The sequence below is a fragment of the Streptomyces sp. NPDC022910 genome (genome assembly GCF_055561075.1).
Map to the genome: position 1 here is coordinate 1 of NZ_JBVHHL010000065.1, position 41,363 is coordinate 41,363.

Annotated in this window: 35 protein-coding genes and 3 pseudogenes; 21 read left to right on the top strand and 17 right to left on the bottom strand. The window is 71.2% G+C overall.

All coding sequences use genetic code 11. The features are described 5' to 3' along the window. Positions 1-91: 91 nt before the first annotated feature. The 7 genes and pseudogenes from ACZ3TS_RS36250 to ACZ3TS_RS36280 form a co-directional block, all read right to left on the bottom strand. Positions 92-1,173 (bottom strand): annotated as a pseudogene (locus ACZ3TS_RS36250) (Zn-dependent alcohol dehydrogenase). A gap of 5 nt (positions 1,174-1,178) precedes the next feature. Continuing rightward, on the bottom strand, positions 1,179-2,576 hold the full coding sequence (locus ACZ3TS_RS36255) for an aldehyde dehydrogenase family protein (RefSeq protein WP_467626138.1): 1,398 nt from the start codon (positions 2,574-2,576) through the stop codon (positions 1,179-1,181). A gap of 135 nt (positions 2,577-2,711) precedes the next feature. Then, complete coding sequence (locus tag ACZ3TS_RS36260) at positions 2,712-3,950, bottom strand: MFS transporter (protein WP_467626139.1); 1,239 nt, start codon at positions 3,948-3,950, stop codon at positions 2,712-2,714. Positions 3,951-3,984: 34 nt separating this feature from the next. Beyond that, complete coding sequence (locus ACZ3TS_RS36265) at positions 3,985-5,388, bottom strand: CitMHS family transporter (RefSeq protein WP_467626140.1); 1,404 nt, start codon at positions 5,386-5,388, stop codon at positions 3,985-3,987. Positions 5,389-5,510: 122 nt separating this feature from the next. Then, on the bottom strand, positions 5,511-7,754 hold the full coding sequence (locus ACZ3TS_RS36270; RefSeq protein ID WP_467626142.1) for a molybdopterin oxidoreductase family protein: 2,244 nt from the start codon (positions 7,752-7,754) through the stop codon (positions 5,511-5,513). A gap of 147 nt (positions 7,755-7,901) precedes the next feature. Continuing rightward, positions 7,902-8,522, bottom strand: coding sequence for a TetR/AcrR family transcriptional regulator (locus ACZ3TS_RS36275; protein ID WP_467626143.1), 621 nt, complete (start codon positions 8,520-8,522; stop codon positions 7,902-7,904). Positions 8,523-8,606: 84 nt separating this feature from the next. Next, positions 8,607-9,134, bottom strand: coding sequence for a hypothetical protein (locus ACZ3TS_RS36280; RefSeq protein WP_467626144.1), 528 nt, complete (start codon positions 9,132-9,134; stop codon positions 8,607-8,609). A gap of 267 nt (positions 9,135-9,401) precedes the next feature. Here ACZ3TS_RS36280 and hmgA point away from each other — a divergent pair, with 267 nt between their 5' ends. From hmgA to ACZ3TS_RS36295, 3 genes are read left to right on the top strand one after another with little or no spacing between them, the layout of a single operon-like run. Beyond that, positions 9,402-10,718, top strand: coding sequence for a homogentisate 1,2-dioxygenase (gene hmgA, locus ACZ3TS_RS36285; RefSeq protein ID WP_467626145.1), 1,317 nt, complete (start codon positions 9,402-9,404; stop codon positions 10,716-10,718). A gap of 26 nt (positions 10,719-10,744) precedes the next feature. Beyond that, positions 10,745-11,494: a GntR family transcriptional regulator gene (locus tag ACZ3TS_RS36290; protein WP_467626146.1), complete on the top strand. Its 750-nt coding sequence runs from the start codon at positions 10,745-10,747 to the stop codon at positions 11,492-11,494. Between the two features lie 12 nt (positions 11,495-11,506). Next, the gene (locus tag ACZ3TS_RS36295) at positions 11,507-12,676 is read left to right on the top strand and encodes a type ISP restriction/modification enzyme (RefSeq protein ID WP_467626148.1); all 1,170 of its coding nucleotides are present in this window, start codon (positions 11,507-11,509) and stop codon (positions 12,674-12,676) included. Here ACZ3TS_RS36295 and ACZ3TS_RS36300 read toward each other — a convergent pair. Continuing rightward, a complete protein-coding gene (locus ACZ3TS_RS36300) occupies positions 12,673-13,446 on the bottom strand; it encodes a TetR/AcrR family transcriptional regulator (protein WP_467626149.1) in 774 nt (257 codons plus the stop codon). The two genes, ACZ3TS_RS36295 and ACZ3TS_RS36300, sit on opposite strands and share 4 nt — an antisense overlap. A gap of 63 nt (positions 13,447-13,509) precedes the next feature. Between ACZ3TS_RS36300 and ACZ3TS_RS36305 the strand changes: the two are divergent. From ACZ3TS_RS36305 to ACZ3TS_RS36315, 3 genes and pseudogenes are all read left to right on the top strand, one after another. Continuing rightward, positions 13,510-13,647, top strand: a pseudogene (locus ACZ3TS_RS36305) (daunorubicin/doxorubicin resistance ABC transporter ATP-binding protein DrrA); the annotation flags it as partial. Then, positions 13,647-14,264, top strand: a pseudogene (locus ACZ3TS_RS36310) (ABC transporter permease); the annotation flags it as partial. The pseudogenes ACZ3TS_RS36305 and ACZ3TS_RS36310, both read left to right, overlap by 1 nt. 44 nt (positions 14,265-14,308) lie before the next feature. Next, positions 14,309-15,517 carry a CaiB/BaiF CoA transferase family protein gene (locus tag ACZ3TS_RS36315; RefSeq protein ID WP_467626150.1) on the top strand — a complete coding sequence of 403 codons (1,209 nt, stop codon included), beginning with the start codon at positions 14,309-14,311 and terminating at the stop codon, positions 15,515-15,517. Between the two features lie 53 nt (positions 15,518-15,570). Here the strand turns inward: ACZ3TS_RS36315 and ACZ3TS_RS36320 are convergent, their stop codons facing one another. From ACZ3TS_RS36320 to ACZ3TS_RS36330, 3 genes are all read right to left on the bottom strand, one after another. Continuing rightward, positions 15,571-15,840 (bottom strand): hypothetical protein, encoded by a 270-nt coding sequence (locus tag ACZ3TS_RS36320; protein WP_467626152.1) that lies wholly within the window; start codon positions 15,838-15,840, stop codon positions 15,571-15,573. Positions 15,841-15,955: 115 nt separating this feature from the next. Then, entirely contained in the window at positions 15,956-16,780 is an 825-nt protein-coding gene (locus tag ACZ3TS_RS36325; RefSeq protein ID WP_467626153.1) for an anti-sigma factor, read from the bottom strand. Then, entirely contained in the window at positions 16,777-17,319 is a 543-nt protein-coding gene (locus tag ACZ3TS_RS36330; protein WP_467626155.1) for a sigma-70 family RNA polymerase sigma factor, read from the bottom strand. Before ACZ3TS_RS36330 ends, ACZ3TS_RS36325 begins: the two co-directional genes overlap by 4 nt. A 206-nt stretch (positions 17,320-17,525) precedes the next feature. Between ACZ3TS_RS36330 and ACZ3TS_RS36335 the strand changes: the two genes are divergently transcribed. The 4 genes from ACZ3TS_RS36335 (at position 17,526) to ACZ3TS_RS36350 (ending at position 24,322) form a co-directional block, all read left to right on the top strand. Further along, on the top strand, positions 17,526-19,055 hold the full coding sequence (locus ACZ3TS_RS36335) for a DUF4331 domain-containing protein (RefSeq protein ID WP_467626156.1): 1,530 nt from the start codon (positions 17,526-17,528) through the stop codon (positions 19,053-19,055). Between the two features lie 138 nt (positions 19,056-19,193). Beyond that, a complete protein-coding gene (locus ACZ3TS_RS36340) occupies positions 19,194-21,092 on the top strand; it encodes a tetratricopeptide repeat protein (protein ID WP_467626157.1) in 1,899 nt (632 codons plus the stop codon). Further along, complete coding sequence (locus tag ACZ3TS_RS36345; protein WP_467626158.1) at positions 21,089-22,651, top strand: HoxN/HupN/NixA family nickel/cobalt transporter; 1,563 nt, start codon at positions 21,089-21,091, stop codon at positions 22,649-22,651. The genes ACZ3TS_RS36340 and ACZ3TS_RS36345 overlap by 4 nt, the downstream gene beginning before the upstream one ends. A 63-nt stretch (positions 22,652-22,714) precedes the next feature. Next, on the top strand, positions 22,715-24,322 hold the full coding sequence (locus tag ACZ3TS_RS36350) for a serine/threonine-protein kinase (RefSeq protein ID WP_467626159.1): 1,608 nt from the start codon (positions 22,715-22,717) through the stop codon (positions 24,320-24,322). A gap of 3 nt (positions 24,323-24,325) precedes the next feature. Here ACZ3TS_RS36350 and ACZ3TS_RS36355 read toward each other — a convergent pair whose 3' ends face one another. Further along, a complete protein-coding gene (locus ACZ3TS_RS36355; protein WP_467626161.1) occupies positions 24,326-25,120 on the bottom strand; it encodes an SGNH/GDSL hydrolase family protein in 795 nt (264 codons plus the stop codon). 517 nt (positions 25,121-25,637) lie between these two features. On the opposite strand from ACZ3TS_RS36355, the gene ACZ3TS_RS36360 reads away from it, so the two are divergent. From ACZ3TS_RS36360 to ACZ3TS_RS36385, 6 genes are all read left to right on the top strand, one after another. Continuing rightward, on the top strand, positions 25,638-25,967 hold the full coding sequence (locus tag ACZ3TS_RS36360) for a hypothetical protein (protein WP_467626162.1): 330 nt from the start codon (positions 25,638-25,640) through the stop codon (positions 25,965-25,967). Positions 25,968-25,971: 4 nt separating this feature from the next. Continuing rightward, entirely contained in the window at positions 25,972-27,066 is a 1,095-nt protein-coding gene (locus ACZ3TS_RS36365; RefSeq protein WP_467626163.1) for a GNAT family N-acetyltransferase, read from the top strand. Positions 27,067-27,434: 368 nt separating this feature from the next. Next, entirely contained in the window at positions 27,435-28,241 is an 807-nt protein-coding gene (locus ACZ3TS_RS36370; protein ID WP_467626164.1) for a glycosyltransferase family 2 protein, read from the top strand. Beyond that, entirely contained in the window at positions 28,238-29,242 is a 1,005-nt protein-coding gene (locus tag ACZ3TS_RS36375) for a glycosyltransferase family 2 protein (RefSeq protein ID WP_467626166.1), read from the top strand. Before ACZ3TS_RS36370 ends, ACZ3TS_RS36375 begins: the two co-directional genes overlap by 4 nt. Further along, complete coding sequence (locus tag ACZ3TS_RS36380) at positions 29,239-30,039, top strand: polysaccharide deacetylase family protein (protein ID WP_467626167.1); 801 nt, start codon at positions 29,239-29,241, stop codon at positions 30,037-30,039. Before ACZ3TS_RS36375 ends, ACZ3TS_RS36380 begins: the two co-directional genes overlap by 4 nt. Further along, a complete protein-coding gene (locus ACZ3TS_RS36385) occupies positions 30,032-33,808 on the top strand; it encodes a lipopolysaccharide biosynthesis protein (RefSeq protein ID WP_467626168.1) in 3,777 nt (1,258 codons plus the stop codon). The genes ACZ3TS_RS36380 and ACZ3TS_RS36385 overlap by 8 nt, the downstream gene beginning before the upstream one ends. Before the next feature lie 28 nt (positions 33,809-33,836). Here the strand turns inward: ACZ3TS_RS36385 and ACZ3TS_RS36390 are convergent, their stop codons facing one another. Then, positions 33,837-35,258 (bottom strand): GH39 family glycosyl hydrolase, encoded by a 1,422-nt coding sequence (locus ACZ3TS_RS36390; RefSeq protein WP_467626169.1) that lies wholly within the window; start codon positions 35,256-35,258, stop codon positions 33,837-33,839. Positions 35,259-35,424: 166 nt separating this feature from the next. On the opposite strand from ACZ3TS_RS36390, the gene ACZ3TS_RS36395 reads away from it, so the two are divergent. After that, on the top strand, positions 35,425-36,519 hold the full coding sequence (locus ACZ3TS_RS36395) for a DUF5925 domain-containing protein (protein ID WP_467626170.1): 1,095 nt from the start codon (positions 35,425-35,427) through the stop codon (positions 36,517-36,519). A gap of 41 nt (positions 36,520-36,560) precedes the next feature. After that, positions 36,561-37,349 carry a DUF72 domain-containing protein gene (locus ACZ3TS_RS36400; RefSeq protein ID WP_467626172.1) on the top strand — a complete coding sequence of 263 codons (789 nt, stop codon included), beginning with the start codon at positions 36,561-36,563 and terminating at the stop codon, positions 37,347-37,349. Between the two features lie 283 nt (positions 37,350-37,632). Here the strand turns inward: ACZ3TS_RS36400 and ACZ3TS_RS36405 are convergent, their stop codons facing one another. Beyond that, on the bottom strand, positions 37,633-38,001 hold the full coding sequence (locus tag ACZ3TS_RS36405; protein ID WP_467626173.1) for a GntR family transcriptional regulator: 369 nt from the start codon (positions 37,999-38,001) through the stop codon (positions 37,633-37,635). Positions 38,002-38,072: 71 nt separating this feature from the next. Between ACZ3TS_RS36405 and ACZ3TS_RS36410 the strand changes: the two genes are divergently transcribed. Both ACZ3TS_RS36410 and ACZ3TS_RS36415 read left to right on the top strand, forming a co-directional pair. Further along, positions 38,073-39,002 carry a GNAT family N-acetyltransferase gene (locus ACZ3TS_RS36410; RefSeq protein WP_467626174.1) on the top strand — a complete coding sequence of 310 codons (930 nt, stop codon included), beginning with the start codon at positions 38,073-38,075 and terminating at the stop codon, positions 39,000-39,002. Next, positions 38,983-39,480, top strand: a complete 498-nt coding sequence (locus ACZ3TS_RS36415) for a ribonuclease FAU-1 family protein (RefSeq protein ID WP_467626175.1) — start codon at positions 38,983-38,985, stop codon at positions 39,478-39,480. Before ACZ3TS_RS36410 ends, ACZ3TS_RS36415 begins: the two co-directional genes overlap by 20 nt. A gap of 9 nt (positions 39,481-39,489) precedes the next feature. On the opposite strand, the gene ACZ3TS_RS36420 is transcribed toward ACZ3TS_RS36415, so the two are convergent. Further along, positions 39,490-40,110, bottom strand: a complete 621-nt coding sequence (locus ACZ3TS_RS36420) for a class I SAM-dependent methyltransferase (protein ID WP_467626180.1) — start codon at positions 40,108-40,110, stop codon at positions 39,490-39,492. Positions 40,111-40,270: 160 nt separating this feature from the next. Between ACZ3TS_RS36420 and ACZ3TS_RS36425 the strand changes: the two genes are divergently transcribed. Next, positions 40,271-40,405 (top strand): hypothetical protein, encoded by a 135-nt coding sequence (locus ACZ3TS_RS36425; RefSeq protein ID WP_467626176.1) that lies wholly within the window; start codon positions 40,271-40,273, stop codon positions 40,403-40,405. Positions 40,406-40,441: 36 nt separating this feature from the next. Here the strand turns inward: ACZ3TS_RS36425 and ACZ3TS_RS36430 are convergent, their stop codons facing one another. Both ACZ3TS_RS36430 and ACZ3TS_RS36435 read right to left on the bottom strand, forming a co-directional pair. Beyond that, positions 40,442-40,915 carry a GNAT family N-acetyltransferase gene (locus tag ACZ3TS_RS36430; RefSeq protein WP_467626178.1) on the bottom strand — a complete coding sequence of 158 codons (474 nt, stop codon included), beginning with the start codon at positions 40,913-40,915 and terminating at the stop codon, positions 40,442-40,444. Between the two features lie 222 nt (positions 40,916-41,137). Then, a partial coding sequence (locus tag ACZ3TS_RS36435) for a hypothetical protein (protein WP_467626179.1) occupies positions 41,138-41,363 on the bottom strand: 226 nt, incomplete at its 5' end.

The window sequence follows — 41,363 nt, forward strand, 5'->3', positions numbered from 1 at the left end:
CCTCCGCCGCCAACTCGTCCTCGACCAGATCTTGCGCACTCACGGAAGACCATCTTGCCGCAACCACCCACAGAGATCTATCCCTGTAGTACTAGAACACCACCAGCGCCCGGCCTCCCTTGCCCGCCAGCATGTTCTCGAACGCCGCCGGGATCCCCTCCAGCGCGATCCGCTCCGTCACCAGCGCGCCCAGGTCCAGGCGGCCGGCCCGCACATGCTCCACCAGGACCGGCAGGTCCTCGGCCGGGTTGGAGTTGCCGTAGACGCAGCCCGAGAGCGTGCGGCCCCAGTGGAAGATCTCCAGGGCGTTGAACGTGACCTGCTGGTCCTTGCCCCCGATGCCCACGACCGTCGTACGGCCGCCGCGACGCGTGGAGTCCCAGGCCGCGCGGATGGTGACCGCGCGGCCCACGCATTCCACGGCCACGTCGACGCCCTGCCTGTCCGTGAGCCCGCGGATCTCGCGGGGCGTGGTGTCGGAGGCGATCAGGAAGTCCGTCGCGCCCGCCTGCCGCGCCAGTTCCTCCTTGTCCGAGGACACGTCGACGGCGATGATCCGCTCCGCGCCCGCGATCCGTGCCGACTGGAGAGCGGCGAGGCCCACTCCGCCGGCGCCGAAGACCGCCACGGTCTCCCCCGGCCGCACCTTCGCCGCGTGATGCACGGCCCCGTATCCCGTGAGCACGGCACAGCCCAGCAGGGCCGCGTCGGTCAGCGGCACCCCGTCGGGCACCGGCAGTACGCAGGACGCCGGGACCACCGTCTCCTGAGCGAACGCGGCCACGTTCAGACCGGGATACAGGTCCGTGCCGTCGTCCCTGCGTCGGGCGTGCACGACGCCGGAGCCGGTGAGCGCGTTCGCGCACAGCCACACCTCGCCCAGCGCGCAGGCGTGGCAACTCCCGCAGGAGGGAGCCCAGTTGAGTACCACGTCGGCGCCCGGCGCGACATGGGTGACACCCTCACCCAACGACACCACCGTCCCCGGCCCTCGTGGCCGAGCACGGCGGGCACCGGCACCCGCATGGTGCCGTCGGACAGAGACAGATCGGAGTGGCAGACCCCGGCGGCGGCCAGCCTGACGCGGACCTGGCCCAGGCCGGGCTCCGGAAGCTCGATGTCGGTGACCTCGAGCGGGGCACCGACGGCGGGCAGCACAGCGGCACGGACCATCTCGCTCAACGCTCCTGGAACTGGAAGGACTTGGTCTGGAGGTACTCGGCGAGCCCGTGCGCACCCAGCTCGCGGCCCACCCCGGACTGTTTGTAACCGCCGAAGGGGGCGAGGGGGTTGAAGCGGCCGCCGTTGATGTCGACCTGTCCGGTCTCCAGCCTGCGCGCGAACGCGACCGCCTCCACGTCGTCACCCGCCCAGACGGCGCCGGCGAGTCCGTACACGGTGCCGTTGGCGATGCGCAGGGCGTCATCCTCGTCCTCGTAGCGCAGGATCGAGAGCACCGGGCCGAAGATCTCCTCCTGGGCGATGGTCATCTCCGGGGTCACGTCGGCGAAGACGGTGGGCTGTACGAAGTAGCCTCGTTCGTACGGGGATTGCGAACCGCCGGCGACCAGGCGCGCGCCCTCCGCCACGCCCTTGTCGATGTAACTCCGCACCCGCTCCTGCTGCTTGGCGTTCACCACCGGGCCGATGCGGTCGCCGTACTTGACCGCGGCCGCGGCGGCGAGTGCGACCGCCTCCTCGTACTGGTCCCGGTGCACCAGCATCCGCGTCCACGCGCTGCACGTCTGGCCGGAGTTGGACATGACGTTGGCGACGCCCACGTTGACGGCCTTGGCGAGGTCCGCACTGGGCAGGATGACGTTCGCGGACTTGCCGCCCAGTTCCAGGGCGACCCTCTTGACGGCCGCTCCCGCCGTGGCGCCGATCTGCCGGCCGACAGCGGTGGAGCCGGTGAAGGAGACCAGGTCCACCCCCGGGTGCTCGGCGAGCGCCTGGCCCGCGACCGGACCGAGGCCCGTCACCAGGTTGAACACCCCGGCCGGTACGCCCGCCTCGTGGACCGCCTCCGCGAACAGCTGGGCGGTCAGCGGGGTGTCCTCGGCGGGTTTGAGGACGACCGTGCAGCCCGCCGCGAGCGCCGGGGCGACCTTCGCGACGATCTGGTGCAGGGGGTAGTTCCAGGGCGTGATGGCGCCCACGACTCCGACCGGCTCCTGGTGGACCGCGGAGTTGCCGACCTTCTCCTCGAAGGCGTGCCTCGCGGCCAGTTCGGCGAAGGAGCCGGCGACCGCGATCGGCAGGCCCACATGGACGCTCTGCGAGAACGGCAGAGGCGAGCCCAGCTCAGCCGTGACGGTCTCGGCGATCTCGTCCTTGCGGGCCACCAGCGCGTCCCGGAGTGCGGTGAGCCGGGCGGCACGGTCGGCCGGCGCGGTGGCGGCCCAGGCGGGGAGAGCGGCACGGGCGGCGCGGACGGCGGCGTCGACGTCCTCGGTGGTACCGGCGGGGACCTGGCCGATGACCTGCTCGTCGACCGGGTTCACGACGTCGATCGTGTCCGGTCCGACGGCGGGGCGCCAGGCGCCGTCGATGTACATGCCCTCGTGTGCCTTCATGGTCTTCCTCCCGGGCCGGGCAGCGTCGTCCGCGCCCCAAACTAGCGCCGTTAGTTTTGGCGCGCCAGGGGGTGGCGCGCGGTCGGCTCGCGGTCGGCTCACACTCCGACGATCTCACAGCCTGGACACGAGGCGTCAGATGTCGCGCTTGCGGGCCACGGCAGTCCTCGAAGGGTCGTTTCCGCGGGTCGGCTCGATGCCCCGCGCCGGCTTCGCGGGCGAGCGGCAAGCGATCGCGGAGGAGAGCAGCAGCAGCGCGCCGAGCATCACGAACGGCGCGGCCACACCCGCGACTCCGGCCACGAGGCCCGCCGCCGCGGGCGCGGCGACCTGGCCCAGACGGTTGCCGGTCAACCGCAGGGCGAGGGCGGTCGAGCGGGCGTCGTCGGGCGCCGCCTGCACCACGGTCGTCATGGACAGCGGCTGCCCGACGCCCAGGCAGAACCCGAGCACGGCGAGCATCGCGCCGAGCGCCCACACCGGCAGCGGCAGCGCGATCCCGGCGCAGAGCACCGCCGCCGTCAGACAGGTGAGGGTGAGCAGAGCGGCCCGGCCGAGCAGCCGCAGCAACGGGGTCAGCACCAGGCGGCAGGCGATGGTGGCCGCGGCGCGCACGCTGAGCAGCACGCCGACGACCGACGGGGCGATGCCGCGGTGGTCGCCGACCACGGGCAGATACGCGGTGAGGATGTCCGTCGCCGACAGCACGGCGAGGCTGACGAGGATGCCGCCCGGAACACCCCGGCTGCGCAGGATGCGGTGCACGGGGACGCGGTTCCCCCGCGCCGTCCGGTTCGTGGTCGCCGTGCGGCGTTCGATGCGCCACAGCGACGTGAACGCGACCCCGGCGCCCGCGCCCGCCGTCAGAAGGGCGAGCGCGCTGGTTGCCGCGCGGTCGGGGCCGTGGATCAGGACGCCCGCCGCGATCGGGCCGACCAGCTGGCCGAGCGAGGCGCCGATGGTGAAATGCCCGAAGTTGCGGTCCTGTTCGTGGGGCTCGGACCGGCGGGCGACGATCGACTGGGCGCCGATCACGAAGCAGAGGTGACCGAGGCCCATCACCCCGCTCCACGTTGCCATCGCCGCGAGGGAGCCCGCGACGCCGCTGAGGGCACAGCCACCGGATATCAGGACCACACCGGCCAGCAGCAGAGGCGTGCACCGGCCGTGGTCCGTACGGCGGCCCAGGGGTACGGCGGCGAACAGCGGGAGCAGCGCGTACACACCGGCGATCACGCCCACCGCGCGTTCGTCGGCGCCCAGCGCGAGGGCCCGGTAGGAGACGGCGGGCCGTGCCATCGACACCGCCCCCTGGGCGAAGCCGAAGGCGATGACGAGGCGGAGCAGCCAGCCGCGGTTCCCACCGGGCCCCATGGTCGTGTCCTCCTTGGAGGTCGGATGTGGAGGGTCAGATGATGCCGAACAGGATCCCCGCGCCGAGTACCACCAGCGAGGTGAGTGCCGCCCACTTGACCACGAACCGCGTGTGGTCGCCGAACTCGACCTTGGCCATGCCGACGAGCACGTATACGGCGGGCACCAGCGGGCTGGACATGTGCAGCGGCTGGCCGACCAGCGAGGCGCGGGCGATCTCCAGGGCCGGGACGCCGTGCGCCTGGCCCGCCTCGGCGAGGACCGGCAGGATGCCGAAGTAGAAGCCGTCGTTCGACATGAAGTACGTGAGCGGGATGCTCAGCACGCCGGTGACGAAGGCCATGTGCGGGCCCATGCCGTCGGGGATGTTGGCCACCAGCCACTTCGCCATGTGGTCGACCATGCCGGTGCCCTGCAGGACGCCGGTGAAGACGGCGGCGGCGAAGACCATGCCGGAGACGTTGAGGACGTTGTCGGCGTGCGCGGCGAGGCGGGCCTTCTGGTCGGGCATGTGCGGGAAGTTGACGGTGAGCGCGAGCGCGGCGCCGAGCAGGAAGAGGACCGGGATCGGCAGCCATTCCATGATCATGGCGGTGAGCAGGGCGACCGTCAGTAGCGCGTTGAACCAGTACAGCCTGGGGCGCAGGGTGGCGCGGTTCGGGTCGAGACCCTGGAAGCCCTCGTCGGCGTCGGATTCGGGTGCGTCCGCGTCCGTACCGGAGCCCGAACCGCCCGAGGACACCCGCTTCGTACCGTCGGCGCCGGCCGCCCCCACGAGCACGGTTTCGGCCTCCTGCGGCTCCAGGACCTCGTCCAGCGTCAGCACGCCGAGCCGCTTGCGCTCGCGGCGGCCGAGGACGAAGGCCAGGGCGAAGACGCCCAGCAGGCCCACGGCGAGGGCCGGGATCATCGGCACGAAGATGTCGCTGGCGTCGAGCTTCAGCGCGGTCGCGGCGCGGGCGGTGGGTCCTCCCCAGGGCAGGGTGTTCATCACGCCGTTCGCCATCGCGGCGACACCGGTCATCACGACCAGGCTCATCTTCAGGCGCTTGTACAACGGGTACATCGCCGAGACCGTGATCATGAAGGTGGTCGAGCCGTCGCCGTCGAGCGAGACGATCGCGGCGAGCACGGCCGTACCGACGACGATGCGCAGCGGGTCGGCCTTGCAGAACCGCAGAATCCCGCGGACGACCGGATCGAACAGGCCGACGTCGATCATCACACCGAAGTAGACGATCGCGAACATCAGCATCGCCGCGGTGGGCGCGAGACTGGTGACGCCGTCGATGACGTAGTCACCGAGCCGCGCGCCCTTGCCGACGAACACGCAGAACAGCGCGGGGATCAGCACGAGCGCCGCGATCGGCGACATCTTCTTCATCATGATCAGGACCAGGAAGGTCGCGATCATGGCGAAGCCGAGGATGGTCAGCATGAATGGGTACCTAACGTTCGCCCTTGAACTTCCCGGCAGGGCCGGGGTCGGGTTGACGTTAGGTCGGGTCAAGAAGGGTTAACAAGATGTTGACGTGCGAGCAATAAGCGCAAAATTCCAGGTCAGCGCGGTGTGGAGGGAAGCGGCACGAGCGCGACGGGTACGCCGTTGAGGACCGCGTTCCCCGACAGCGGGTCGAGCAGGCTGCCGTCCAGGAGCTGGTTGACGTTGACACCGGGGTCCAGCGCGGCGTGGCTCATCCGGGTGCCGGGCCGGTCGTGGCCCCAGCCGTGCGGAAGGCTGACGACCCCGCGCCGGATGCCGTCGGTGACCTCGACGGGCGCGGTGACCGCTCCGCCGGCGCCCTTGATCCGTACCTGCGCGCCGTCCACGAGCCCGAGCCGTTCGGCGTCCTCGGGGTGGATGTGAAGGGTGCAGCGGTTGGAACCGCCCGTGAGGGCGGGCACGTTGTGCAGCCAGCTGTTGTTGGACCGCAGATGGCGCCGCCCGACGAGCACGAGCCCCTCGGCGCGCTCGGTCAGGGCCTGCCTCAGGCGGGGCAGGTCGTCCGCGATGGGCTCCGGCAGCAGTTCGACCTTGCCGCTGCGCGTCTTCAGTGGCTGCGGCAGGCGGGATGCGAGCGGTCCGAGGTCGATCCCGTGCGGGTGGGCGAGCAGCTTCTGGAGACTGAGCCCGTCGGGCCGGGCACCGAATCCGTCGCCGTACGGGCCGAGGCGCAGCATCATGTCGAGCCGCCGCTCGGGGCCGCTCTCTCCGGTGAGCTGCCCGGCCAGCTCGCGGGGGTCGCGGCCGCATACGGGCGAGTGGGCCTCGGTGACCGACTTGCCGAGGGTCTGGTCGATGACCATGGTGTCGACGGCGGCCGGGTCGGCGCCGTGCATGCCCGTCGCGGCGAGGACCAGCCGCGCGAGGATCTCGGTCTCCGCCATGCGGCCTGCCTCCAGGGGGACGGCGGCTCGGGTGTAGCGGACCTGGTTGCGCACGGCGAGGGTGTTGAAGGCGAAGTCGAAGTGCGGCGCCTGGGAGGGCGGGGGCGGCGGCAGCACGACGTGCGCGTGGCGCGAGGTCTCGTTGAGGTACGGGTCGACACTGACCATGAAGTCGAGGGAGCCGAGTGCCTTGTCGAGGCGCTCGCCGTCCGGCGCGGAGAGCACGGGGTTGGCGGCGACGGCGATGACGGCACGGACCGGGCTGCCCTCGTCGGTGGCGGTGTCGATCTCCTCCGCGAGCGCCGAGATCGGCAACTCGCCCTTGGCCTCCGGGTGCCGGCTCACCCTCGAGTGCCAACGCCCGAGCGCGAAGCCTCGGCCGGGTCCGGCGGGCCGGGGCGTCCTGTCGGTGGCCGACAGCGGGAAGAGCGCGCCGCCCGGCCGGTCGAGGTTGCCGGTGAGGACGTTGAGCACGTCGACCAGCCAGCTGGCCAGGGTGCCGTGCGGGACGGTGCAGCTGCCGATGCGGCCGTACACGGCGGCGGTGGGCGCGGCCGCGAGCTCACGGGCGAGGGTACGGATGGTGTCTGCCTCGACATCGCACGCCCCGGCGGCGGCTTCGGGCGTGAAGTCCCTCATGGCCGAGGCCACTTCGTCGACCCCCTGCACATGCGGGGCCAGGTCCCCCAGGTCGACGAGGTCCTCCTCGAAGAGGACGTTGGCCATCGCCGCGAGAAGCAGCGCGTCGGTGCCGGGGCGGACGGCGACGTGCCGGTCGGCGAGCCGGGCGGTGCGCGTGCGGCGCGGATCGATCACGGTGAGGGTGCCGCCGCGAGCCTTGAGGGCCTTGAGCCTGCCGGGGAAGTCGGCGGCGGTGCACAGACTCCCGTTGGACTCGAGGGGGTTGGCGCCGATCAGCAGCAGATGGTCCGTGCGGTCGAGGTCGGGCACGGGTATGGCGCCCGCATCCCCGTAGAGGAGCCCGCTGGAGACGTGCTTGGGCATCTGGTCCAGCGTGGAGGCCGTGAAGAGGCTGTGCGTGCGCAGACCGGCGAGCAGGACGGTCGGGTAGAGGGCGCCGGCCATGGTGTGCACGTTGGGGTTGCCGAGCACGACACCGACGGCGTGCGGACCGTACCGCTCGACGACCGGCCGCAGCCCCGCGGCGACGGCGTCGAACGCCTCCTCCCAGGTGGCCTCGTGCAGTTCGCCGTCCCGGCGTACGAGGGGCGTGCGCAGCCGGTCGGGGTCGGAGTCCGCGGCCCCGAAGGAGGCGCCCTTCGGGCAGACGAACCCCTTGCTGAACACATCGTCGCGATCGCCCCGGGCCCCGGTGACACGGGTGCCCTCGACGGTGAGCGTCAGCCCGCAGGTGGCCTCGCAGAGGGGGCATATACGCAGGGCGGTGCGGGACACGGGTCCTCCCGGAGGGGTGGCGGCAGCGGTGACGCACGAACGGGCCGAGCATACCGACCGGTATGGACGGTGGGGAGAGGCGGACGGAGCATGCGTCGGAAATCCGCGAGAACCCCGGACGGCCCGTCGCCCGGCCCCCGACCGCCTCTAGTCGAGCACCCTCCCCAGATACGCCCGCAGCAGCTCCCGCGTCTCCTCGATGACCTGCGCATCGCCCTCGGGGGCCACCCGGAAGGCCAGGTGGACCAGGGTGTCGGCGGTCTCCACCGCGATCAGGAACGTGCGGCGCAGGTCATCGTCCGGTTCGCGGTCGAGGTACGCCGACAGGAGGTTCGTCAGGCGGTCGGCCACCCGGTGGTTGGGCTCGGCGTAGCGGGCGCCGACCGGGATCTGGTTGCCGAAGTCGACGAGCGAGAAGCCGGGGGCCGTGCGCTTCATGTCCAGGTACTCGTCGAGCACCGCGTCCATGGCCGCGCGCCAGCCGCCCTCGCCCTTCGCGTCCGCGAGGCGGCCCGTGACGCGCTCGGTGTAGCGCTCCAGGTTGCGCTCGGCCAGGGCGTCGGCCATGGCCCGCTTGTTGCCGAAGAACCGGTACACGGAGCCGATGGGCACGCCGGCGCGCAGGGCCACGGCCCTGGTGCTCAGTGCCTCGTAGCCGACCTCGTCCAGGAGGTCGGCGCAGGCGTCGAGGATTCTCGTCAGTCGTTCGGCGCTACGGCGTTGGACGGGCGCGCGGCGCAGCGATGTCGCTTGGGGCACGGACTTCATAATGCCTTTCCGCCGGGGGCCGGTGAACCTCGCCCGTCTGTACGGAAATCGATGGCCCGAGCACTCATCGGCCGGCCGCGGCGGTCACCCTGCTCCGACCGGGCCGGCCGTCGCCTCGGCTCCCGATGCCGTGATGTCCGCGGTGCTCTCGACGGGCTTGCCGTGCACGGCCCAGACGGTCCGGTCGTCCGCGTACAGGCGGGCCGTGACGTGGTGCGTACCACGCGGGACCAGTCTGCCGGGGAGGTGGTACTCGTCGTCCCGCAGCCGGGCGAGGGGGTGGCCGTCCAGATACAGCCGGGCGACACCGCGGCCGGCCACGGCCACCGGGCGCACACCGGCGGGCGAGAAGCGGAAGTGGCGGAGGGTCAGCCGCACGTCCCAGTTGCCGCCGGAGTCCGGCTGGACCTCGACCGCCACCTGGGGCGCGCCCTTCTTGTCGACTTCACGGTAGTGCTGCCCCTCCTCGTCCGTGTCGTCCAGTACTTTGCCCTCCGGCGAGGGGGTCACCTCGCCGTCCCGCCCGTGCGCTTCGCCTGAGCCGCAGCCCGCCGAGCCGCCGAGCAGGGCCCCCACCGCGAGCGCGGCGAGCACTCCGCGCGTCCACGACATGCCCGGGAGCGTATTGCACTCTTCCGACCGCCGAATCCTCCTGAGGGCTGGTTCTTGCGTCCTCCCGCGGACCAGCACCGACCCAGCGGCCCCGCTCACCCGCGCCCTGGTGGTCCCGGCGCTCCGCCCGCCCGGCGCCCCGGCCACTTCCCAAGCGGCCCGGCCGCCCCGGTCGGCACCGGTCCCCCGCAACCGCCCCTCTCCCCTTGCGCACCTCACCCCCGAATCCTACGGTGATGCATAGGAATCAGCGGCGAGGGAGCGGTGATGAGCGGGGACGCGAGGAAGATCGCGGAGGGGCTTTCCTATCTCTCCGGTTTCGGCAACGAGCACAGCTCGGAAGCGGTTCCGGGCGCACTGCCCGAGGGCCGCAACTCCCCGCAGCGCGCACCGCTCGGACTGTACGCGGAGCAGCTGAGCGGTACGGCGTTCACCGAGCCGAGGGCCCACAACCGCCGCTCCTGGCTGTACCGCATCCGCCCGTCGGCCGCCCACCCCACATTCGCCCGCACGGACAACGGCGCGATCCGTTCGGCACCCTTCACGGAGACCGTGCCCGACCCCAACCGGCTGCGCTGGAATCCGCTGCCCGAACCCCCGGCCGGCACGGACTTCCTCGAGGGGCTGTGGACCCTCGGCGGCAACGGCGACGCCACCCAGCGCGCCGGCATGGCCGTGCACCTGTACCACGCCAACGCCTCCATGGACCGTGTCTTCAGCGACGCGGACGGCGAGCTGCTGATCGTCCCGGAGCGTGGCGGGCTGCTGCTGCGCACCGAGTGCGGGATGCTGCGCGTGGAGCCCGCCGAGGTGGCGCTGATCCCGCGCGGCATCCGCTTCCGCGTGCAGCTGTTGGACGACTCCGCGCGCGGTTACGTCTGCGAGAACTACGGCGCCCCCTTCCGCCTCCCCGACCTCGGCCCGATCGGCGCCAACGGCCTGGCCAACGCCCGGGACTTCCGCGCCCCCGTCGCCGCGTACGACGACGTCGAGGGGCCGGTCGAGGTGGTGAACAAGTTCTGCGGCAACCTCTGGACGGCCACGTACGACCACTCGCCGCTCGACGTCGTCGCCTGGCACGGCAACCATGTGCCGTACGTGTACGACCTCCGGCGCTTCAATGTGATCGGCACCATCAGCTACGACCACCCGGACCCGTCGATCTTCACGGTGCTGACCTCGCCGAGCGACTCTCCCGGTCTGGCGGGCGTCGACTTCGTGGTCTTCGCGCCGCGCTGGCTGGTGGGCGAGGACACCTTCCGGCCGCCGTACTTCCACCGGAACGTGATGAGCGAGTACATGGGTCTCGTCGAGGGCGCGTACGACGCCAAGGCGGAGGGCTTCGTGCCAGGCGGAGGCTCGCTGCACAACATGATGTCGGCGCACGGCCCGGACCGGGAGACGTTCGACAGGGCCGGCGCCGCCGAGCTCCGGCCCCAGAAGATCGACGACGGGCTTGCGTTCATGTTCGAGACCCGCTGGCCGGTGACCCTGACGCCGCACGCCGCGCGGGCGGAACACCTGCAACGCGGGTACGACGGGGTGTGGCAGGGCCTCGAGCGCCACTTCCGCCCGTTGCACTGAGCGCCGACGACCGGTACGGATAGCCCGTGACCTCCTTCGCCCCCGACTCGATCGTCCTGAACCGCAAACTGCCGCTCTGGTACCAGGTGTCGCAGTCCCTGCGGGCCTCGATACTCGGCCGCTCGCCCCAGGACCCGCTGCGGCTGCCCACCGAGGAGCAGCTGGCGGGGCACTACGGCGTGAGCGTGCTGACGATGCGGCAGGCGCTGAAGGAGCTGGAGGACGAGGGGCTGATCACGCGCCACCGGCGGCGCGGCACGTTCATCGAGCCCAGTGCGAAAAGGAGCACCCCGGTGCGGCTGCTGGGCTCGGTGGACGCGATCGTGGCCCAGCAGTCCGGTATGACGACCGAGCTACTGGATCTCGGCAGCGCGCCGGTGCCCGCCGAGGTCGCCGAGCACTTCCCGGATCTCACCGAGGTGGCCACGTACCACCGGCTGCGCAGCGACGAGAAGACCGGCGAGCCGACCAACCACGCGCGCAACTACGTCCGTCCCGAACTGGCCGAGCGCATCGACCGCGAGGACCTGGTGCGGTGGCCGATGACCAAGGTGCTGCGGGACGTCGTGGGCGCGGACATCAGCCGCATCACGGACACCGTGGAGGCACGACTGGCCGATCCGGAGACGGCACGGCTGCTGGAAGTCCCGCTGCTCAGCCCGATCCTGCACTACACGGGCATCACGTACGACACCGAGGGGCGACCGCTCGACGTGGCGGTGATCCACTACCGCGGGGACCGCTTCTCCTTCACGGTCACCCTCGAGGCCACCTGACCACGTCGTACGATGCCCAGCGTGACGCACGACGACGCTCCGCTGCTCGCGGACCTCATGCCGTGGTCCGTCGCACCCCTGCGGCCGGGCCGGAGCTGGCCGTCGGCACCCGATGCGGCCTCACTGCGGGCACGGTGGGACGCCTTCGTGAAGGCCGAAGGGCCCGACCGGGAGGCACTGTTCGAGCCGACCCGCTCGCGCACCCTGCACTCGGCTGTCGGACAGCTTCCGGGCCGGGCCGGCGGCACCGAGAAACTGGTGCGCGCCTCGGGCCCCTGCCCGGAGCCCGTACGCGTGCTGCACGCGCCGTTCGACGAGCAGTGGCTGATCCCCGACCAGCGGCTGATCGACGTGGCCAGACCGGAGTTGTGGCGTGTTGCGGACGAGCACCAGATCTTCACGGTGGAGACGGCCGGCGACTCCCCCGGCCCGCTCCTGCTCGCGACGTCCCTGCTACCCGTACTCCGCACCGGCCGTATCAGCCCTTTGTACCGCCGCCCCGGCGGCCTCGAACCCAACTTGGCGCCCGGCCTGTTGGAACACCTGAACGCCCGTCTCGGCCTGTCGGCCGCCCCCGTGGACGTCCTCGCCTGGAGCCTGGCGACCGTGCGCCCGGGCCCCGCCGGCCTCGTCGTCCCCCTCACCGAGGACCCCGGCCTGTGGACGCGGGGAGTCGAACTGGGCCGCCGCATGCTCTGGCTGATGCGTCGCGACGGCCAACGCCCCAAGCTCCCCGGAGGGCGCCGCCCCTACGTCCGCGCCCCGCTCCCCGCACGCCCCCTGACCCTCCACTACGACCGCGACAAGGAGACCCTCCACCTCGACGAGGGGCGCATCTCCCCGGTGCCCCCCGAGGCCTGGGACTTCGAGGTGAGCGGGGTTCCGGTCCTGGAACAGTGGTTCGCGGCCCGGACCGCCGAGGCCGGCGCGGGCCCCCTGGAGGCGATCCGCCCGGCGACCTGGGCACAGATCTGGACGTCCGAGCTGCTGGAACTGATCACGATCCTCGCGCTGCTGGCGGAACTGCGCCCACAGCAGGCGGAGTTGGAGGCGACGGGCCCCCTCACGACCGCCGAACTGCGCGAGGCGGGTGTGCTGCCGGTCGCGGCGGCCGCCCGGCGGCCGGCTTCGGTGCTCGACCACCACGAGGAGGGGCCCGAGGGCCAGTTCGCGTTGATCTAGCCCTTGGGTTCCTGGCCCTCGGATTCCTGCCCCTCGGATTCCTGGCCCTCGGATTCCTGGCCCTTGGGTTCGAACCCGTCCAGCATCCGCCCCAACGTCCGCTCGAACGCCGCCTCCAGGTCGACCGGTCCCGGAGCCTGAGAGAAGACCGCCGCCATCCGTGGATACGCGCCCGTGGCCATCCGGCCGGCGAGGTAGGCGATCCGCACCGCGTTCTCCTGCTCCTCCGACCACGGCAGGGACCGGGCGCGCTCGGCGGTGGCCAGCTCGTTCTGCACGTACATGGTCACCACGCTGTTGAGCATGGCGACCAGCTCCATCTTCGTGCCGTTGGACACGTCGAGCGGGTCGAGGCAGGCCAGGCAGTGCTCGAGGTATCGCAGGACGTTGGGGCTGAAGCCGTAGATCCCTGACATCAGGCGGGGGAGCCAAGGGTGACGACGCATCAGACCGCGCGTCTGGTGGGCGACCCTGAGCATGTCGGCGCGCCAGTCGCCCGACGACTCCCACAGTTCGTGCTCGCCGCTGACGGCGTCGACCATCAGCTCGTAGAGGTCTTCCTTGCGGGGGACGTAGTTGTACAGCGACATGGTGCCGCAGCCCAGCTCGGCCGCCACGTGCCGCATCGAGACACCGTCCAGCCCCTCGGCGTCGGCGATCCGCACCGCGGCGGCCGCGATGTCGGCACGGCTGTACGCCGGTCTCGGCCCCCGGCCCGCGCGCTCGGGGCGCGTCCAGATCACTTCGGGTTCGGCCGCTCGGCCCGCCATCGGTCATCACCTCGGCCTCCATCCTAGTTACGTACGCCGTACGTAGTGCGCCATGGTCATGCCATGACTACTACGTACGTTGTACTTAGCGAGAGGCTGAAGAAGCGATTCGGTCCGGTCCATGCCCTCCAGGGGCTGGACCTGGCGGTGGCGGAAGGCACGGTCTGCGGGCTGCTCGGGCCGAACGGCGCGGGCAAGACCTGGTGCCGGGGCTGCTGGTGGCGACGGCCGCGGGCGGAGTCATGACCGGCATGTTCCAGGCCGCCCAGGACTCCCACCGGGGTGTGATGGACCGCTTCCGCACACTGCCGATGAGCCGGGCGTCCGTGCCGCTGGGTCAGGCGGTGGCCGACCTGGTCGTCACGGCTGCCGGGACGGTGCCGTTGCTCCTGGTGGGTCTCGCGGTGGGCTGGCGGGTCGAGGGGGCGGCCCTCGATGCGGTGGGCGCCATGGGTCTGCTGCTGATGTTCCGGTTCGCCTGCACGTGGCTCGGGATCCTCCTCGGGCTGCTCACCCGGAGCGAGGAGGCGGCCGGGCAGCTCGGCGGCGCCACCTTCATCCTGCCGTTGCTGTCGAACGCGTACATCCCCACGGACAACCTGCCGGGCTGGCTGCGCACCCTCGCCGAGTGGAACCCGATCAGCGCGGTGACCACCGCTCTGCGGGACCTCTTCGGGAACGCGCCCGTGCCGGAGGGCGCCGCCTGGCCGGTGGCCCATCCGGTCGCCGGATCCCTGGCCTGGTGCGTGGCGCTGACCGTGGTCTGCTGGCCGCTCGCGGTCCGCAGGTACACGCTGGGGGCGGCACCCACCCGTTGAACGAGGGCGCCCGGCCGCCTGCTGACAAAGACGTCGCGCACGGGATGATCCACCGTATGGATCCACTTCCCCTGCCCCTGGAGGGCATCACCGTCATCGCCGTCGAGCAGGCCGTCGCCGCGCCCTTCGCCACACGTCAGCTCGCCGATCTGGGCGCCCGGGTGATCAAGGTCGAGCGGGTCGACGGCGGCGACTTCGCCCGCGGGTACGACACCGCCGCCCGCGGTCTGGCCTCACACTTCGTGTGGTGCAACCGCGGCAAGGAGTCGATCGCCCTGGATCTGAAGGATCCGCGGGGGCTGGACGCCGTCCGGCGGCTGATCGCGGACGCGGACGTCTTCGTGCAGAACCTCGCCCATGGGGCCGCAGCCCGGCTCGGCCTGGACGCGGCCACGCTGTGCGCGGCGCACCCGCGGCTGATCGCCGTCGACATCTCGGGCTACGGCGCCTCGGGGCCGTACGCGGATAAGCGGGCCTACGACATGCTCGTGCAGTGCGAGGCGGGGCTGGTGTCGGTCACCGGAACGCCGGAGCAGCCGGTCAAGGCGGGGATTCCGGCGGCCGACATCGCGGCGGCCATGTACGCGTTCTCAGGGGTGCTCGCGGCGCTCGTCCGACGGGGCACGACGGGGCGCGGCGGGCCGGTGGAGATCTCCATGCTGGAGGCGCTCGCCGAGTGGATGGGACATCCGCTGCACCATGCGATGCACGGTGGCACTCCCCCGGCGCGCACGGGTCTCGCGCACGCCGTCATCGCCCCGTACGACGCCTATCCGACGGCAGACGGCGGCCGGGTGCTGCTGTCGGTGCAGAACGACCGGAAGTGGCGGCGGCTCGCCGAGCAGGTCCTCGGGCAGGCGGAACTGGGGGGCGATCCCGCGTACGCGACGAACGCGGCGCGGGTCGCCCACCGGGACCGTACGGACGCGCTCGTCGGCAAGGCGCTGGGAGCGCTCGTGACGGACGAGGCCGTGGCCCGGCTGGAGGCGGCCGGCATCGCCTGTGCACGCCTCAGGGACCTGTGGGACGTGGCACGGCATCCGCAGCTGGCGGCCCGGGAGCGGTGGCGGGAGGTGGGGACGCCGGTGGGGATGCTGAAAGCACTGCTGCCGCCGATCACGTTGCCGGGCGGGAACGAGGCACGGATGGGGAATGTGCCCGCGCTCGGGGAGCACACCGAGGCGCTGCTGCGTGCCGTGGGGATGACGGACGACGAGATCGCAGCGCTGCGCCGGGACGGTGTGGCGGCCTGAGCACGGGCCCTTGCCGGGCGCCCGCGTCGCGGGCGCCGTGAGGAGCGCCGGACTCAGCGCCCGCCGAACAGCGAACGGCGCAGTCGGCGCAACGGCGCGAACAGTGAGACCTTGCTCACGCGCGCACCCCTGGCACTGCGGTCGTGCGCGGTGTCACGAGCGGTCAGCTCGCGCATCAATGAGGTCGCCTCGGCGGTCTCACGCTGCGGGACGGCAGGGCCTGCCAGCACCGAGAGATGGCGGTCGAGGCGCGAACTGGTCGCACTGCTCCCGCAGGTGATCGCAGGGACCCTGGCCCTGCTGCGCACTGTTATCTGTTCCATGTCACTCCCCACCCGTACGAGTCCACCCGGCCCGGGCAGAGTAACCCTATCGCTCCCAGGTGGCACTCGTGTATCGCGGGCAAAGGATTCACCTTCCCTATAAGGGGGTTGACGACTACTGTCCGAATCCAACGGATTGCAGGGCGAGTTGGACAACTGGCTGGCTGGTGGGCTGCCGTGATCCTCCGTCGGGCTCGACGGTCACGGCGAGTGACGTCGCCGACTTGTTCAGACCGCTCGTGACCAAGGGCGTGTCGCCGTGGAAGAGCCCGAGGGAGCGTGGTTGCACATCGGGGCGCATCAGCCAGAGCTGATGCACGCGCCCGCTGGGCAGTGCGCCGAGGCCGCTGAGCGTCACGACGGCGCGCCCCTCGGATGCGGACGCGACTACTCCGATTCCTCGGCCCTCGGCGTCCCGGTCGCTGGTCGCACGGGCGTCCGGAGCGGCGAGAACGTGGGCGATCTCACGCGCCTGCGCACGCTCGGCGTCGAGCTTGTCCTGCGTCTGCGTGGCCTGGACGCCGAAGAGTGCGGCGACGACGAGGGCCGCCGCGGCCGTGGCGGTGGCGAGCGGGGCGAAGAGGGGGCGCAGCCGGGGCGCACGGGTGCGCACGGGCGGCGGTTCGGTGCCCCAGACGTGCGGCGGCAGATGCGGCGCGCGGGCGCGAGGCGCGTCCGCTGCGGTCGCGGGTTCCTGCGGAGTGGTCCGTACGGCGGTGAGGACACGGTCGCGCAGACCGGGCGGGGCCAGGGCCGTCGTCGACCAGGCGAGGCGGACGGCGTCCTCCGACAGGGCCCGCACCTCGGCGGCGCAGCGGTCGCAGCCCCTGAGGTGCTTCTCGAACCGCGTGCGCTCCGCGGGTTCGAGAGCGTCCAGGGCATAGGGAGCCGCCAGGGAATGCAGGTCCTCGCGTGCGAACAGCCGGTCGAGGATGCTCATGCGACTCCTCCCAGGCACTCGCGCAGCCGGGTGAGGCCGTCACGCATCCGCGTCTTGACCGTGCCGAGCGGCAGTGAGAGCCGCTCGGCCACCTCACGGTACGTGTAACCGTCGTAGTAGGCGAGCGTGACCGACTGGCGTTGCAGGGCGGTGAGCCGGTCCAGGCAGCGGCGCACCCACTCGCGCTCCAGCCCTGCCTCGACCTCCTCGGCGACCTGGTCGAAGGCGGGGTGGTGGGCGCGCCTCGCCTCCCGCTGCTCGCGTTCGCCGGCCGCGCGGGCGCTGCGCACCCGGTCGACGGCGCGGCGGTGCGCGAGGGTGAGGATCCACGACAGGGCGCTTCCCCGGCGGGGGTCGAACCGCGGGGCGGAGCGCCACAGTTCGAGCAGCACCTCCTGGGCCACCTCCTCCGACTGCGCCGGGTCCCGTACGACCCGGCGCACCAGGCCGAACACCGGCCCCGACACCAGTCCGTACAAGTCCTCGAACGCCTTCTGGTCACCTCCGGCCACGAGCACCAGAAGTTCGTCCGCCTCCATTCGTACCCCCCTCACCGACGCCGTGCACGGCATGCTCGCTCCACTGTGACGTTCGCTGCTCTCACGCCTTCGGACGGGATACGGATCAGCGGGGCGAAAACGCGGGTCGAGCAGGCACGAAAAGATTTTTCAGCCTCGACCAATCCGCCTCGGCCCCAGCTTCGAATCCCGGTGCGTCAGGCAAGTTGGCATCGAGGACGGACGGCATGACACCTATCTCCAGGAGCGGCGTGGGGCGCGGCAGTGTCGCGACCCTCATCTGTGGTGCGCTGGCCGCCGGGGGGCTCGCAGCCGCCGGCGTGACAGCGCTGGAACCGGGGGCGGCCTCCGCCTCCTCCCACCGGGAGGCCCCGCTGATCTCGGGGCAGCCGCAGTACGACAACACGGACCTGTACGCGTTCGTGAGCCCCGACAAGCCGGACACGACGACGGTCATCGCGAACTTCGTCCCGTTCGAGGAACCGGCGGGCGGGCCCAACTTCTACACCTTCGCGGACGACGCCCAGTACGACATCCACATTGACAACAACGGTGACGCCCAGGGGGAACTGGTCTTCCGCTACACGTTCAAGACGCACACGAAGAACAAGAACACCTTCCTGTACAACACGGGTCCGGTCACGAGCCTGGACGACCCCGACCTGAACATCACTCAGTCGTACGACATCGACCTGCTCAAACTGCACAACCAGAAGCTGGTCTCGCGCACGAAGATCGCGGACGACGTGCCGGTCGCGCCCTCGAACGTCGGCAAGGCATCGATGCCGGACTACGGCAAGCTGCGCGACCAGGCCGTCTACAAGCTCACGGGCGGCGCTACGACCTTCGCGGGGCAGGCGGACGACCCGTTCTTCGCGGACCTGCGCGTCTTCGACCTGCTGTACGGCGGGAACCTGTCGGAGGTCGGCAACGACACCCTCAAGGGCTACAACGTCAACTCCCTGGCCCTGCAGGTGCCGAACGACTACATCCGCGAGTCCGCGAAGCAGCCGATCGTCGGCATCTGGTCGACGGTCCAGCGCAAGGACGCACGGGGCTACTACCAGCAGGTCTCCCGGCTCGGCAACCCGCTCGTCAACGAGGTCGTCAACCCGCAGAACGACAAGGACAAGTTCAACGCGTCCGCGCCGTGGAACGACGGCCAGTTCCTGAAGAACGTGACCAACCCGGAGCTGCCGAAGCTCATCGAGGCGATCTACAAGATCAAGGCGCCGGCCGAGCCGCGCAACGACCTGGTGGACGTCTTCCTGAAGGGCGTGAAGGGCCTCAACCAGCCGCCGTACGTGCGGCCGGCGGAGGAACTGCGGCTCAACACCTCGATCAAGCCCAGCGCGAACCCGAAGCGGCTGGGTGTGCTCGACGGCGACAACGCGGGCTTCCCTAACGGGCGCCGGCTCACCGACGACGTGATCGACCAGGCGCTCCAGGTCGTGGAGGGCGAACTGGTCGGCTCCAAGAACGACCTCGGCGACGCGGTCGACGCGAACGACCAGAAGTTCGGCCACTCCTTCCCGTATCTGGCCCAGCCCACCTCGGGTTCGCGCGGGCCGTTGGCCAAGGGCACCGGCAACAACGTGCGCAACCAGCTGGGTGACGGACTCCAGACGACCGGTTCGAGCAGCACCGACACCGCGCTGATCGCGAGCTCCGCGGCGGCGGGCGTCGCCGGTGTCCTGCTGATCGGCACCGCGGTGTTCTGGTGGCGCCGGCGCACCAGCCGCTACCGGGCGTACTGACCGCCCATCGGACGGGTCGGCCCTCCGGCCCCGTCCCCTCGACCGGCGCGGCCCGTACCCCTCCATCCCCCACGGCGCGGGCCGCGCCACCCACACCCCCGGCAACGATCGTTTCGCCCCTGAGACCGAGGAGAGGGCATGTCCCCGCGGATGAACCAGAGCGCGCCGGAGAGCGGGCACGGCGACCGGCCGGAGCCCGTGCCGACAAGTCCGGCACTTCGCGCGGCGGAGACCACGCCCGAGGAGAGCGGCGCAAGCACCGAAAGCGCGTCCGGCGGCAAGCTCATGAGCGCCCCTCGGGTTGCGCCGCACAGTGACGGCCCGTCGGAGCCAGGCCCGGCCGGGAGCGCCGAGGCGGCCGCCGAGCGGACCGACGGACCGGTACCGGCTCCCGCTCCGGTTCCAGAGCCGGCTCTTGCTCTTGCTCCTGCTCCTGCGGACGACTCCGACGGGGGCGGCGAGCCGGTCAGGCGCGGGGCGTCGTCCGCCGAAGCGGCGGACGGTACGGAAGCGGCCGACGAGCCGAACACCGGCACCGAACCGTCCGGCCTGCCGGCTGCCGGGGCCGGCACGGTCCACACGCCGGCCTCCCGCGAGCCGTCGGCCGGTGAGGCCGACGTACTCTCAAGCGCCACGGCGACGTCCCCAGCACCGTCGGGCGATGCCGACGAGCGTGTCGTCGCACTGCGGCGCTTCTCCGCGTCGAGGCGGCGGTGGCGGACCGCTCAGCTCGGCCTCTGTGCCGCCTCGTTGGCCATCGCGCTCACCGCGGGCGCCGCGGTCATCGGCGCCGCACGGGACGGCGGCGGCGCGACCCCGGTCGCCTCGACGGCCGGCGGAGTCTCACCGGAGTTGCCGGCAAGTGGCGACCTCGACTCGAGTATCCGCGCCCTGCAGGCCCACCTCCGCGCCCAGCCACGGGACCACGGCAGCTGGGCGATCCTCGGTCTCGCGTACGTCGAGCAGGCCCGCACCAAGGGCGATCCGTCCCGCTACCCGCAGGCGGAGCGCGCCCTCGACCAGTCGCTGAAGCTCCGCCCCGACAATGACGCCGCGCTCGCCGGCCGGGCCGCCCTGGCGGCCGCCCGCCACGACTTCCCCGGCGCCCTCGAGTACGCGGAGCTGGCCCTCAAGCAGAACCCGTACAGCGAGCGCGCGTTGTCCTCCCGCATCGACGCGCTCGTCGAGCTCGGCCGCTACACCGAGGCCGCGAAGGCCGCCGACCTGGCCGACTCGCACCGCCCCGGAGTCCCCGTCTTCACCCGCTACGCCTACGTCCACGAACTGCGCGGCGATGTGAAGACCGCCCGCCGCGTCCTGGAACAGGCCCTCGCCACGGCCACCGCCCGCGGCGACATCGCCTACGTGGCGACGGCGCTCGGCCAACTCGCTTGGAGCCAGGGCGACTACAAGACGGCTCTCGCCCACTGCGCCCGGGCCCTGGCCGCCGACGACACCTACCTCCCCGCGCTGGAGGGACGCGCCCGCGCCCAGGCGGCCCAGGGCGACACCGCGGACGCGATCCGCGGCATGGAGCAGATCGTCGACCGCTATCCGCTGCCCCAACCGCTCTTGGAACTGGGCGAGTTGTACGAGGCACGCGGCAAGGAGGGCGACCTCGCCAAGGCACGCGACCAGTACACCCTCGTCGACGCCTGGGTCTCGCTGGCCCGCGCCAACGGTGTCGACGCCGACCTCGACACGGCCCTCGCGGCCGCCGACCACGGCGACCGCAGGGCCGCGCTGAAGGCCGCCCGCACCGAGTGGGCGCGCCGCCACACCGTGCACACGGCGGACGCCCTCGCCTGGGCCCTGCACGTCAACGGCCGAGACCAGGAAGCCCTTCCCTACGCCCGGAAGGCCACGGCCACCGGCTACCGCAACGCGTCCTTCCTCTACCACCGCGGCATGATCGAGCGTGCCACCGGTCACACGGAGCAGGCCCGCGCCTCGCTCACCACGGCACTGAAACTCAACGCCGGTTTCTCCCCTCTGGGCGCGCGAGAGGCCCGTAAGGCACTGGAGGCGATGAAGTGAACCTCCGTCGCGTCGTCGCCTCCGGCGCGGCCGTCCTCGCGGCGGCCTGCGCCCTCGTCCTGGTCCCGTCCGGCTCAGTGAGCGCCCACCCGCTCGGCAACTTCACCGTCAACCGCTACGACGGCCTGGTCGCCGCCCCCGGACAACTGCGGATCGACCACGTCGAGGACCTCGCGGAGATCCCGGCCACCCAGGCCAAGCCCGACATCGCGAAACTCGGCCTGACCGAGTGGGCCCGGCAGCGGTGCGAGAAGGCCGCCCAGGGCAGCAGGCTCACCCTCGGGGGACGCTCTGCCCCACTCGCCGTCGACACCGGCCGCGCCCAGTTGCGGCCAGGTCAGGCGGGCCTGAACACCCTGCGCGTGGAGTGCCGCCTGACGGCGCCGCTGCCCAAGAGCGGCACCGTGCACCTCGGCTTCCACAGCGCGGGCGCGAGCACCGGGCCCGGCTGGCAGGAGATCACCGCGCGCGGCGACCGTATGACGCTCACCGCGTCGGACGTGCCGAAGGCGTCCGTTTCCCACGAACTGACCAGCTATCCGAAGGAGTTGCTCTTCTCGCCGGCCGACACGGCCCAGGCGTCCCTTCGGGTGCGCCCCGGCGGCCCCGCTCTGGCCGACGAGCGGCGGGACGCGCCGGCCGCGGCCGTGCTGCCGCGCGGCGCCGACCGCTGGACCCGGGCACTGGACAACCTGGTCGCCCGGCATCACCTCACCCTTGGCTTCGCCGCGCTGGCCCTGGTCATCGCGGTCGGGCTCGGCGCGATGCACGCCCTCGCGCCGGGCCACGGCAAGACCTTGATGGCCGCGACGGCGGCGGCCCGCGGCGGCCGGGCGAGGCTCAGGGACGTGCTGCCCCTGGCCGCTTCGGTGACGGTCACCCACACCCTGGGCGTGGTCGCCCTCGGCCTGCTGGTCACGGCCGGTTCGGCGGCAACGCCGTCGGTGATCGCGTGGCTGGGCCTGGCGAGCGGGGTCCTGGTCACCCTGGCGGGCGCGTCGCTCGTACGACGGGCGTGGCGCAACCGGAGTCATACGCACCGACACACGCATGCGCACGGCCACGACCACGCGCACGGCCACAGCCACGCGCACCACTCGGACCTCACACATGACCATGACCATGACCACGACCACAAGCACGACGACCACGACCACCCCCACGCCAGCCCCCACGCCCACGGCGGGGTCACCCACACCCACCCCACCGCCCCCACCCTCCGCTGCACCATCCTGCTCGGCTTCGCCGGCGGACTCGTGCCCAGCCCGTCCGCGGTGGTGGTCCTCGTCGGCGCCGCGGCGCTCGGCCAGGCCTGGTTCGGCCTCCTGCTCGTCGTCGCGTACGGCGTCGGGCTCGCCCTGACGCTGACCGCGGCCGGGTTCGCCGTGGTCAAACTGGGCAGCGGGATGAACCGGGTGCTGGACCGGCGCAGCCCGCGCTGGACCGCCGGCCCGATGGCGGCGCTGGTGCGCAGGACCGCGCCACTGGGATCCGCCTTCGTCGTCGTGGCCCTCGGGGCCGGACTGCTGTTCAAGGGGGCGGCATCCGCACTCGGTTGAGCTACTTTTGGGGAGAAATCGCGCGGAGTGCATACATCACGCGGATGCGAATGGGGGACGCCCGTGTCCGAAGAACCGGGCCATGAACGTGTGATCGCCGGCCGCTACCGTCTTCTGTCCCCCCTCGGCGAGGGCGGCATGGGAACGGTGTGGCGGGCCCGTGACGAGGTCCTGCACCGCGAGGTGGCCGTCAAGGAGGTGCGCGCCCCCGGGGGACTTCCGTCGGCCGAGGTCGAGCGCATGTACACCCGGCTGGAGCGCGAGGCGTGGGCGGCGGCCCGGGTGGCCAACCGCAACGTCGTGACGGTCTATGACGTGGCCCACGAGGACGGCCGTCCCTGGATCGTGATGGAACTGATCCGCGGCATCGCCCTGTCCGACCTGCTGGACGCGGACGGACCGATCTCGCCGCAGCGGGCCGCACACATCGGTGCCGAGGTGCTGGCCGCCCTGCGCGCCGCCCACGCGGCCGGGGTGCTGCACCGCGACGTCAAACCCGGCAACGTCCTGCTGGCCAACGACGGCCGGGTGGTCCTCACCGACTTCGGCATCGCCATGGTCGAGGGGAACTCCGCGCTGACCATGACCGGCGAGGTCATCGGCTCGCCCGAGTTCCTCGCCCCTGAGCGGGCGCTCGGACGCACACCGGGCCCCGAGTCCGACCTGTGGTCGCTCGGTGTCCTGCTGTACGCGGCGGTGGAGGGCAACTCGCCGTTCCGACAGAACACTCCGCTGAGCACGCTGCGTGCGGTCGTCGACGAGGAGTTGCCGCCGCCGCGGCGGGCCGGTCCGCTGACCCCGGTGATCGAGGGGCTGCTGCGCAAGGATCCGGCGGAGCGCATCCCGGCCGACCGGGCCGAGCATGACCTGCGGGTCATCGGTGCGGGCGGTACCCCGCGCGCGGGCGCCCCCGTGTACACGCCGACGGTCGCGGCGTTCCCGAGCGGACCGCCGACTCCCCCGCGGCCCGTGCGGGCCCCCACTGGTGCGTCGCGGCCCGGGTACACGGCTCCCCTCGAGCCGCCGCCGCGCAACCGCCGTGCCGCCGTCGTGCTGGTCGCGGGCCTGGCCGCGCTGGCGCTGGCCGTGGCGGGGCTGACATACGCCCTGGTGAACCGTGACAACGGCGACAACGGCGACAACGGCAGTACGAGCAGCGGGTCCACGCACAGCGACAGCGCCGGCGGCACGCGTTCGGGCAGTCCCGGCAAGAGCACCGGAGCGGGCCCGGCTCCCAGCGGGGAATCCACCTCCGGCAGCGGAGACGGGGACGGCCGTACGACGAGCCCGCCCGCCCAGTCGGTCCAGGTGACGGTCACGGGGGCGCACACCGACTACTCCGGTACCTGTCCGCCGCCGGACGCTCAGGCGCCGACGTTCACGGCGACGTTCACCGTGGGCAGCGTCCCGGTCGACCTGTCCTACCGCTGGGTCACCAAGACGGGGCAGGTGTCGGACCCGGGCTGGAAGACCTTGTCGTTCCCCGCGGGTGGTGGGAGGACCAAGCAGCAGCAGGTCGTCGTCACCACGTACGACGCGGGCGGTTCGGTGCAGAACGAGATCGGTGTGGAGGTGCGCAGTCCGGTGCAGGTCACATCCGACTCGGTGCCGTTCTCGGTCACATGTGGGACGGAGACCCCGACGGGCGGGGCCTCCCCCTCGGGTTCGTGACCGTCAGGCCGCGCTGGTCAGCACCGGCAGATAGCCGCCGGACTGACCGGCCGCGGTCGGGTGGTACGACTCGCCGATGTTCAGCCAGTTGACGCTGTGCAGCCAGGAGTCTCCGGAGCAGATCTCGTGGCCGCTGAAGGTGGTGCGGACGTCGCCGAAGGTGAAGCCGTGGTCGGCGGCGCGCTTGGCGATCGCGGCGTCGATGTAGTCGGCGGCGCCGTTTATCGCGGACCGCTTGGTCTCGGACAGTCCGAGGCAGCTGGTGCCGAGCTTGTAGAAGCGGGGGTAGCCCAGCACGACCACGTGGGCCGACGGGGCCTTGGCGCTGATCGCCGAGTAGACGTTGTCCAGTTGGCCGGGCAGGGTCGAGTCGACGTACGCCTTGGCCGTCGCGATCCGCGACAGGCAGACGCTGTCGGACTGGAGCACACAGGTCGTCATGACGTCGGAGAAGCCCGCGTCATTGCCGCCGACGGTGATGGAGACGAGACCGGTGGACGCGTTGAGGGCGCCGAGCTGGTTGTTGAGGACATCGGTCGTCTTGGCGCCCGAGCAGGCCATGAAGCTGAACGACGCGGGGGCGTGGGCGGCCTGCCACAGGTACGGGTGGGCCTTCGTGCTGCGGTCGCAGTCGCCGCTGGAGCTGATGTAGCTGCCGGCGCCGACACCTGAGGAGTAGGAGTCACCGAGGGCCACGTAGCCGGTGGCCGCCGCCTGCGCCGTGGCCGCCCCGGTGAGGGCGAGGCCGACGGCCAGGAGGAGTGACGTCATGTACGCCGCAAGTCGGGAACGTCTCATGGAACCTCCCTCTAGCAGGATCTCTGCCACAACCGTGGTAGCAGCTACGCGTGTTGACAGGAAGTGTCCATGCCAAGACTTTTCGACCCCACCGGGATCCACTGCGCTCGTTCACCGTCGTTGGATTACATGCCCATGACAGAAATGTGGACGGCGCCTCAGCTCCTTGAGTCGGGCGCCACCAACAGCTCGGACGCCCGGGCCGGCTACTCCGACTACGGGTCGGTCCTGGACCTCTTCGGCTTGTCCCGTGACACGGCTCGAGGTTCGAACGACGGTTCCCCGGAGGTCGCCCTTCCTCCAGGGAACACATGTTTAAACCAAGCCAAGAACCTGTACGTGCCGCTTCCGCGTCTTGACGGCTCCCTCTCCGCTTTGCGACATTGAAGCCCGGCATCCGGCGCTTCGGGGGGCAAAGTCGCCAATGCAGACCTTACGCATCAAGCCACCTTCATCAGGCGGGGACGGGCCGTCGGGACAGGATCCGGGGAGGGACCTGTTTCCTCTGCTCGCGGGCGTGGCGGTCGCCGTCGCGGGGATCGGAGCGATCCTCGCGCTCAGCGACGCAGACTCACCGCTGCGCGGCCCGTTCACACTGTTCTTCCTGCTCGCCGCGCCGGCAACAGCCGTCGGCGCCGCCTCGCGAGGGCTGGAACCGTTCGCCCGCACGGTGGTGTCCGTGGCGGGAGCGATCGCCATCGACCTTCTGGTTGCCCAAGGCATGTTGGCGGTGCACCGGTGGTCGGTCCGCGGCGGGATCGTCGCGGTGACCGTGATCAGCTCCCTCGTTCTCCTGCTGGTACTGGTATGGCGGCAGCGCCGTCGTACGGCGAGAAGACGGGCCTGAAGACGTGGATATCAGCGTGTACCGCCCCGGCGAACTCAGCGCCGCAGACCGGGCGGCGTGGACGGCTTTGCAGTCGAAGGCTCATCTGAACGGCTCGCCCGAGCTGGCGAACCCGTTCCTGTCCCCCGAGTTCACGCTCGCCGTGGGCCGGACGAGACGTGGCGTACGGATCGCGATCGTCCGCGAGGACGGCGAGCCGGCCGCTTTCTTCCCGTTCCAGAGAACCCTCTCCGGGGTCGGCCGGGCCGTCGGCCTCGGCCTCTCGGACTGCCAGGGCCTGGTGCACCGGCCGGGCTTCACCTGGGACGCGCAGGAACTGCTGCGGGCCTGCGGGCTCGCCGTCTTGGAGTTCGACCATCTGGTGGAAGGCCAGGCGCCGTTCGAGGCGGGAGCCTCCGGCACCTTCCCGTCCCCGGTCATGGACGTCGACCAGGGGTACGAAACGTATCTGCGCCAGCTGCGCGCACAGTCACCGAAGTTCACCCGCACGACGCTGGCCAAGGATCGCAAGCTCGGACGGGACGCCGGCCAGGTGCGCTACGTCCACGACGAGCGGGATCCTGCCGCGCTGCATGCTCTGATGGCCTGGAAGTCGGCCCAGTACCGCAGGACCGGGCGCAGCGACCGCTTCGCGCACGCCTGGATCAACGAGTTGGTGCAGCAGCTCTTCCACACCCGCTCGGAGCCGTTCGCGGGCATCCTGTCGGTGCTCTACGCAGACGGACGACCGGTCGCCGCGCACTTCGGACTGCGCACCGAACGGGTACTGGCCTGCTGGTTCCCGGCCTACGACCCGGCGTTCGCGAAATACTCACCCGGACTGGTCCTGCATCTGCGGATGGCCGAGGCGGCCGCCGCCGACGGGATCGCCTATCTGGATCTCGGGCGGGGCCAGAAGGAATACAAGGACTCCCTGAAGACACGCGAACTATGGGTGTCGGAAGGGTGGGTGACGCGCCGCCACCCGGTCGCGTTCGGACACAGGGCGCGCCGCGCCCCGGTCCGGGCACTGCGCAATGCGGTGCTGTCACGGCCGGAGCTCTTCGAGCCGGCCGACCGGCTCCTCAAACGGATGGGGAAAATCCGTTCGAGGGGTTGAGTTACGACCATTCCGACAAAAACGGGAGACACGTCCCAGGTCTTGCCATAAGGTCGCAATCGTCAATACCGTCATACATCAACCCGCATCGGTCCATCATCACGCGGCTCCAGGGGAGGGCTCAGGTACCGCGATGGTCCCGGCGCGGGGCGCGGTAGGGGGGTGCCGTGCTCGGCGACCGCAGTCGTACGAGCCGTGCCGCGCGACCGGCTGCCGTTTTCCCGGCAGACGGCCAGCTTTGCCAGCTCACCCGGCGTGCACGGAGATCGAATTCGGCATGCCATAAGTGAGAAACCCCCCTTTCGAACCGGACAAATACCCGGACCGTCCAGGGGCGGACGGTCCACCGGACGAGAGGGACAAGACCCATGAGTTCTGTTCTGCGCCCTGCAGTTCCATTAATGCAGGGCAAGTACCGGCCCATCTCCTCTCACCTGGCCATTGCGCCACCGGTGAGCGTGGTGATCCCCGCCATGAATGAGGCGGAGAATCTCCCGTACGTCTTCAAGACACTTCCCGACTGGGTTCACGAAGTGGTTCTTGTGGACGGCAATTCCACCGACGACACCATCGAGGTCGCACGTGATCTGTGGCCGGGCGTGAAGGTCGTCGGACAGCGGGGCAAGGGCAAGGGCGACGCCCTGATCACCGGCTTCGAGGCCTGCACCGGCGACATCATCGTGATGGTCGACGCGGACGGTTCGGCCGACGGTCAGGAGATCGTCAGTTACGTCTCCGCTCTCGTGTCCGGCGCCGACTTCGCGAAGGGCTCGCGGTTCGCGAACGGCGGCGGCACCTCCGACATGACGCCGATCCGCAAACTGGGCAACCGGGTGCTGTGCGCGATCGTCAACGCCAAGTTCGGCGCCCGCTACACCGACCTCTGCTACGGGTACAACGCGTTCTGGCGGCACTGCCTCGACGAGATCGACCTCGACTGCACGGGCTTCGAGGTGGAGACCCTGATGAACATCCGGGTGGTCAAGGCCGGGCTGAAGGTGCAGGAGATACCCAGTCACGAGTACCTCCGCATCCACGGCGCGAGCAACCTGCGCGCGGTGCGCGACGGGTTCCGGGTACTGAAGGTCATCCTCAAGGAGCGCTCCAACCGGCGCGCGCTGCGCCGCCGCCCGCACACGATCGCGCTCAACTCGGGTCAGGGAGAGGCGTCTTGAGCACTCCGGACATCTCCGTGGTGATCTGCGTCTACACCGAGGACCGCTGGGAGGACATCCTCGCGGCGGTCTCCTCGGTGCGGGCGCAGTCCCGGCCGGCGCGCGAGACGCTGCTGGTCGTGGATCACAACGAGACCCTGCTGGAACGGCTGACCAAGGAGTACAAGGGGGTCGAGGAGGACGGGTCGGTCCGGGTACTCGCCAACGCGGGCCCCCGCGGCCTGTCCGCGGGCCGCAACACCGGGATCGCCGCTTCGCACGGCGAGATCATCGCGTTCCTCGACGACGACGCCGTGGCCGAGCGTGACTGGCTGAAGCACTTCGCCGAGGGGTACGAGGACCCGCGCGTCATGGCCGTCGGCGGCCGCACGATGCCGACCTGGGCGTCGGGCCGCCGCCCGGCCTGGTTCCCGGAGGAGTTCGACTGGGTGGTGGGCTGCACATACCGGGGGCTGCCGCCCGGCCGGGTCCGCGTGCGCAACGTCCTCGGCGGCAACGCCTCCTTCCGCCGCACGGCCTTCGAGGCGGCGGGCGGCTTCGCCACGGGCATCGGGCGCGACGGCGACAAGCGCCCGCTGGGCTGCGAGGAGACGGAACTGTGCATCCGCCTCACCCGGGCCAGGCCCGACGCGATCCTGCTGATCGACGACCGCGCGGTGATCCACCACCGGGTACCCGAGCCGCGCGAGCACTTCGCGTACTTCCGCACGCGCACCTACGCAGAGGGCCTCTCCAAGGCGCTCGTGACCCGCAGCGTCGGCTCCGACAAGGGACTCGAGTCGGAGCGCCGCTACACCACCCGGGTGCTGCCCGCCGGGGTGGCCCGCGGACTGCGCGACGCCCTGCTGGCCCGCCCCGGCGGCGCGGGCCGGGCGGGCGCGATCGTCGCCGGGGTACTCACGGCCACCGGCGGGTACGTGCTCGGAAGCGTCAGGGCGCGCAGGGGCGGCGCCACCTTCTCGATCGTGGACATCCCCGACGGCAAGGGGGGCACCGCATGAGTGAACAGGCCGTACCCATCCTCATGTACCACTCGGTCGCGACGGCGCCCAACGAGGCGACGCGCGCCCTGTCGGTGACACCCGAGGCGTTCGCGGAGCAGATGGCGCAACTGGGTGACCTGGGGTGCACGCCCGTCACCACGTCCGATCTCGCGCGCAGTTGGCGGGAGGGCGGTCCGCTGCCCGCGCGGCCCGTCCTCATCACCTTCGACGACGGCTACGAGGGCGTACACCGGCACGCCCTGCCCGTGCTCGCCAAGCACGGCTTCGTCTCCACGCTGTTCGTCTCCACCGGCTGGATCCGGGGCGCCTACGACACCGGCGGCGGTCTGGACACCATGCTCGACTGGGACCAGGTCCGCGACCTCGCGGGTGCGGGGGTCGAGATCGGCGGCCACAGCCACACGCATCCGCAGCTCGACCAGCTCGCCGACGACGCCCTCCGGTGCGAACTGCTGCGCTGCAAGGAGATCATCACCGACGAACTGGGCACCGGACCGGTGTCGTTCGCCTATCCGTACGGCTACTCCAGCCGCAGGGTGCGCCGCACGGTGCGGGAGACGGGATACCGCCAGTCGCTCGCCGTCGGCAACGGTCTCGCGCGCCGCCGGCAGGGACCCTACGCGCTGCAACGCGTCACCGTGCGCCGCAGCACCGGTGTCGAGGAGTTCGAGCGGCTCGTGCTGGGCCGTTCGATCGCCCGCAACTTCGCCAGGGACCGCGTCCTGACCCAGGGGTACGCCGTGGTCCGAAGAGCACGACAGGTTCGCCGGAAGGCCATCCGTTCCCGTGTCTGACACGACGACCACAGCCCAGGCCGACGAGGCCACGACCGCGGCGCCCGAACCGTCCGGGCGCCGCCTGCGCCTGCCCGGACGCGGCGGGGGCGACGGCAACCAGCTGTTCCGCAACGCCTATGCGCTGATGCTCAACACCGGTATCTCCGCGGTGCTCGGCCTCGGCTACTGGCTGGTGGCGGCCCGCTACTACTCCGACGCCGCGGTCGGCCAGGGTTCAGCCGCGATCGCCGCGATGAAACTCCTCGCCGGGCTCACCGCGGTGACCCTCACGGGTGCTCTGGCCCGGTTCATCCCGGTCTCGGGACGGACCACCGGCCGCCTGATCTTCCGTACGTATGCGGGCAGCTCGATCGTCGTGTCGCTCGCCGCCGGCGTCTTCCTGCTGACGCTGAACGTGTGGGGACCCTCATACCGCTTCCTGCACGGGCCCGCTCCGGCGCTCGTCTTCGTGGTGGCCGTCGTCGCCTGGAATCTGCTCACCCTCCAGGACGGTGTACTGACCGGGCTGCGCAGCGCGCTGTGGGTACCGGTGGGCAACACCGTTTTCTCCGCGGTGAAGCTGGTGCTGCTCATCGGGTTCGCGGCCGCCGTCCCCATGTTGGGCGTCTTCGTCTCCTGGGTCGCGGCCATCGCCACGTCCGTGCTGCCGCTCGGCTGGCTGGTGTTCAGGCGCCTGGTGCCCCGGCACGTCAAGGCGACCGAGGACCACGCGAGCCCGCCGTCGCTCAAGGAGATCGGGCGGTTCCTGGCCGGTGACTACACCGGGTCGCTGTTCTCGCTCGCCGTGGTCTACCTCGTCCCGGTGATCGTGGCCTCGCAGGTCAGCGCCGCCGACAACGCGTACTTCTACATCACCACCACCATCGGCGGCACCACCAACCTGCTCGCCATCAACATGGGCGCCTCGCTCACCGTCGAGGGCTCGCACGACCCGGCGCGGCTCGCCGCCAACACCCGGGCCGCGCTCAAGCGCATGGCCCGGATCATGCTGCCGGTGGGCGGGCTGCTGTTCCTCGGCGCGCCCGTCATCCTGCACGTCTTCGGCGACGGCTACGCCCACGCAGCGACCCCGCTGCTGCGCTGGTTCGCGGTCGGCGCACTGCTGCGGGTTGTCATGGAGACGTACTTCGCGGTGCTGCGCGCCCAGAGCCGCACCTTGGGACTCGCCTGGCTCCAGGGCCTGCTGTGCGTCCTGGTGCTGGGGCTGACCGTTCTCCTGCTCCCCCGTATGGGCCTGACCGGCGCGGGCGTCGCGGAGATCTCCAGCCTCGCGGTGATCGTGGCGATCGCCCTGCCGAAGCTGGTCAAGATCGTGCGCACCGCCCCGGCGGACGCCGTGCCCGAGGACGCGGCACCGGACGGGGACCTCGCCGACCTGGGGGCGCCCGAGGTCCCCGCGCCGAGGAGCGGCCCGTCCTGGGCGAAGAAGCTCGACGCCGACACGCTCGCGCTCGGCATCCACGTCGACTTCGACCACCAGGAGCGCCGACCCGACGTACGCCCCGGTCCGGGCACCCCGCCCACGGGGACGCCCGCGGTGGGCGGGCAGGCCGACGACCCGACGCGGGCACTGGGGCTGCCGGTGCGGACGGGGGTGCCCCCGGTCGAGCGAAGCCGACACTGGGGGAGGGAACCGGGCTCACAGGACCGCGCCCCGTCAGGGGCGCGAGGCGTGACGCCGAGCGGCTCCGCCGCGCCGATGCGACCAGCCACAACGGACCCGCAGCTCGAAGAGCACCCGCGCCCTTCGGGCTCTCTCAGCGGAGCGCTCCTCGGCTGTCTGCTCGCCTCCGCCCTGCTGCTGTACTGGGTGCCCGCTCTGGGGCTCAACGACGGGTCCCTGGAACGCATGGGCGGTCTGGGGCTGATCTCGATCCTGCCGCTGCCGACCCTGGTCGGAGCGGCGCTGCTGGTCGTGGTCTTCGCCGCCCTGCTGTGGCGTGGCCGTGAGTCCAAGGCGCTGCTGCTGGCCACGCTGCTGGCCACGGTCGTCTCGCTGCACGCGCTGCCCGCGGTGATCGAGACCGAACCGCGGTTCGCGACGGCCTGGCAGCACCTCGGCTTCCTCGACTACATCGACCGGACCGGAACGGCCGTGCCGGACCTGGACGCCCGCTGGAGCTGGCCGGGCTTCTTCGCGGCGGCCGCGTTCGTGGCGAAGGCGTGCGGGGTCACCGACCTCACCGAGGTCATCCGCTGGTGGCCGCTGACCATTCAGCTCCTCTACCTGGCGCCCATGTTCCTGCTGCTGCGCTCGCTGCGGGCGAGCTGGCGCGCGAAGTGGACCGGTGTGTGGATCTTCGTGCTCAGCGGCTGGGTCGGCCAGGACTACTTCTCGCCGCAGGGCTTCACCTATCTGCTCTACCTGGTCTTCGTGGCGATCCTGCTGGTGTGGTTCCGTGCGCCGCGCGTGATCTGGACGAAGGCGCGTCCCGGCGAGGCGGAGGTGGAACCGACCGGGCGCGGGCAGCGGGCCGTGCTGCTCATGGTGCTGATCGGCCTGTACGCGGCGAGCGTCCCGGCCCATCAGCTCACCCCGTTCGTGATGCTGGGCGTGCTCGCGGCGCTCGTCCTGATCGGCCGCTCCGAACTCCGCGGTCTGCCCATCCTGTTCGCGGTGCTCGTCGCCTTCTGGCTCGGTTTCATGGCCGAGCCGTACTGGTCCGGCCACTTCAGCGAACTGTTCGGCGGCGTCGGCGGCGTCGGCAGCAATGTGTCGACGTCCGTCTCCGGGCGCATCCAGGGCGGCGACTCGACGCACAAGCTCGTGCTCTACACGCGCGTGCTGCTGGCCGGCGCCGTCATGGCCTTCGCCTGCTGGGGCTGGTGGCGGCGGCGCGACAACAAGTACCGCGAGCGGTCACTGCTCGTCCTCACCTTCGTGCCGTTCCTGGGCTTCGGCATGCAGTCGTACGGCGGCGAAATGGCCCTGCGCGTCTTCATGTTCGCCCTGCCGGGCGCGGCACTGCTCGCCGGGCTCGCCCTCTTCCCGCGCACCGGTGCGACGGCCGAGGAGCGGGACAAGGACCGGGCCAGCCTCGCCCCGCTCGCGGCACTCATGGCCGGCCTGCTGCTGATGGGCGGATTCCTGGTGGCCCGCTGGGGCAACGAGGCGTTCGAGCGGATCCGCCCGGGCGAGGTCGCGGCGATGGACTACGTGTACGCCCACGACGACCCGACCGTGCGGCTGCTGTGGCTGAGCAACGACACGGTCAACAACGTCACGCCGGCGATGCCGTGGGGTGCCAAGGACATGGAGAAGGTGCAGTACGTCCCGACACTGGCGCCCGCCGATCCCGTGCTGGTGTCGGGCCTGGTGAAGTCACTCAAGGACGCGGGCCCGAACTCGTACCTCGTGATCAACGCCAGTCAGGTGACCTACCTGCGGATGGACGTCGGCTACTCGGCGACCTGGGAGTCGCGGCTCCTCAAGAACCTGGACGACCGTCAGGAGCTGAAGAAGGTTCTCGTCAACGACGACGTGACCATGTACGCGCTGCGCGAGCAGCCCGCGGGCGCGGTCGCGAAGCCGGATCCGGGCCCGATCGGCCCGCGGGTGACCTGGACGCCGTGGTCGGTGGTCGGGGGGCTCGCGGCCGTGGCCCTGGTGCTGATGCTCACGGCGCGCGAGGTCGTACGGGTCGCCATGCGGCCGAGCGTGCGACGACTGCGCTGGCTGCAGAGCAGTTTCTGGTTCTCGCTGCCGCTGCTGGCGGTGCTGCTGGCCTCTCTGGTTCAGCGGTTCCTGACCATGGGGAAGGGCTGAGCGTCACACGGCGTGCGAGGTGAAGCGCTCAGCGCTGCAGCCACTTCACCTCGTACGCCTTCATGTCGAACCGCTTGCCGTCGACCTGGGCGCTGATCGCCCGGTCGAGGGTGTTCACCACGAGGGCGACCTTGTCGGTGGCGAGGACGCGGACGTTGGGGACGTCGTCCTTGGCGACGGGCACCGTCCGGTACTCGGTGCCCGGCGGGAACTCCTTGCCGAACCGGGAGGCCAGGTCGTACATGGGCAGCGCCTTGCCGCCGCCAGCGGTGTCGGTCGGCGTCCACAGGCAGCCCGGGCAGTCGGTGCCCTTCTCCTCCTCCGGGTTCCAGTAGAAGCCCGACGAGGCGCCACCCTTGACCATCGCGATCATCCCGGTGGCCTGCACGGCGACGCGGTGGTCCTCGGTCCAGCCCTTGCGGTCGTCGTTGCCGTCGGCGGGCTCGACGTAGTACTCCGCCCACCACAGCGGCAGGTCGTGGGTCTGCTGCCGCACCCACGCGCCGACGGCGGTGAACTTGTCGGTGGCGGCGAACTCGTCGGGCAGCAGGTCGTCGTCCTTGGTGTAACTGGAGCCGTCCACGACGACGAAGTCGGCGCCCGCCTTGTTCTTGTTCCAGTAGTCGAAGGCGTCGAGGACCCGCTGGTCCATGGCTCCCCAGGTACCGCGCAGGGTCGTGGAGACGTCCTGCTTCTGCCGCGGGTCGACGCTGTCCATGACGAGGTACGGGCCGCCGACCATGTTCTTCGGGTTGACCTGCTTGAGCGCCTTGTAGACCAGGTTGTACAGCTCGGTGTAGCCCTCGTAGTCCCAGCGGGCCTCGGAGTTGTTCCAGAAGCCCTTGAACTCGTTCCAGACGACGAAGTGGCGCACGTCCGGATAGCGCTTGGCGACGGTCGCCGCGAGGGCCGCGAAGTCCTTGTAGTGGTCGGGCGTCGGGGCGGTCTCCAGGGCGGACTGGCTCCAGTCGGTGTTGTCGGCGCCCGCCCTGCCGCCCTTCATCCAGTCCGGGGCGCAGCACAGCGTCACGACCGGGGTGCCGCCCGACTTGCGTACGAAGTCGATGCGGCGGTCCATCTCCTCGAAGTCGTAACGGCCCTTGACCGGCTCGGGATTGCCCGCGCCCCAGCCCATGATGTGCTGGTTCTGTGGCCCCCCGGTCCCGGAGAGCAGGTCCTCGACGCGCGCGGTGGCGGTGCCACTGCCCTGGTCGGCGCTGTACTGGGTGTGCGTGAAGCCCCATCCGACGTCCGGCTTCGTGGCCTCGGGCGGGGTGGCCGGCGTGCCGTGCACCTTGTCGCCGTCCCGTGTGGTGTCCCTGGTGCTCCCGCCGTTGCCGGACAGTGTGCTGATCAGCGTCACCACCAGTGCCAGAGCGGCCACTCCCACGCCGAGCAGCGCCGTGAGGCGCCACCGCCGTTCCCCCGTATTCCACCCATGACGTCCCATCATGGGCAACAGTAACGGCGGAGGTCGAGCCGGGGACAGGTTTCGTCGTGCGACATCCCTGTAACAGGACGGACCGGACGGACCGGGAGCACCGGGCACGGCCGACACACCCGGCACACGGCGGAAAGCGGGTGCACAGGGCGCCCGCGTGACGGATCATGGCGGCATGTCCGCGAACCCATACGAAGCTCTGCCGATCCGGCTCAACGTCGACGACAGCGACTCGCCGTCCGACGTCGTCGACGCGCTGTTCCTCGGCCGCTTCGCGACGGGCGAGCAGCCTTACTCGCACGCGGCGAACATCGACCGCGTACGCTCCGGGGCCACGCTCCTGCCGCCGGGCGCCCGGGTGCTGCGGCTCGCCCGCGACGACGACCGCAGCGCGACGCTCGCGGAGGGCGACGGCTGGACCCTGCTGGTCTCCCGCTGGAACCGCGGCGCGGACGTCACGGTGACCGCGACCAGCGCCGAACTGGCCGAACAGGTGCTGAAGCAGGCCACGGACGGCGCGGCGGACGAGCCCGAGCCGCAGCCGGAGAACGTGACCATGGGGTTCTGGTACGTGTCGCCGAGGCGCGGCCCGCACCGTACGACACGGCAGATCGCGGCGGGCACCTGGGAGGAGGTCCGCCCGAACTACACGGCGCCCGTCGCGGACGCCATGGACCGCCTGATGAAGACGACACCGGAGGACATCGCGGGCCGTCTGCTGCTGCTCCACGGCCCGCCGGGCACCGGCAAGACCTCGGCGCTGCGCACGCTGGCCCGCTCGTGGCGTGACTGGTGCCAGGTGGACTGCGTCCTGGATCCCGAGCGCCTGTTCTCCGACGTCGGCTACCTCATGGACATCGCGATCGGCGAGGAGGACGGGGCGGGCAAGGGCCGCTGGCGTCTGCTCCTGCTGGAGGACTGCGACGAGCTGATCCGCGGCGAGGCCAAGCACACCGCGGGCCAGGCGCTGTCACGTCTGCTGAACCTGACGGACGGACTGCTGGGGCAGGGCAGGAACGTCCTGGTGGGCGTCACCACGAACGAGGACCTGGAGCGCCTCCACCCGGCCGTCGTCCGCCCCGGCCGCTGTCTGGCCCGGATCGAGGTGGGCCGGCTGACACGCCCGGAGGCGGTGAACTGGCTGGGCAGCGAGGAGGGCGTCGGCCGCGACGGGGCGTCCCTGGCGGAGCTGTACGCGCTGCGGCGGGGCACCTCACCGGCGACGGTGCCGGACCAGCGGGCGGGGGCGGACTCGGGACTGTACCTGTAGCCGCACCGGTGGGAGGCCGCGGCCGGTGCTTTGATGGACGTATGACCCTGTTCGTCGGCACGTCGGGGTGGCAGTACAAGGACTGGCGCGACGTCCTGTACCCGGCCGACGTGCCCATGCGGCTGTGGCTGGAGGAGTACGCGACACGGTTCGCCACGGTCGAGATCAACAACGCGTTCTACCGGTTGCCGGCCTGGGAGACGTTCGAGGCCTGGCGGGAGCGGGTCCCGTCGGACTTCGTTGTGGCGGTCAAGGCGAGCCGGTACCTCACCCACATCAAGCGGCTGAAGGAACCGGAGGAGCCGGTGCACCGCCTGATGAGCCACGCGGCGGGCCTCGGCGACCGCCTCGGCCCGGTCCTGCTCCAGCTCCCGCCCACGCTGCGTGCCGACCCGGCCCTCCTGGACGACTGCCTGGCCTGCTTCCCGTCCGGCACCCGGGTGGCGGTCGAACCGCGTCACGACTCCTGGTGGACACCGGAGGTGCGCGCGGTCCTCGAAGCCCGGGGCGCGGCGCTGTGCTGGGCCGACGTGCTGTCCCGCCCGGTCACCCCGCTGTGGCGGACCACCGACTGGGGCTACGTCCGCTTCCATGCGGGCCGCGCCAGGCCGTGGCCGCACTACGGCCGCCGGTCCCTGACCTCCTGGGTCCACCGCATCGCGGCCGTCTGGCCCGACGAGCGCGACGTCTACGCCTACTTCAACAACGACCCGCACGCGGCGGCGGTCCTGGACGCGTCGGTGTTCGCCCGCGTGGCAACGGCGGCGGGCCTGACGGTGACCCGCACACCACGACGCCTGCCGACGGCGACTGCGGGCCCGGCACGGTAACCCTCGTGGCTCCGCGGCAGCGCTCAACCACAACGGCGCAGGCCGACGACGCGCCCGGGGCAGCACCGCTGCGCAGATACCCATGCCGGCGTGGAAGTTCCCCGCCACAACAGCGAGCAATCATCACAGCGCAACCCGACGGCCCCACGACCGCACCACACCGCGGAAGCCCACACCACACCAGCCCAGAAGAACCCGCCGCAACAGCAAAGCAACCACCGCGACGCAACCCGACGTTGCCCAAACCGGCCCCGCTGCCCGGCAGGCAGCCGGCCGCACCCCGTCAGCCCCCGTAAGCCGCCCGCAGGGCATCCCGCACCGCGGCCAACGCCGCGTCCTCGCCCAGCCCGAGCCGCCGCACCCTCTCGGCGTAGGCCTGCGCGGCGCCCGCCGCCTCGCGCTCCGCGGCCGAGCCGGCGGCAGCCACGAACGTTCCGTTGCGCCCCCGCGTCTCGATCACCCCGTCCGCCTCCAGCGCCCGGTACGCCTTGGCCACCGTGTTCGGCGCGAGAGAGAGGGACTCGGCCAGCCCGCGCACGGTCGGCAGCCGGTATCCCACCGGCAGCGCCCCCGACCGGGCCTGCTCGGCGATCTGGGCGCGCACCTGCTCGTACGGCGCGGCGCCTTCCGCGATGTGGATCTTCAACGTCACCGCCCGATTGTCCCGCACCCAACGGAAAATGGGAGGCATCCCCGCGACTGCCTCGCGTACCGTGCGCCGTCATGACTGTGATCGTGCGCGACCTCCGCCCCGATGTCCGAGCCGATACCGAAGGCTTCACCCGGGTCCAGCACCTCGCCCTCCCGTTCATGCTGTACACGCCGGAGTCCATCGCCTACGACGCCGCCCACATGCATCCCGACGCCCACTACCGGCCGCTTGTCGCCGAGGAGGACGGCGAGATCGTCGGCACGGCCCAGGTCCACGTCGCACACGAAAGCCGGGAGCCCGGCCAGGCGAACGTCAACGTGTACGTGCACCCGGAGCGCACGCGCCGCGGTGCCGGATCGCTTCTCGTGCGTGCCGCCGAGGAGCATCTGGCCGCCGTGGGTGCGACCAGACTCCTGGCGTGGGTCCTGGACGAGCCCGGCAACCGCACCTTCGCCGAGCGGCACGGCTACCGCGCGAGCCGCTCCGCGCACTTCCTCCGCCTGGACCTGGCGCACGGTAGCCTGCGGCCGCTCCAGGACCCGCCGCCGGGCGTAAAGCTGTGTACAGGTGCGGACTTCGCCGACGACCCGCGTCCCCTGTTCGAGCTTGACGCGGAGACGACGTCGGACGAGCCGAGCGACATCGACACCGAGTTCACCGACTACGAGGCCTGGCTCGAGGAGACCTGGCGGCAGCCGCTGTTCAGCCCCGAGCTGACCTCGGTGGCGGTGGTCGACGGCCGCCCCGCCGCCTTCAGCGCGGCCCGCATCGACGGCGCCACCCGCTACGGCACCGTGATGACCGGCACCGCCCGCGCCTTCCGCGGCCGGGGCCTGGCCAAGCTCGCCAAGAACGACTCCCTGCACCGCGCCCGCGCCGCCGGGTACACGGACGCGTTCACGGGCAACGACGCCGGCAACGGCCCGATGATCGCGATCAACAAGTGGTTCGGCTACGAGATCTGCGGGACGGAGGTGCGGTATGTCCGCGAACTCGGCTGAGGGGACCTGGGTGGACGTCGTCCTGGTCAAGGCGGGCCGTACGAAGATCCGTTACCCCGCCGAGCTGCTCCACGACGACGGCACCCGGATCGCCGTCCGCGCGCCCTGGGCGGGCGACGGCGTCCGCGACTTCGGCTTCGTGCGGTTCGAGCCCGGTGACGTCTTCACCGAGTACTACTGGCGCGACCGCTGGTACGCGGTCAAGGAGGTGCGCACCGGGCAGGGCACTCTGAAGGGCTGGTACTGCGACATCACCCGCCCGGCCACGCTCCTGGGCGGCGAACTGGTCGTCGAGGACCTCGACCTGGACCTGTGGCGCTCCGCGGACGGCACGACCGTACTCCGCCTGGACGAGGACGAGTTCGCGGCGAGCGGCCTCACGACGCGGGACCCGGAAGCCGCCACGGCCGCCGTACGGGCCCTGGACACCCTCGAACTCCTCGCCCGTGAGGCCGGCTTCGGGGCCCTGCCGGCCTGAGCCGGGCGGTCAGGGAACCGCCACCACCGCATACCGCTCGTCGTCCACCTCCTTGCCCCACAGCCGGGCGTCGTCCGACAGCCGCTCGACCCGTACGTCCAGGGCGAGGGGCGCGAGGAGGGCGGTCACACGGTCGGCGGACAGGCCGACCGGACTCGTCATCCCCCACACTCCCTCGACCAGCACCAGACGTCCTCCGGGGCGCAGCAGCCCCCGCCAGTGCCGCAGCGCCCGGCCCGGGTCCGGCAGGGCCCACAGCACATGGCGGACCAGCACGACATCAAAGAGCTGTTCGCCGACCGGTGGGGCCGCGGCGTCCCCGATCAGGAACACCGCGTCACGGCCGGCGAGCTTGGCGCGTGCCAGAGCGATCATGGGCGGCGACAGGTCCACACCCGTCACCCGATGCCCCCGCTCGGACGCGAGGAGTGACAGGCTGCCCGTACCGCAGCCCAGGTCCAGGACATCCCCGGGCCGCGACGGCAGCCACTCCCCCAGCCGGGCAGCCCATGCCTCGCGCACCCCGGGGTCGCGCAGCCCGTGGTCCGGCTCGTCGTCGAAGGCGGCGGCCGCGGCGTCCCAGTCCACGCCCCCGCCCGCCGAGGTTTCGGATCCCTTGTTCCTGGCCATGTTCCTGGTCATGTACCTGGTCATGTCACCAGAGTGACAGCCACCACTGACAGTCGAATCGTGACAGCCGCCACAGACAGACCGCTATCGATCAGGAACCCTCGCCACAAGGGTCTACCTCCGCACAAACGCGGAACCCGGTAGGCACAAGGAGGCAGCCATGCGCCGAGTGACCGTGCACAAGCCCCTGAAGAGGAACGACTCCCGCCGGGTGCGGGAGGAGGCCGACGAACGCCCCGTCGAGCGCCCCGAAGTGCGCAAGGACATCGCACGCCTCTGGTGGCCGGACGGCTGAGTCCGTCCACCGTCACCCCGGCAGTTCACGAGGCTCTCAGTCCAGCCGCTTGCGGTAGTGCACACGGTCGTACGGTCCGTCGACTCGGCGCTCCACGACCTCGTATCCGTACTTCGGGTAGATCTCCTGGTTCTCCCACATCATCGCGTTCGTACAGAGCCTGACCTCGGGCAGCCCGAGCGCACGCGCGCGTGCGTCGACGAAGGTGAGCAGCCGCCCTCCCACACCCCGTCCCTGTGCCCCTGGGTGCACGGCGATGCTGTCGAGGAAGAGATGGTCCTCGCGCGCCTCCACCACCACGAGGCCGGACACGGGTTTTCCCGTCACGAACACGCGCCCCGCGGCGACGTTCGCCGTATGGTCCGCCTCCATGGGCTTGGGCACCACTCCGATGCGCTCGATGTAGTGGTGGTACGCGGCGTCGGTCACCGCCCGCACGGCCGGTACGTCGGCGGCGACGGCCTGCCGGATCCCCTCGCCGGTCGCGGCGCCTGAGATGGCATCTGTCATGGGCCGCACGATACTCAGTCACTTGTTCATCTGCCCGCGAGCCGCCGGTTCCGCCGTCGTTTACTAACAATTGGTTGAACAGTTCAAACTGATAAGCCTAGCGTCAGTATCTATGAAGGTGGATACAGGTGCAGGTCGCGGCGATACTCGCGGCCCGAGTGATACCGCCGTCCTCGCGTCCGACCTCCGGCTCGCGGTGGGCCGCGTGACACGCCGGCTGCGTCAGACGCACGCCGTGGGTGACATCTCACTCTCCGGTGTGTCGGTACTCGCCCGGCTCGCTGCCGACGGTCCTGACTCGCCGACTTCCCTCGCCGACATGGAGCGCGTACGCCCGCAGGCCATGGCGAGCGCTTCAGCCGCTACATCGTCGGCCACACGGTGGAACGGGCCGAATCCGCCGAACGGGCCGAGGAGTTGATCCGCGAGACCATCGAACGCAACGGGA

Coding starts and splice junctions, on each gene's coding strand:
- ACZ3TS_RS36255 (WP_467626138.1), bottom strand. CDS start 2,576: ATGAAGGCACACGAGGGCATGTACATCGACGGCGCCTGGCGCCCCGCC.
- ACZ3TS_RS36300 (WP_467626149.1), bottom strand. CDS start 13,446: ATGGCGGGCCGAGCGGCCGAACCCGAAGTGATCTGGACGCGCCCCGAG.
- ACZ3TS_RS36295 (WP_467626148.1), top strand. CDS start 11,507: ATGCCCAGCGTGACGCACGACGACGCTCCGCTGCTCGCGGACCTCATG.
- ACZ3TS_RS36390 (WP_467626169.1), bottom strand. CDS start 35,258: ATGGGACGTCATGGGTGGAATACGGGGGAACGGCGGTGGCGCCTCACG.
- ACZ3TS_RS36355 (WP_467626161.1), bottom strand. CDS start 25,120: ATGAGACGTTCCCGACTTGCGGCGTACATGACGTCACTCCTCCTGGCC.
- ACZ3TS_RS36430 (WP_467626178.1), bottom strand. CDS start 40,915: ATGACAGATGCCATCTCAGGCGCCGCGACCGGCGAGGGGATCCGGCAG.
- ACZ3TS_RS36370 (WP_467626164.1), top strand. CDS start 27,435: ATGAGTTCTGTTCTGCGCCCTGCAGTTCCATTAATGCAGGGCAAGTAC.
- ACZ3TS_RS36395 (WP_467626170.1), top strand. CDS start 35,425: ATGTCCGCGAACCCATACGAAGCTCTGCCGATCCGGCTCAACGTCGAC.
- ACZ3TS_RS36415 (WP_467626175.1), top strand. CDS start 38,983: ATGTCCGCGAACTCGGCTGAGGGGACCTGGGTGGACGTCGTCCTGGTC.
- ACZ3TS_RS36265 (WP_467626140.1), bottom strand. CDS start 5,388: ATGCTGACCATCCTCGGCTTCGCCATGATCGCGACCTTCCTGGTCCTG.
- ACZ3TS_RS36410 (WP_467626174.1), top strand. CDS start 38,073: ATGACTGTGATCGTGCGCGACCTCCGCCCCGATGTCCGAGCCGATACC.
- ACZ3TS_RS36280 (WP_467626144.1), bottom strand. CDS start 9,134: ATGTCGTGGACGCGCGGAGTGCTCGCCGCGCTCGCGGTGGGGGCCCTG.
- ACZ3TS_RS36335 (WP_467626156.1), top strand. CDS start 17,526: ATGACACCTATCTCCAGGAGCGGCGTGGGGCGCGGCAGTGTCGCGACC.
- ACZ3TS_RS36320 (WP_467626152.1), bottom strand. CDS start 15,840: ATGGAACAGATAACAGTGCGCAGCAGGGCCAGGGTCCCTGCGATCACC.
- ACZ3TS_RS36260 (WP_467626139.1), bottom strand. CDS start 3,950: ATGGGGCCCGGTGGGAACCGCGGCTGGCTGCTCCGCCTCGTCATCGCC.
- hmgA (WP_467626145.1), top strand. CDS start 9,402: ATGAGCGGGGACGCGAGGAAGATCGCGGAGGGGCTTTCCTATCTCTCC.
- ACZ3TS_RS36330 (WP_467626155.1), bottom strand. CDS start 17,319: ATGGAGGCGGACGAACTTCTGGTGCTCGTGGCCGGAGGTGACCAGAAG.
- ACZ3TS_RS36275 (WP_467626143.1), bottom strand. CDS start 8,522: ATGAAGTCCGTGCCCCAAGCGACATCGCTGCGCCGCGCGCCCGTCCAA.
- ACZ3TS_RS36425 (WP_467626176.1), top strand. CDS start 40,271: ATGCGCCGAGTGACCGTGCACAAGCCCCTGAAGAGGAACGACTCCCGC.
- ACZ3TS_RS36325 (WP_467626153.1), bottom strand. CDS start 16,780: ATGAGCATCCTCGACCGGCTGTTCGCACGCGAGGACCTGCATTCCCTG.
- ACZ3TS_RS36380 (WP_467626167.1), top strand. CDS start 29,239: ATGAGTGAACAGGCCGTACCCATCCTCATGTACCACTCGGTCGCGACG.
- ACZ3TS_RS36340 (WP_467626157.1), top strand. CDS start 19,194: ATGTCCCCGCGGATGAACCAGAGCGCGCCGGAGAGCGGGCACGGCGAC.
- ACZ3TS_RS36315 (WP_467626150.1), top strand. CDS start 14,309: ATGATCCACCGTATGGATCCACTTCCCCTGCCCCTGGAGGGCATCACC.
- ACZ3TS_RS36400 (WP_467626172.1), top strand. CDS start 36,561: ATGACCCTGTTCGTCGGCACGTCGGGGTGGCAGTACAAGGACTGGCGC.
- ACZ3TS_RS36420 (WP_467626180.1), bottom strand. CDS start 40,110: ATGGCCAGGAACAAGGGATCCGAAACCTCGGCGGGCGGGGGCGTGGAC.